General features: G+C 70.3%; 39 protein-coding genes and 4 pseudogenes. 22 read left to right on the top strand and 21 right to left on the bottom strand.

Going from position 1 to position 50981, the window contains the following annotated elements:
• Positions 1 to 70: 70 nt before the first annotated feature.
• Both ABZ656_RS24680 and ABZ656_RS24675 read right to left on the bottom strand, forming a co-directional pair.
• On the bottom strand, positions 71 to 2197 hold the full coding sequence (locus ABZ656_RS24680; protein WP_101400740.1) for an alpha-1,4-glucan--maltose-1-phosphate maltosyltransferase: 2127 nt from the start codon (positions 2195 to 2197) through the stop codon (positions 71 to 73).
• 194 nt (positions 2198 to 2391) lie between these two features.
• Positions 2392 to 3594 carry a S8 family peptidase gene (locus tag ABZ656_RS24675; RefSeq protein ID WP_360270486.1) on the bottom strand — a complete coding sequence of 401 codons (1203 nt, stop codon included), beginning with the start codon at positions 3592 to 3594 and terminating at the stop codon, positions 2392 to 2394.
• A gap of 539 nt (positions 3595 to 4133) precedes the next feature.
• Between ABZ656_RS24675 and glgP the strand changes: the two genes are divergently transcribed.
• Complete coding sequence (gene glgP / locus ABZ656_RS24670) at positions 4134 to 6881, top strand: alpha-glucan family phosphorylase (protein WP_360270484.1); 2748 nt, start codon at positions 4134 to 4136, stop codon at positions 6879 to 6881.
• Positions 6882 to 6913: 32 nt separating this feature from the next.
• Here the strand turns inward: glgP and ABZ656_RS24665 are convergent, their stop codons facing one another.
• The 7 genes from ABZ656_RS24665 to ABZ656_RS24635 form a co-directional block, all read right to left on the bottom strand.
• Positions 6914 to 7429, bottom strand: coding sequence for a DUF1990 domain-containing protein (locus ABZ656_RS24665; protein ID WP_101400742.1), 516 nt, complete (start codon positions 7427 to 7429; stop codon positions 6914 to 6916).
• A gap of 88 nt (positions 7430 to 7517) precedes the next feature.
• Positions 7518 to 9176, bottom strand: coding sequence for a M4 family metallopeptidase (locus ABZ656_RS24660; RefSeq protein ID WP_101400743.1), 1659 nt, complete (start codon positions 9174 to 9176; stop codon positions 7518 to 7520).
• 298 nt (positions 9177 to 9474) lie between these two features.
• Complete coding sequence (locus ABZ656_RS24655; protein ID WP_101403760.1) at positions 9475 to 11517, bottom strand: M4 family metallopeptidase; 2043 nt, start codon at positions 11515 to 11517, stop codon at positions 9475 to 9477.
• A 543-nt stretch (positions 11518 to 12060) separates the two neighbouring features.
• Positions 12061 to 13800, bottom strand: a complete 1740-nt coding sequence (locus ABZ656_RS24650) for an ABC transporter ATP-binding protein (protein WP_360270481.1) — start codon at positions 13798 to 13800, stop codon at positions 12061 to 12063.
• Positions 13797 to 15506, bottom strand: coding sequence for an ABC transporter ATP-binding protein (locus tag ABZ656_RS24645; RefSeq protein WP_360270479.1), 1710 nt, complete (start codon positions 15504 to 15506; stop codon positions 13797 to 13799). The genes ABZ656_RS24650 and ABZ656_RS24645 overlap by 4 nt, the downstream gene beginning before the upstream one ends.
• A gap of 53 nt (positions 15507 to 15559) precedes the next feature.
• Positions 15560 to 17491 carry an ABC transporter ATP-binding protein gene (locus tag ABZ656_RS24640; protein ID WP_101400746.1) on the bottom strand — a complete coding sequence of 644 codons (1932 nt, stop codon included), beginning with the start codon at positions 17489 to 17491 and terminating at the stop codon, positions 15560 to 15562.
• On the bottom strand, positions 17488 to 19335 hold the full coding sequence (locus ABZ656_RS24635) for an ABC transporter ATP-binding protein (RefSeq protein WP_360270477.1): 1848 nt from the start codon (positions 19333 to 19335) through the stop codon (positions 17488 to 17490). Before ABZ656_RS24635 ends, ABZ656_RS24640 begins: the two co-directional genes overlap by 4 nt.
• Before the next feature lie 162 nt (positions 19336 to 19497).
• Between ABZ656_RS24635 and ABZ656_RS24630 the strand changes: the two genes are divergently transcribed.
• The 4 genes from ABZ656_RS24630 to ABZ656_RS24615 are packed head-to-tail and all read left to right on the top strand — an operon-like array spanning position 19498 to position 23083.
• The gene (locus ABZ656_RS24630; protein WP_101400748.1) at positions 19498 to 20409 is read left to right on the top strand and encodes an ABC transporter ATP-binding protein; all 912 of its coding nucleotides are present in this window, start codon (positions 19498 to 19500) and stop codon (positions 20407 to 20409) included.
• Positions 20406 to 21140 carry an ABC transporter permease gene (locus ABZ656_RS24625; RefSeq protein WP_101400749.1) on the top strand — a complete coding sequence of 245 codons (735 nt, stop codon included), beginning with the start codon at positions 20406 to 20408 and terminating at the stop codon, positions 21138 to 21140. Before ABZ656_RS24630 ends, ABZ656_RS24625 begins: the two co-directional genes overlap by 4 nt.
• Positions 21141 to 21165: 25 nt before the next feature.
• Positions 21166 to 22431 carry a sensor histidine kinase gene (locus ABZ656_RS24620; protein ID WP_101400750.1) on the top strand — a complete coding sequence of 422 codons (1266 nt, stop codon included), beginning with the start codon at positions 21166 to 21168 and terminating at the stop codon, positions 22429 to 22431.
• Complete coding sequence (locus tag ABZ656_RS24615) at positions 22421 to 23083, top strand: response regulator transcription factor (RefSeq protein WP_101400751.1); 663 nt, start codon at positions 22421 to 22423, stop codon at positions 23081 to 23083. Before ABZ656_RS24620 ends, ABZ656_RS24615 begins: the two co-directional genes overlap by 11 nt.
• A gap of 165 nt (positions 23084 to 23248) precedes the next feature.
• On the opposite strand, the gene glgX is transcribed toward ABZ656_RS24615, so the two are convergent.
• A complete protein-coding gene (glgX, locus tag ABZ656_RS24610) occupies positions 23249 to 25516 on the bottom strand; it encodes a glycogen debranching protein GlgX (protein WP_101400752.1) in 2268 nt (755 codons plus the stop codon).
• A 151-nt stretch (positions 25517 to 25667) separates the two neighbouring features.
• Between glgX and ABZ656_RS24605 the strand changes: the two genes are divergently transcribed.
• The 7 genes from ABZ656_RS24605 to ABZ656_RS24575 all read left to right on the top strand — a co-directional run bounded on the left by ABZ656_RS24605 (position 25668) and on the right by ABZ656_RS24575 (position 32985).
• Positions 25668 to 26885: an Ig-like domain-containing protein gene (locus ABZ656_RS24605; protein WP_360270473.1), complete on the top strand. Its 1218-nt coding sequence runs from the start codon at positions 25668 to 25670 to the stop codon at positions 26883 to 26885.
• Between the two features lie 187 nt (positions 26886 to 27072).
• A complete protein-coding gene (locus ABZ656_RS24600; protein ID WP_101400754.1) occupies positions 27073 to 28326 on the top strand; it encodes an Ig-like domain-containing protein in 1254 nt (417 codons plus the stop codon).
• 131 nt (positions 28327 to 28457) lie between these two features.
• Positions 28458 to 29225, top strand: coding sequence for an enoyl-CoA hydratase-related protein (locus ABZ656_RS24595; RefSeq protein ID WP_101400755.1), 768 nt, complete (start codon positions 28458 to 28460; stop codon positions 29223 to 29225).
• Between the two features lie 375 nt (positions 29226 to 29600).
• Positions 29601 to 30104, top strand: a complete 504-nt coding sequence (locus tag ABZ656_RS24590) for an ATP-binding protein (protein WP_054234655.1) — start codon at positions 29601 to 29603, stop codon at positions 30102 to 30104.
• A 206-nt stretch (positions 30105 to 30310) separates the two neighbouring features.
• Positions 30311 to 31096: a polysaccharide deacetylase family protein gene (locus ABZ656_RS24585; RefSeq protein WP_360270493.1), complete on the top strand. Its 786-nt coding sequence runs from the start codon at positions 30311 to 30313 to the stop codon at positions 31094 to 31096.
• A complete protein-coding gene (locus ABZ656_RS24580) occupies positions 31096 to 32286 on the top strand; it encodes a hypothetical protein (RefSeq protein WP_101400757.1) in 1191 nt (396 codons plus the stop codon). Before ABZ656_RS24585 ends, ABZ656_RS24580 begins: the two co-directional genes overlap by 1 nt.
• 90 nt (positions 32287 to 32376) lie before the next feature.
• Positions 32377 to 32985, top strand: a complete 609-nt coding sequence (locus ABZ656_RS24575; RefSeq protein ID WP_360270470.1) for an ADP-ribosyltransferase — start codon at positions 32377 to 32379, stop codon at positions 32983 to 32985.
• 3 nt (positions 32986 to 32988) lie between these two features.
• Here ABZ656_RS24575 and ABZ656_RS24570 read toward each other — a convergent pair whose 3' ends face one another.
• A complete protein-coding gene (locus ABZ656_RS24570) occupies positions 32989 to 33621 on the bottom strand; it encodes a GNAT family N-acetyltransferase (protein WP_360270468.1) in 633 nt (210 codons plus the stop codon).
• A 49-nt stretch (positions 33622 to 33670) separates the two neighbouring features.
• Here ABZ656_RS24570 and ABZ656_RS24565 point away from each other — a divergent pair, with 49 nt between their 5' ends.
• Positions 33671 to 34585 carry a MerR family transcriptional regulator gene (locus tag ABZ656_RS24565; RefSeq protein ID WP_101400759.1) on the top strand — a complete coding sequence of 305 codons (915 nt, stop codon included), beginning with the start codon at positions 33671 to 33673 and terminating at the stop codon, positions 34583 to 34585.
• A 48-nt stretch (positions 34586 to 34633) separates the two neighbouring features.
• The gene (locus ABZ656_RS24560; protein WP_095852504.1) at positions 34634 to 34846 is read left to right on the top strand and encodes an EF-hand domain-containing protein; all 213 of its coding nucleotides are present in this window, start codon (positions 34634 to 34636) and stop codon (positions 34844 to 34846) included.
• Between the two features lie 158 nt (positions 34847 to 35004).
• Here the strand turns inward: ABZ656_RS24560 and ABZ656_RS24555 are convergent, their stop codons facing one another.
• A complete protein-coding gene (locus ABZ656_RS24555) occupies positions 35005 to 35361 on the bottom strand; it encodes an ATP-binding cassette domain-containing protein (protein ID WP_360270491.1) in 357 nt (118 codons plus the stop codon).
• A 24-nt stretch (positions 35362 to 35385) separates the two neighbouring features.
• Between ABZ656_RS24555 and ABZ656_RS24550 the strand changes: the two are divergent.
• Positions 35386 to 35904 (top strand): annotated as a pseudogene (locus ABZ656_RS24550) (FCD domain-containing protein); the annotation flags it as partial.
• Between the two features lie 85 nt (positions 35905 to 35989).
• A complete protein-coding gene (locus ABZ656_RS24545) occupies positions 35990 to 36721 on the top strand; it encodes an NAD(P)-binding domain-containing protein (protein ID WP_360270465.1) in 732 nt (243 codons plus the stop codon).
• 2 nt (positions 36722 to 36723) lie between these two features.
• Here the strand turns inward: ABZ656_RS24545 and ABZ656_RS24540 are convergent, their stop codons facing one another.
• The 4 genes from ABZ656_RS24540 to ABZ656_RS24525 form a co-directional block, all read right to left on the bottom strand.
• Entirely contained in the window at positions 36724 to 37269 is a 546-nt protein-coding gene (locus ABZ656_RS24540) for an MOSC domain-containing protein (protein ID WP_101400761.1), read from the bottom strand.
• A gap of 125 nt (positions 37270 to 37394) precedes the next feature.
• Positions 37395 to 37952 (bottom strand): glycoside hydrolase family 25 protein, encoded by a 558-nt coding sequence (locus tag ABZ656_RS24535; RefSeq protein WP_101400762.1) that lies wholly within the window; start codon positions 37950 to 37952, stop codon positions 37395 to 37397.
• Between the two features lie 494 nt (positions 37953 to 38446).
• Positions 38447 to 39121 (bottom strand): response regulator transcription factor, encoded by a 675-nt coding sequence (locus ABZ656_RS24530; protein ID WP_101400763.1) that lies wholly within the window; start codon positions 39119 to 39121, stop codon positions 38447 to 38449.
• Entirely contained in the window at positions 39118 to 40293 is a 1176-nt protein-coding gene (locus tag ABZ656_RS24525; RefSeq protein WP_101400764.1) for a histidine kinase, read from the bottom strand. Before ABZ656_RS24525 ends, ABZ656_RS24530 begins: the two co-directional genes overlap by 4 nt.
• A 343-nt stretch (positions 40294 to 40636) precedes the next feature.
• Between ABZ656_RS24525 and ABZ656_RS24520 the strand changes: the two genes are divergently transcribed.
• The 3 genes and pseudogenes from ABZ656_RS24520 to ABZ656_RS24510 form a co-directional block, all read left to right on the top strand.
• On the top strand, positions 40637 to 41170 hold the full coding sequence (locus ABZ656_RS24520) for a hypothetical protein (protein WP_360270462.1): 534 nt from the start codon (positions 40637 to 40639) through the stop codon (positions 41168 to 41170).
• Positions 41171 to 41880: 710 nt separating this feature from the next.
• Positions 41881 to 42627: a BTAD domain-containing putative transcriptional regulator gene (locus ABZ656_RS24515; protein ID WP_180362070.1), complete on the top strand. Its 747-nt coding sequence runs from the start codon at positions 41881 to 41883 to the stop codon at positions 42625 to 42627.
• A 16-nt stretch (positions 42628 to 42643) separates the two neighbouring features.
• Positions 42644 to 43249, top strand: a pseudogene (locus tag ABZ656_RS24510) (response regulator transcription factor); the annotation flags it as partial.
• A 53-nt stretch (positions 43250 to 43302) separates the two neighbouring features.
• Here ABZ656_RS24510 and ABZ656_RS24505 read toward each other — a convergent pair.
• The 4 genes from ABZ656_RS24505 to ABZ656_RS24490 form a co-directional block, all read right to left on the bottom strand.
• Entirely contained in the window at positions 43303 to 44436 is a 1134-nt protein-coding gene (locus ABZ656_RS24505; RefSeq protein WP_360270460.1) for an Nramp family divalent metal transporter, read from the bottom strand.
• Positions 44437 to 44540: 104 nt separating this feature from the next.
• The gene (locus ABZ656_RS24500) at positions 44541 to 44810 is read right to left on the bottom strand and encodes an acyl carrier protein (RefSeq protein WP_360270458.1); all 270 of its coding nucleotides are present in this window, start codon (positions 44808 to 44810) and stop codon (positions 44541 to 44543) included.
• Positions 44807 to 45739 carry an acyl-ACP desaturase gene (locus ABZ656_RS24495; RefSeq protein ID WP_101400767.1) on the bottom strand — a complete coding sequence of 311 codons (933 nt, stop codon included), beginning with the start codon at positions 45737 to 45739 and terminating at the stop codon, positions 44807 to 44809. The genes ABZ656_RS24500 and ABZ656_RS24495 overlap by 4 nt, the downstream gene beginning before the upstream one ends.
• A 29-nt stretch (positions 45740 to 45768) precedes the next feature.
• Positions 45769 to 46944 carry a beta-ketoacyl-[acyl-carrier-protein] synthase family protein gene (locus ABZ656_RS24490; protein WP_360270488.1) on the bottom strand — a complete coding sequence of 392 codons (1176 nt, stop codon included), beginning with the start codon at positions 46942 to 46944 and terminating at the stop codon, positions 45769 to 45771.
• A 204-nt stretch (positions 46945 to 47148) separates the two neighbouring features.
• Here ABZ656_RS24490 and ABZ656_RS24485 point away from each other — a divergent pair, with 204 nt between their 5' ends.
• The 3 genes and pseudogenes from ABZ656_RS24485 to ABZ656_RS24475 form a co-directional block, all read left to right on the top strand.
• Complete coding sequence (locus ABZ656_RS24485) at positions 47149 to 48948, top strand: fatty acyl-AMP ligase (protein WP_101400768.1); 1800 nt, start codon at positions 47149 to 47151, stop codon at positions 48946 to 48948.
• Positions 48949 to 48979: 31 nt separating this feature from the next.
• Complete coding sequence (locus tag ABZ656_RS24480) at positions 48980 to 49942, top strand: R2-like ligand-binding oxidase (RefSeq protein ID WP_101400769.1); 963 nt, start codon at positions 48980 to 48982, stop codon at positions 49940 to 49942.
• A pseudogene (locus tag ABZ656_RS24475) lies at positions 49939 to 50781 on the top strand (GMC family oxidoreductase N-terminal domain-containing protein); the annotation flags it as partial. The gene ABZ656_RS24480 and the pseudogene ABZ656_RS24475, both read left to right, overlap by 4 nt.
• Positions 50782 to 50887: 106 nt before the next feature.
• Here ABZ656_RS24475 and ABZ656_RS24470 read toward each other — a convergent pair.
• Positions 50888 to 50981, bottom strand: a pseudogene (locus ABZ656_RS24470) (GNAT family N-acetyltransferase); the annotation flags it as partial.

The following is a 50981-nucleotide window of genomic DNA, read 5'->3' as shown; positions in this document are numbered from 1 at the left end:
TTGAACCAGTCGGGGTCGCGGTCCCTGGCCGGGGTGTCCTCGAAAGTGTCCGGGACGGGCTCGTTGACGATCATGTGGTGGGTGACCCTCCGATCTGCGGTGAGGACGGTCGCAGGACGGTGAGGATGTGCGCGGGGCTATGCCCTGGCTCAAGACGCACATAGTTGGCCCTGCCCCAGTTGTAGGTCTCGCCGGTGAGCTCGTCGCGCACCGGCACGGACTCGTGCCAGTCCAGGCCGAGTTGCGGCATGTCCAACGAGACCGTCGCCTCCTGGGTGTGGTGGGGGTCGAGGTTGACCACCATCACAACCGTGTTCGATCCGCTCCCGTCCGTGACCGACTTCGAGTAGGCGATCACCGTGTCCTTGTCCGTGTGGTGGAAGTGGAGGCCGCGCAACTGGCGCAATGCCGGACTGCGCCGCCTGATGGTGTTGAGCGCACCCAGCAACGGCGCGATGCTACGGCCCTCCCGCTCCGCCGACTCCCAATCCCGCGGACGCAGTTGGTACTTCTCGGAGTTCAGGTACTCTTCGCTGCCATCACGCAGCGGGGTGTTCTCACAGAGCTCGAATCCGCTGTAGACGCCCCAGGTCGGAGACAGCGTCGCGGCGAGCACCGCACGCAGTTCGAAGGCCGGCCGGCCGCCGTGCTGAAGGAACTCGTGCAGGATGTCCGGGGTGTTCACGAAGAAATTGGGCCGCATGTAGGCGGCCGCCTCCCCCGACAGCTCACTGAGGTAGTCGGTGAGCTCCTCCTTCGTGTTGCGCCAGGTGAAATAGGTGTACGACTGCTGGAAGCCGATCGCCCCCAGCGTGCGCATCATCGCGGGCCGGGTGAACGCCTCGGCCAGGAAGATCACGTCGGGGTCGGTGCGGTTGATGTCCGCGATGACCCGCTCCCAGAAGACGACCGGCTTGGTGTGCGGGTTGTCGACGCGGAAGATCCGCACGCCGTGGTCCATCCAGTGGCGTAGCACCCGCAGCGTCTCCTGGACCAGCCCCGGCATGTCCCGGTCGAAGGCGATCGGATAGATGTCCTGGTACTTCTTCGGCGGGTTCTCCGCGTACGCGATCGACCCGTCCGCCCGATGGTGGAACCACTCGGGATGCTTCTGCACCCACGGATGATCCGGCGAGCACTGCAGCGCGAAGTCGAGCGCGATCTCCAGCCCCTCCCGCTCCGCCCGCCTCACGAAGGCGTCGAAGTCGTCGATCGTGCCGAGGTCCGGATGAACGGCGTCGTGCCCGCCCTCCGGAGATCCGATCGCCCACGGCACACCGACGTCGTAGGCCCCAGCCGAGAGCGTGTTGTTGGGCCCCTTGCGATAAGTGGCCCCGATGGGATGGATCGGCGGCAGATACACCACGTCGAAGCCCATCCGCGCGATGGCGGGCAACCGCTCGGCGGCGCTGCGGAAGGTGCCGTGCACCGGCGGATCGAGATGTCCGCTCTCCGAACGCGGAAAGAACTCGTACCAGGAGCCGTACAGCGCCCGCTCGCGCTCCACCAGCAGGGGCAACGGCTCCGAACTGCTGACCAGCTCACGCAGCGGATGACGAGTGAGGACCCTGTCCACTTCAGGGGTGCGGGCGGCGGCGAGCCGGGCCGCCGCGGGACGGTCCACATCCCGCAGCGCGTCCGCCGCGGTGAGGACGACATCCCTTCTGCCCTTGCTCTTCGGCACTCCGGCGGCAGCGCGCTCGTACAGCCGGGCGCCCTCCTCCAGGACCAGTTCCGTGTCGATGCCCGCCGGGATCTTGATCCCCGCGTGATGGCGCCAGGTGCGGACCGGATCGCTCCAGGCCTCCACGGTGTACGTCCAGTGGCCGGTCGTCCCGGCGGAGACGGTGGCGCCCCAGCGGTCGGTGCCGGGGGCGAGTTCGCGCATCGGGATCCAGGGGCCGGTGCGGCCCTCCGGATCGCGCAGGACGACGTTCGCGGCGACGGCGTCGTGGCCTTCACGGAAGACGGTGGCCGAGACTTCGAAGGCCTCGCCGACGACCGCCTTGGCCGGGCGCCGGCCTTGCAGGACGAGGGGCCGAACGTCGACGACGGGAATGCGTCCGACGCTCCCGCCGCCTTCGCCGGACTGGTCGGAGGGTTGCTCCGGGGCGCGGGGGACGGCGTCGACCTTGCGTATGGGGGGTGTGTCGGAGGTGGTCGTCGGGGGTGGCGACGTGTGGTGCGTGGCGGGCATGACCGCTCCTGTCCGCGTCAACGTGGGTGGGCGGATGACGGTGTGGGGAGGTGGGGCCTGCGGGGTGTACCGGGGGAGCCTTCCCACCCTATTCGGGTGAGCAATCCGGCAGGTTGCTAACTACTTACGCGTATGTCTACACACAAGACCGGCCTCGTCCGACGGGCGAGGCCGGTACCTGTTCCGGCGGTTCTTTACGAAGAGCCGACCTGCAGAAGCCTGTTCGGCGAACCGAGCCCCGCACCGCCGACCTTCCCGTACACCGCCCGCTGAACCAACGCTTTGCCCACTTGGGCCGGGGTCGCCTTCGGGTGGCCGGCGAGATAGAGCGCCGCCGCGCCCGCGACATGCGGGCTCGCCATCGACGTACCGGAGAAGGTCGCCTTCCCGGTGTCGCTCGCGTACGACGCCGACGTGATCGCCACGCCGGGCGCGAACAGGTCGAGCGCCGAGCCGAAGTTGGAGAAGCTCGCCCGGGCGTCGGTCCTGTCACTCGCTCCGACCGTCAGCGCCTCCTTGACCCGGGCGGGGGAGTACAGCCCGGCGGGCAGCGCGTCGTTGCCCGCCGCGACCGAGTACGTCACTCCCGAGGCGATGGAGTTGCGTACGGCGGCGTCCAGCTGGGCGTTCGCGTGGCCGCCCAGGCTCAGATTGGCGACCGCCGGCTTGTGCGCGTGCCGGGTCACCCAGTCGATACCGGCGATGACCTGCGCGGTGGTGCCGGATCCGGCGTTGTCGAGCACCCGCACGGACACGACCTTGGCCTTCTTCGCCACACCATAGGTGGTTCCCGCGATGGTCCCGGCGACATGGGTCCCGTGCCCGTTTCCGTCCCCCGCCGCCTTGTCGTTGCCCACGAAGTCCCAGCCGTAACTGGCCCGCCCCCCGAAGTCCTCGTGCGTGATCCGGATCCCCGTGTCGATGACGTACGCCGTCACGCCCGCGCCCGCCGACTCCGGCCACGTGTAGCCCTTGTCGAGCGGCAGAGCGGGCTGGTCGATCCGGTCCAGCCCCCAGGACGGCGGGTTCTTCTCGAAGTGGTCGAGTGCCACCCGTGTGTCCTGGACGACGGAGGCCACACGGGAGTCCCCCGCGAGCCGCCGCGCCTGCCTTTCGCTGACCTGGACCGCGTATCCGTTGAGCGCCGTGCCGTACGTGTGGCTGATTCGCGCCCCGTACTTCTGGGCGATGCCCTTACCCACCGACGACGGAGCCTTCGTACCCCCCTTGAGCGTCACGATGTAACTACCGCTGACGGAACCGGGTTCACCGGCGCCGAGTATCCGCCCCTGCGGGGCGGCGTGCGCGGGCAGGGTGATGGCCGAAAGCACCGCGGCCGTCGTGACCGCGGTGAGGCATCCTGCCCAGCGCAGACGCCGCTGTCTCGTCTGTGCCATGACGTGAGTTCCCCTCCTCAAGTCGGCGTACGCCGACCGGGACCGACCGGTGTGCGACCGGGGTCGCCCGTACGCCACTTGGCAGCCTCTCGTGTGGTGTGAAGCACCACAAGGCCGCCCATGCGTGCGGAATCGGCCATACCCTCCGGGCGTCGCGCGGAATGGTTGCGTCGATTACCAGCCGAGGGCTCCGCCGGTGGGGCCGGCGGGGTGAGTTCGCCGGCTGCGGGCCGGTGGGGGCTCGTCGCGCAGTTCCCCGCGCCCCTGAGGCGGGGGCTGCGCCCCGCGCTCCCCGTCTGGGCGATTTGTTCGACTGACGGCCGGTGGGGGCTCGTCGCGCGGATCCCCGCGCCCCTGAGGCGGGGGCCGCTCCCCGCCCTGCCTGTGGGGTGTCCCCATCACTCGCGGTCGGCGTACCCCGACCCACCCAGGACGCCGGAGTTCATCGATGCGCCGTGTTGTCGAAACACCCTCGCCGCTACCGTCGTGGGTGACGTACCTCCCGCCGCCGCCATACGTCTTTCGTGAAGGTGGAACTCGTGAAGGCAATCCGCAGATTCACCGTTCGCCCCGTACTGCCCGACGCCCTTCACCCGCTCAGTGACCTCGCCCGCAACCTGCGCTGGTCCTGGCACGCCGAGACCCGCGACCTCTTCCAGTCCGTCGACCCCGAATGCTGGTCCGCTTCCGACGGCGACCCCGTACGCCTGCTCGGCAGCGTCCCTCCCCGCCGCCTCGCGGAACTCGCCGAGGACCGCCGCTTCCTGCGCCGCCTCGCCGCCGTCGCCGACGACCTGCGCGACTACGTGACCGGCGAACGCTGGTATCAGACCCAGACCCAGATTCCCGACCTCCCCGCCGCCGTCGCCTACTTCTCACCCGAGTTCGGCATCACCGCGGCCCTGCCCCAGTACTCCGGCGGCCTCGGCATCCTCGCCGGCGACCACCTCAAGGCCGCCAGCGACCTCGGTGTACCCCTCATCGGCGTAGGACTCCTCTACCGGCACGGCTACTTCCGCCAGTCCCTCTCCCGAGACGGCTGGCAGCAGGAGCACTATCCCGTCCTCGACCCCAACGAACTCCCGCTCGTGCCCCTGCGTGAATCCGACGGCACCCCGGCGCAGGTCACCCTCGCCCTCCCCGGCGGCCGCGCCCTGCGCGCCCGCATCTGGCTGGCCCAGGTCGGCCGCGTCCCCCTCCTCATGCTCGACTCCGACGTCGAGGAGAACGACCTCGGCGAACGCGGCGTGACCGACCGGCTGTACGGCGGCGGCAGCGAGCACCGGCTGCTGCAGGAGATGCTGCTCGGCATCGGCGGCGTGCGCGCCGTAAGGACGTACTGCCGGCTGACCGGCCACCCCCAGCCCGAGGTGTTCCACACCAACGAGGGCCACGCGGGCTTCCTCGGCCTGGAACGCATCGCCGAACTCGCAGAAGGGCACGGCGGGCATGACCAGCAGGACGGACAGGACGGACAGGACGGACGGGACGGACAGGGCGGACGGGACGGACGGGACGGACGGGACGGACAGGACGGACGGGACGGACAGGACGGGCACGACGGGCTGGACTTCGACGCCGCCCTCGAATCCGTCCGCGCCGGTACCGTCTTCACCACCCACACCCCCGTCCCCGCAGGCATCGACCGCTTCGACCGTGAACTGGTCGCCCACCACTTCGGCCCGGACGCCGAACTCCCCCGTATCGACGTCGAGCGGATCCTCGGCCTCGGCATGGAGACCTACCCGGGCGGTGAGCCGAACCTCTTCAACATGGCCGTGATGGGGCTCAGGCTCGGCCAGCGGGCCAACGGGGTGTCGCTGCTCCACGGTCACGTCAGCCGCGAGATGTTCTCCGGGCTGTGGCCGGGTTTCGACCCGGACGAGGTCCCGATCACCTCGGTCACCAACGGCGTGCACGCACCGACCTGGGTGGCACCGGAGGTCTTCCGTCTCGGCGCCCGCCAGATCGGCGCCCAGCGCACCGAGGACGCGATGACGGTCGGCGGCTCGGACCGCTGGGACGCGGTGGCGGACATCGCAGACCAGGAGATCTGGGACCTGCGCCGGGTACTGCGCGAGCAGCTGGTGATCGAGGTACGGGAACGCCTGCACGCCTCCTGGCGCCAGCGCGGCGCCGGAACGGCCGAACTCGGCTGGATCGACGGAGTGCTGGACCCGGACGTGCTCACGATCGGCTTCGCGCGCCGCGTCCCTTCCTACAAGCGTCTGACCCTGATGCTGCGCGACCGCGACCGTCTGATGGACCTTCTCCTGCACGCCGAGCGCCCGATCCAGATCGTGGTCGCGGGCAAGGCGCACCCCGCCGACGACGGCGGCAAACGACTCGTCCAGGAACTCGTCCGGTTCGCGGACGACCCGCGCGTACGCCACCGGATCGTCTTCCTCCCGGACTACGGGATGGCGATGGCGCAGAAGCTGTACCCGGGCTGCGACATCTGGCTGAACAACCCGCTCCGCCCGCTGGAGGCCTGCGGCACGTCCGGGATGAAGGCGGCGCTCAACGGCTGTCTGAACCTCTCCGTCCTGGACGGCTGGTGGGACGAGTGGTTCCAGCCGGACTTCGGCTGGGCGATCCCGACGGCGGACGGTACGGCGACGGACGACGACCGCCGCGACGAGCTGGAGGCGGCGGCCCTCTACGAGCTGCTGGAACAGCGCGTGGCGCCCCGCTTCTACGAGCGGGGTCAGCACGGTCTGCCCGACCGGTGGATCGAGATGGTGCGCCAGACTCTGACCCATCTCGGCCCGAAGGTCCTGGCGGGCCGGATGGTGCGCGAGTACGTGGAGCGCCTGTACGCCCCCGCGGCCCGCGCCCACCGCGCCCTGGCCCCGGAGGCGGCCCGCGAACTGGCCGCCTGGAAGTCCCGTGTCCGGGCGGCCTGGCCCCGGGTCACGGTGGACCATCTGGAGGCCTCCGCCGCCACCACGACCGCCGAACTCGGCACCACCCTCTCCCTGCGCGTGCGGGTGGCGCTGGCCGACCTCGCCCCGGACGACGTCGAGGTCCAGGCGGTCTCGGGCCGCGTCGACTCGCAGGACCGCATCGAGGACGCGAGCTGCGTCCCGCTGAAACCGGCGGGCGGTCCGGACCTGGAAGGGCGCTGGGTGTACGAGGGCCCGCTCTCCCTCGACCGCACCGGCCCGTTCGGCTACACGGTCCGTATTCTCCCCACGCACCGGCTGCTCGCGTCCGGCGCCGAGCTGGGCCTGGTGACGATGCCTTCGGAGGAGGCGGGGGAGGAGGCCGGGGTCTTGATGCGCTGAGCGAGCCGAAAGCGGAACGACAGGCAGCCGGCCTACGGCTCGAACCCCGCGCACAGCCGGCGCAGTACCGCCCCGCAGCGCCGCGCGTAGGCGTGCTGGAGCCCCCGGGTCGCCGGTCCGCCGGCACGGGTGTACCACTTGGCCGCACGGCTGAAGGCGGTCACGGTCAGCCAGACCGTGCCGTCGCCCGTGCGGTCGACCACGAAGGCCTCCTCGCCGCGCTCGGGGTGGCCGGGCAGAGTGCCGTAGGCCCAGCCGGCCCGGCGGTACTCCTCGACCGTCCAGACCACACGGCAGGGAGCCTTGAGGGGGCCGAGTCCGACGGTGACGTCGACTCCGGGGGCCGCCTTCTCGGCGGTGGCGGTTATGCCCACGCCCATCGCACGGTGCATCTCCCAGGTCATCACCGCTTGGGACGCGGCGCGGAAGGCGGCCTCGCCCTCGCCGACGCGGGTGCGCAGGTGCAGGGGGTGGAACCCCGGCGGGCAGCGGCCGTCGCGCGTCGCGCCCACGTCCTCGTATGTGAAGGGGTTGTCCGGGGAGACCATGGGGGACAGCGTAGGGCGGTACCCGGAGCCGCCTTCTCTCCGGGTACCGCCCAAGGCGCCTAAAGGAGTCTCGAGGACCCCGTGGGCACTAGCTCACGTTGACCGCGGTCCAGGCCGCGGCCACCGCCTTGTACTCGGCGCTGGTCGAGCCGTACAGGGCGGACGCCGCGGAGAGCGTCCCCGTGCGGGCCGACTTGTAGTTCGTCGTCGACGTGAAGTACGTCGTCAGCGCCTTGTACCAGATCTGCAGGGCCTTGTCCCGGCCGATGCCGGTGACGGCCGTGCCGTTGTACGTGGGCGAGTTGTAGCTGACGCCGTTGATGGTCTTGGCGCCGCTGCCCTCGCTCAGCAGGTAGAAGAAGTGGTTGGCGACACCGGACGAGTAGTGCACGTCCAGGTTGCCGACGCTGGAGGACCAGTAGTCGGCGGAGCCGCCGTCCTTGCTGGGCTTGTCCATGTAGCGCAGCGGGGTGCCGTCGCCGTTGATGTTGATCTTCTCGCCGATGAGGTAGTCACCCACGTCGGAGGAGTTCCCCGCGTAGAACTCGACGCCGGTGCCGAAGATGTCGGAGGTCGCCTCGTTCAGACCGCCGGACTCGCCCGAGTAGTTGAGACCGGCCGTGTTGGAGGTGACGCCGTGGCTCATCTCGTGGCCGGCCACGTCCAGCGAGGTCAGCGGGTGGGTGTTCCCGGAGCCGTCGCCGTACGTCATGCAGAAGCAGCTGTCGTCCCAGAACGCGTTGACGTACGCGTTGCCGTAGTGGACGCGGGAGTACGCGCCGACGCCGTTGTTCTTGATGCCGCTGCGGCCGAAGGTGTTCTTGTAGAAGTCCCACGTCTCCTGCGCGCCGTACGCGGCGTCGGCGGCCGCGGTCTGGTCGGTGGTGGAGCTGGAGGCCGCGCCGGTGCCCCAGGTGTCGTCCGCGTCGGTGAACAGGGTGCCCGCGGAGGAGGAGGTGGTGTGCGACTTGTTGTACGTCTTGTGGCCGCCGCGGGTGCCGTCGGTCAGCTGGTACGTCGAGCCCGACAGGGTGGTGTTGAGGCTGACCGTGCCCGAGTAGAGGGTCTTGCCGGTGCCCGTCTCGATGCCCTGGTACTCGTAGAGCTTCTTGCCGGTGGCCGCGTCGGTGATGACGTGCAGCTCGTTCGGGGTGCCGTCGTCCTGGAGACCGCCGATGACCGTCTCGTAGGCGAGGGTGGGCTTGCCGGTGGCGGCCCAGATCACCTTGCGGGGGGCGCGGTCGGCCGTGGTCTTCTCCGAGCCGGCGGCCTTCGCGGCGGTGAGGGCCTGCTTCTCGGCCTTCGCGGTGGTGACCTGCGGCTTCAGCGAGGCGACCTTGATGGCCGTCTTCACGGCCTTGGTGACGCCCTCGGTCTTGCCGGCCTTGGACTCGTGGACGACCAGGTCGCCGCCGAGGACCGGAAGGCCGTTGTACGTGCGCTCGTAGCGGGTGTGCACCGTGCCGTCCGCGTCCTTGAGGACGTCTCTGACGACGAGCTTCTCCTTGGCGCCGAGGCCTATCTGCTGGGCGGTCTCGGGCGCGGCCGCGTCGGCCTTCTGGATCAGGCTCGTGCGCGCGGTGGCGGAGAGCAGGACCGTGGCGCCGGGGAGCTTCGCCTTGGCGGCGGCCGACTCGGTCTGGGCGGAGGCACCGGTGGTCAGACCGGTGGTGAGCAGGGCTCCGGCAGCGACAGCGGTGGCGATGGCCAGAGTGGTGCGCTTGTGACGCGCGTAGAGGGGGGTCACGCAATCTCCTCTTGTGGGGGCGACCGGACGGCGTGGGGTGGCCGTACGGAAGGTGCGAAGTTGCGGTGCGGGTGAGCCGTGCGGTGGAAGAGTGACATCCAGGACGCGTACATGTCAGGAGGGCGATGAAATCTTGGCCGAAAAGCGTCCGTTGGGTGAAGATCGCTGTTCGTTACGCGGATCTCGATCCTGGTCAAGCGGCAGCAAAAGCAGGGTCATGGCGCGGCAAAGGGGTGCCGCCCCGGGGAATCGAACCCCCGGGGCGGCACCCTCTCGATGCCGTGTGTCCAAGCGCGGTCTACGGGAACGTCAGCTTCCAGCTGTCGATGTAGCCGGTGTCCTGCGCGGCCTTGTCCTGGACCCTCAACTTCCAGGTGCCGTTGGCGACTTCGGAGGACGCGTCGACCGTGTAGGTCTCCTGGACGTTGTCCGCCGAGTCGGAGGAACTGAACGCCTTCAGGGGGTACACCGTGCCGTCCGGGGCCAGCAGGTCCACGACCAGGTCGCCGCGCCAGGTGTGCACGATGTTCACGTCGACCAGAAGGTTCGACGGGGCGTTGCCGGTACGGCCGGTGACCGCGATCGACGACGTCACCGCCGGTCCGTTGTCCGGAATCGATACGTCGCCGGTGTTCTCGAACGACGTGCCGGTGCCGCCGCCACCGCCCGGACGCGAGCCGACCTTCACGGCCGCCCAGGCGTTCTGCACCGCCGTGTACTCGGCGCTCGTCGTGCCGTACAGCTCGCCCGTCGCGGCGAGCGTGCCGGTGCGGGCCGCCGCGTAGTTGGTGGTCGAGGTGAACTTGGTGGTGAGCGCCCGGTACCAGATCTGCAGGGCCTTGTCGCGGCCGATGCCGGTGACCGGAAGGCCGTCGGCGGTCGGCGAGTTGTAGCTGACGCCGTTGATGACCTTGGCGCCGCTGCCCTCGCTCAGCAGGTAGAAGAAGTGGTTGGCGACACCGGACGAGTAGTGCACGTCGAGGCCGCCCACGCTGGAGGACCAGTTGTCCGCCGAGCCGCCGTCCTTGCTGGGCTTGTCCATGTAGCGCAGCGGGGTGCCGTCGCCGTTGATGTCGATCTTCTCGCCGATGAGGTAGTCACCGGGGTCGGAGGCGTTGTTGGCGTAGAACTCGACGCCGGTGCCGAAGATGTCGGAGGTCGCCTCGTTCAGACCGCCGGACTCACCGGTGTAGTCGAGACCCGCGGTGTTGGAGGTGACGCCGTGGCTCATCTCGTGCCCGGCCACGTCCAGCGCGGTCAGCGGGTCCGCGTTGCCGGCCCCGTCGCCGTACGTCATGCAGAAGCAGCTGTCGTCCCAGAACGCGTTGACGTACGCGTTGCCGTAGTGGACCCGGGAGTACGCACCCACGCCGTTGTTCTTGATGCCGCTGCGGCCGAAGGTGTTCTTGTAGAAGTCCCAGGTCTCGGCGGCGCCGTAGTGCGCGTCGGCGCCCGCGGTCGCGGCGTTCGACGTGGTGCCGTTGCCCCAGGTGTCGCTGGTCTGGGAGAACAGGGTGCCGGTGCCGGACGTACCGCGGTTGAGGTTGTACGTCTTGTGGCCGCCGCGCGCGCCGTCGGTGAGCGTGTAGTTGGAGCCCGACTGCGTGGTCGTCAGCGTCACCTGGCCGCTGTACTGGGTGTTGCCGATACCGGTCTCGATGCCCTGGTACTCGTAGAGCTTCTTGCCGGTGGCCGCGTCGGTGATGACGTGCAGCTGGTTCGGGGTGCCGTCGTCCTGGAAGCCGCCGACGACCGTCTCGTACGCGAGGGTCGGTTTGCCGTCCGCCGCCCAGATCACCTTGCGGGGCGCCCGGTCGGCGTCGGTCTTCTTCGAACCGTCGGCCTTGGCGACCAAGAGGGCCTGCTTCTCCGCCTTCGAGGCGGCGATGGCGGGCGTGAGCGAAGCGACCTTGAGGGTGGCCCGCGTCGCCTTGATGACCCGCTCGGTCTTCCCGGCCTTGCTGGTGTCGACCACGAGGTCGCCGCCGAGGACCGGGAGTCCCCCGTAGGTCCGCTCGTAGCGGGTGTGGACCGTGCCGTCCGCGTCCTTGATGACGTCGCGGGCGACGAGCTTCTCGTTGGCCCCGAGGCCGAGGTCCTTGGCGGTGGCCGCCTTGGCGGCGTCCGCGTCGCGTATCAGCTCCGCGCGCTGCGAAGGCGTGAGCTGGACGGCGAGAGAACCACGGTTGATCTTGCCGAGGGAGGATTTCTGAGGGGCCGCGCTCGCGGCGCCCGACTGGACGGCCGCGGCCAGCAGGGCGGAGACGCCGACGAGGGCGACGGCCGCGACACGGCGCTGAGTGGTGTGGGAGGTGCGTCTGTGGGAGGAACTGCTGTTCAACACACTGACTCCTTCTGCGTGGCCACGGGTCGCGCGGCCAGTGGGGATCCGGTCGGGGTGGGTACCCGTCCGGGCAGAACAGGGCAGAACAGGGTGGAACACGGAACCAGTTGCATGGGTCTACGGCCACGACACGGCGACGGTGCTGTGGGATTGCTGTGAAGTTGCCGTGGGAAGAGTGGCAGGAGATTTCGCTTTCTGTCAGGACCGCGTCAGGAACTTGGCCGGAATTCGTCCGTTGTCCGGGTGTTCATGTTCGGCATGCGGACTGTTCGCCGGAGTGCGTCTGGTCTGTGGCGCGGCAAGGCGCGGCGGCCCTGCCGCCCCGCGCCCAGGACGACCGGACGCGACCCGATCGGCCGCCCCCTAGGTCCTGTCGTCAAATTCCCGTCGTCCGCCCGGAGGGCGGGCCCTGCGGCGTCAGGTGCGTGCTCTCGGAGTGCCGGGCACAGGCCCTCGTACTGGACGTACTTGAGTCTGTGCCTGGTGCGGTGAGAGTGCGTGCATGGCGTCGCGGGGCGGACGGGAATTTGACGACAGGGCCTAGTCCCCGTGCCAAGTCCGCCAAAGCGCCGCGTACGCGCCCTCGGCCGCCGCCAGTTCGTCATGCGTGCCGAGTTCGGTGAGCTGTCCGTCCTCCATCACGGCGACCCGGTCCGCGTCGTGCGCGGTGTGCAGCCGGTGCGCGATGGCGATCACGGTGCGCCCCTCCAGTACGGCGGCGAGCGCACGCTCGGTGTGGCGCGCGGTCGTCGGATCGAGCAGCGCGGTCGCCTCGTCGAGGATGAGAGTGTGCGGGTCGGCCAGCACCACCCTGGCCAGGGCGAGCTGCTGGGCCCGCGACCCGTCCGTGCGGCGGCCGCCGGTGCCGAGCTCGGTGTCCAGCCCGTCCGGCAGCTCCCGGACCCAGCCCTCGGCACCGACGGCGGCCAGCGCCGCCCACAACGCCGCGTCACCGGCGGTGGGTTCGGCGATCAGCAGGTTGTCACGAACGCTGCCCAGGAACACGTGGTGCTCCTGGGTGACGAGGACGACCTGCCGGCGCAGCTGCTCGGGATCGAGGTCGGCGATCGGTACGCCCCCCACCGTCACCGACCCGGACCGCGGCGCGTCGATGCCCGCGAGCAGTCGGCTCAGAGTGGTCTTCCCGGCGCCGGAGGGCCCGACGACGGCCAGCCGCTCCCCGGGCCGGACGGTCAGGTCGACTCCGCGCAGCACCTCGCCCCCGCGGTCGTAGGAGTAGCGGACATCCGTCACGTCGATCCGGTCGTCGGCCGGGGTGGGCGAGCCCGACGAGACGGCCCGTGGCGCCCGGGCCAGCCCCTCGACGCGGGCGAACGAGGCACCGCTGCTCTGGAGTTGCTCGACCTGCATCAGGATCTGGTCGAGCGGCTCCGCGAGCTGGCGCAGATACAGGGTCGCCGCGACCACCGCCCCCAGGCTCATCGACCCCCGCGCGTGCAGGGCACCGCCCACCAGCAGGGCGGCGACCACGGGAACGACGTACGACACCTCCACGGCCGGGAAGAACACGCTGCGCAGGAACAGGGTCCGCATCCGCCTGAGGCGGGACGTCTCCAGCGTCCGACGGCTCGCGGTGACCCGGCCGCGCTGCAGCCCGAACGCCTCGACCGTACGGGCACCGGACGCGGTGGCCGCGAGGATCTCGGCGACGTCCGAGGTGGCGGTGCCCTCGGCGAGATACGCGGTGCGCGCACGGCGCAGATACCAGCGCAGGGCGAACCAGATGCCGACGAGCCCGAGCACCCCGCAGGCGCCGAGCAGCGGGGCGATGACGAAGACCGCGCCGAGGATGAACAACGCCTGGGCGCACGAGATGAGCAGCTCGGGTCCGGCGTCGCGCAGGGTGTTGCCCACCACGGTGACATCGGCGGTGCCGCGCGCGGTCAGGTCACCGGTGCCGGCCCGCTCCACGACCGACGCGGGCAGACTCAGCGCCCGCTCCACGAACTGCTCCCGCACCCGGGCCAGCGTCCGCTCCCCGAAGCGGTGCCCCACGTACCGGGCCCACCGCGCCAGCAGCAGCTGCGCCAGCGAGCACACCAGGATGACCGACGCCAGCCGGTCCACCACGTCCACACCGTCCCCGGCCCGTACGTCGTCGATGATCCGTCCGAGCAGCCACGGCCCGACCAGACCGGCCGCGGCGGCCAGCGCGTTCAGGCCGAGCACGGCGGCGAAGGCCCGCCCGTCCGCCCGGATCAGCCGCAGTGCCGCCCGGCGCACCTCGGCGGGCTCGGCGACCGGCAGATGCGCGCTCATCGCAGGGCCTCTTCCGTGTCGCGGGCCACCAGCGCCCGGTATCCCGGCTCCGCGCCGAGGAGTTCGTGATGGCTGCCGCTCGCCGCGACCTTGCCGTCGACCAGGAAGTGCACGGTGTCCACCTGGTCCAGCATCAGCGGAGAGGTGCTGGTGACGACGGTCGTACGGCCAGAGCGGGCGGCCCGCAGCCGGGCCGCCACGGCCGCCTCGGTGTGCGCGTCGAGCGCCGAGGTGGGTTCGACGGCGAGCAGTACCTCGGGGTCGGCGAGCAGCGCCCGCACCAGGCGTACGCGCTGTCGCTGGCCGCCGGAGAGGCTGCGGCCCTGGGCGGCGACGTCCGAGTCGAGACCGTCGGGGAGACCGAGCACGATGTCGTCCGCCGCCGCCGCGCGCACCGCGCGGGCGATCGCCTCCTCGTCGTGCTCCCGGCGACCGCAGACCAGCTCGCGCAGGGTGCCGGCGAACAGGTCGGCCTCGTTGTCCGCGACCAGGATCCGCTCGCGCACCTGCGCCAGGGCGATCTCGTCGAGCCGTACGCCACCCCACGTGACCGCCGACTCCGCGTACCGGCCGAGGCGGTCGACGACGGCCTCGGACTCCGCGGGAAGTGCTCCGACCAGCGCGGTGAGCCGCCCCGGCAGCACCCGTACCCCGGAGTCCGGATCATGCAGCACCGCCGGGGAGGCGGGCGCGTCCCGGGCGTCGGGATGGTCGGCGAGGGGCTCCAGGGACAGGAACCGTACGACACGCCGGGCGGCGACGACGGCCCGGCTGAGCTGGTAGCCGCTCTGGATGAAGAAGTACACCGGCATCACGAGGACCGCGACATAGCCGTACACGGACACCAACTGGCCGATGGTGATCTCCCCCTGGGCGGCCAGCCGGGCCGCGAGCCAGGTCACTACGGCGAGGAAGAGGGTCGGCAGTCCCGTGCCCAGCGCCTGGATCCAGCTGGTCGCCGCCCCGACCCGGTACCCCTGCGCCCGCAGCTCCTGCGAGTCGCGGCGGAAGGTGTCCGCGAACAGCCCCTTGCCACCCAGGCCGTTGAGGACGCGCAGACCGCCCGCGAGGTCGCCGATCCGCGCGGTCAGCACGCCCTGCCGCTCGCGGTACTCGGTCTCCGCACCCTGGAGCCGACCCATCAGCGGGCCGACGAGCCCGGCGATCATCGGCACCCCGAGGAGGATCACCACCGAGAGCTGGAGCGAGACCGACATCAGCAGCGCGGCCACCACGCCGTAGGTGATGATCGCGGCGATGCCGGGACCGACGACGGTCAGCGACTGGCTGATCGTCTGGACGTCACCGACGCCGATCGTGACGACCTCTCCGGCGCCGACCTGGCGGCCCAGCGCGGCACCCAGCCGCGCCGACTGCCCCACCACGACCTTGACCGTGCGGAAGTTGGCGTCCATCCGGACCTTGGTCATGGTGCGATGCCGCATGATGCCCAGCCAGGCGTTGAACACCCCGATGCCCAGCACCGCGGCCGTCCAGCCCAACAGCGCGCCCTCGTCGCCCGGCTCCAGGCCGTCGTCGATCGCACGGGACAGCAGATACGGCGGCAGCGCCAGGAGCGTCATCCACACCGTGGCGAGCAGCGCGCCGGCCGCGCTGCGCCCCGACTGCCGGGTGACCAGCCACCACAGATACCGCCACCCGCCCCGGCGGTCGGGCGTCCCCGGGTCCTCGTGAGCGTCGATCATCCAGCCCTCATGCCCTTCACTCGCCGTCCGCTGTAAGAGTCACTCGTCTTCCGCTAGACGAGGCTTTCGCGCCACGCCTGGTGCAGGTCCGCGAATCTGCCGGTGGACGCGACGAGTTCCGCCGGGCTGCCGTCCTCGACCACCCGCCCGTGCTCCATCACCAGCACCCGGTCGGCGATCTCCACCGTGGACAGGCGATGGGCGATGACCACCGCCGTCCGGCCGCGCAGGACCGTCGACATGGCGCGCTGCACCGCCCGTTCCCCCGGGATGTCGAGGGAGCTGGTCGCCTCGTCGAGAATGAGGACGGCCGGGTCGGCGAGCAACGCCCGTGCGAAGGCGACGAGTTGGCGCTGCCCGGCGGAGATGCGACCGCCCCGCTTGCGTACGTCCGTGTCGTAGCCCTCGGGCAGCGCGCTGATGAAGTCGTGGGCGCCGATCGCCTTGGCGGCCCGCTCGATCTCCTCGCGGCTCGCGTCGGAGCGGCCGATGGCGATGTTCTCGGCGACCGTGCCGGAGAACAGGAAGGCCTCCTGGGTCACCATCACCACCCCGCGCCGCAGCTCGGGCACGGACAGCTCGCGCAGGTCGACGCCGTCGAGCAGGACGCGGCCGTCCGTGGGGTCGTAGAAACGGGCGAGCAGCTTGGCGAGCGTCGACTTGCCCGCGCCCGTCGAGCCGACCACGGCCACCGTCTGCCCCGCGGGGAGCGTGAGCGAGAAGGCGGGCAGCACCTCGCCGCCGGTGCGGTACGCGAAGCGGACGTCCTCGAAGGCGACCTCGCGGCCCGGCTGAGCGGAGACGAGCGCGGGCAGCCGCCTCGGCTCGGCCGGCTCCGGCACGGACGGCGTCTGGGCCAGCAGGCCCGCGATCTTCTCCAGCGAGGCCGCCGCGGACTGGTACGCGTTGAGGAACATGCCCAGCCGGTCTATCGGGTCGTACAGGCGGCGCAGATACAGCACGGAGGCGGCCAGCACGCCCAGCGCCAGCGAACCCGAGGCCACCCGGTACGCGCCCCACAGCACGATCCCCGCGACCGCCGTGTTGGCGACCAGCCGGGAGCCGACGACATAGCGGGCCATCTCCAGCAGGGCGTCGCCGTTCGTGCGCTCGTGGCGCTTGTTGAGCACCCGGAACTCCGCGTCGTTGGTCTCCTCACGGCGGAACGCGCGCACCGGCCGGATCCCGTTCATCGTCTCCGCGAACTTCACGATCACGGCGGCGATCGCGGTCGAACGGAGGCGGTAGATACGGCCCGCACGGCGCCGGTACTGCCGTACGAGGAGGTAGAGCGGCACGAAGGATGCCACCGCCACCGCGCCCAGGCTCAGGTCCAGCCAGAGCAGCATCGCCGAGATGTAGACGAAGGACAGGATCACCGTGATGAGTTCCTGCAGCCCCTCGCTGAGCAGTTCGCGCAGCGACTCGACGTCCGTCGTGGAGCGGGAGATCAGGCGGCCCGAGGTGTAGCGCTCGTGGAAGTCGATGCTGAGCGCCTGCGCATGGCGGAAGATCCGGCCACGCAGATCGAGCAGCACGTCCTGGTTGACCCGGGCGGACGCCTGGGTGAAGGCGTACTGGAGCCCGCCGGCGGCCAGCGCGCACAGCAGATAGCCGACTCCCACCGCGATCAGCGGGCCGTGGTCGTGTGCGCGGAACGCCGGTACGGCGCGGTCGATGGCGTACGCGACGAGCAGCGGGCCCGCCTGGATGGCGGCCTGCTGGAGCAGGAGCAGCACCATCGTCACCACCACGCGGGCCTTGAGCGGGGTGAGGAGGGAGCGCAGCAGCGCGGCGGTGGCGCCCGGGGGAGTGGGCAGGGCGTCGCGGTCGAACGGGTCCTGGTGCTGGTGGGACTCCCGCGCGTCCGGACGGTCCGTGCCGGGCTTCCCGCCGTCGGGTTCCGTGCCCGTTTCCGTGCCCGTTTTCCTGCCCGGTTCCCGGTCCGGCTCCTTGTTCGGCGCGGTCGTCGTGGGCGCCGTCATCGGTCGGCCTCCTCGTCACCTGACATCAGATGGGCGTACTCGGCGTTGCTGCGCAGCAGTTCGTGGTGGGTGCCGACCGCGGTGATGCGGCCGCCGGAGAGCAGGGCCACGCGGTCGGCGAGCAGGACCGTGGACGGGCGGTGCGCCACGATCAGCGCGGTCGTCTCCGCCAGGACGCGGCGCAGCGCGGCCTCGACCGCGGCCTCCGTGTGGACGTCCAGTGCCGACAGGGGGTCGTCGAGGACGAGGAAGCCGGGGCGGCCGACGACGGCCCGCGCGAGGGCGAGGCGCTGGCGCTGGCCGCCGGACAGGCTCAGGCCCTGCTCGCCGACCTGGGTCCGTGTCCCCTGCGGGAGCGCGTGCGCGAAGTCGGCCTGGGCGACGGCGAGGGCACGGTCCAGGTCCGTTTCTCCCGCGGTGTCGGGGGCGCCCATGAGCACGTTCTCCCCGACGGTCGCCGAGAAGAGGGTGGGCTCCTCGAAGGCCACGGCCACGCGCGCGCGAAGCTCCTCGCGGGGCATCGCGGTGATGTCCTCGCCGTCCAGCGTGATCCGCCCGGCCGTCACCTCGTGCAGCCGTGGGACGAGGGCGGTGAGGGTGGTCTTCCCGGTGCCGGTCGCGCCGACCAGTGCCATCGATTCACCCGGACGGATGTGCAGATCGATGTGCTCGAGGACGGGGGGCGTGTCCGCCGGGGCGTCGGGATAGCGGAACCGGACACCGTGGAAGCGGAGTCCGCCCTCACCCTTCCCGGCGGCGACCGTGGACGAACCGTCGGCGACCGCGGACAATCCGTCGGCGATCGCGGATGTGCTGGTGGCGACCGCGGACGTCCCGGCGGACTCCGGCTTCTCGTCCATCACCTCGAAGTACCGCTCCGTCGCCGTCGCCGCCTCCTGGCTCATCGCGAGGAGGAAGCCGATGGACGCGACGGGCCAGCGCAGCGCGAGCGCCGTGGAAAGGAACGCCACCAGCGTGCCGGCGGACAGACGGCCGTCGGCGACCTGGATCGTGCCGAGCACGAGGGCGGCGCCGATGGCGAGTTCGGGGAGGGTGACGATGACCGTCAGGATGGCGGCGAGGAGGCGGGCCTTGGCCAGCTCCGTGCCGCGCAGGGTGCGGGACAGCTCGCGGAAGGCGAGGGCCTGGCTGCGGTGGCGACCGAAGCCCTTGATGATGCGGATGCCGAGCACGCTCTCCTCGACGACCGTCGTCAGATCGCCCACCTGGTCCTGGGCCCGCCGTGCCACCAGCGAGTAGTGCCGCTCGAAGAGCCAGCAGACGACCATGAGGGGCGCCGCGGGAGCGAGCAGCACCAGGCCGAGGGTCCACTCCTGGGCCAGCATGATCATGACGCCGACCAGGATCGTCACGGAGTTGACCAGCAGGAACGTCAGGGGGAAAGCGAGGAACTGGCGAACCAGCATCAGGTCCGTGGTGCCCCGGGAGAGCAACTGTCCGGAGGCCCAGCGGTCGTGGAAGGCGACCGGGAGCCGTTGCAGATGCCGGTACAGATCCGCCCGCATGTCCGCCTCGACCGCCGACAGCGGACGCGCCACCAGCCACCGTCGCAGCCCGAACAGCACCGCCTCCGCGATGCCGAGCAGCAGCAGGTACAGCGAGCCGAGCCAGATGCCCGCCGGGTCGTGGTCGGCCACCGGACCGTCCACCATCCACTTCAGGACGAGCGGGAACACCAGCCCCGTACAGGAGGCGAGGACCGCGACGAAGGCGGCACCGAACAGCCGCGTGCGCACCGGCCGCACGTACGGCCACAGGCGCAGCAGGTTGCGTACGGTCGAACGGCCTGCTCGGTCACTGGTCACTGCATCTGGTGTGGACATCACTGGCGAGCCTACGGTTCGGCACTGACAGTGCCCACCGAGTTTTGGCCGGTCGTCCACAGGTTGCGCACCGGTCGTACGACGGTGTCAACCGATCGGTTGACACCCCTTCGAGCGCGATGGCCGATGTGCCCGACCCCGCCCCGCCGGGACCCTCGAAGCATGTCAGCCACACCTGTCATCGAAGTCAGCGCACTGCGCAAGTGCTACGGCGGCCGGCCCGTCGTCGACGGTGTCTCCTTCGCCGTCGAGGAGGGCGAGATCTTCGGGATCCTCGGCCCGAACGGCGCCGGCAAGACCACCACCGTCGAGTGCGTCGAGGGTCTGCGGATCCCCGACGGGGGCCGCGTCCGGGTCACCGGGCTCGACCCGGTCGCCGACCACGAGGCCACCAGCCGCGTCCTGGGCGCCCAGCTCCAGGAGAGCGAACTCCAGGCCAAACTCACCGTGCGTGAGGCGCTGGAGCTGTATGCGGCCTTCTACCCGAACCCCGCCGACTGGCGTCCCCTCGCCGAGCGCCTCGGCCTCACCGACCGGCTCACCAGCAGGTTCGGCAAGCTCAGCGGCGGCCAGAAGCAGCGGCTGTTCATCGCGCTCGCGCTGATCGGCAATCCCCGGGTGGTCGTGCTCGACGAGCTCACCACCGGTCTCGACCCGCGCGCCCGCCGCGACACCTGGCAGCTCATCGAGGACGTCCGGGCGAGCGGCGTCACCGTCCTGCTCGTCACACACTTCATGGAGGAGGCGCAGCGCCTGTGCGACCGGATCGCCGTGATCGACAAGGGCCGGCTGGCCGCCCTGGACACCCCGTCAGGCCTGATCCGGCGCTCGGCGGGCTCCACCGTCATCAGCTTCACGCCGTCCGCGCCGCTGGACGAGGGTGACCTGAACGCGCTGCCCGCGCTCGCGTCGGTCGAGCACAAGGACGGCCGGATCACGCTGTCCGGCACCGACGAGACCGTCAACGCGGTCATCACGCTGCTCGCCCGGGGCCACATCACCGCTCACCAACTCCGCGTGTCCGACGCCACGTTGGACGACGCGTTCCTGGACCTGACGGAGGTCACCTCATGAACACCGCCGTGCTGCGCACCGAGGTGCGCCTCTTCCGCCGCGAACCGGGCGCCCTCTTCTGGATCCTGCTCTTCCCCACCCTGCTGCTGGTGATCCTGGGTTCCATCACGTCCTTCCGCCAACACCACGCCGACCTGGGCGGCCTGCGCACGATCGACGTGTACGTCCCGGTGGCCGTGCTCCTCGGCATGATCGTCGGCGCGCTGCAGTCGATGCCGCAGAACATCACCGGCTACCGCGAGCGCGGCATCCTGCGCCGCATGTCCACCACTCCGGTACGGCCGACCGCCCTGCTGTCCGCGCAGATGCTGGTCTACGGCGGGGCGGCCCTGGCCTCCGCCCTGTGCGCGCTGACCGTCGGCCGGCTGGCCTTCGACGTACGACTGCCGAAGCAGCCGTTCGGCTATCTCCTCGCCCTGCTCCTCGCGATCCTGGCCGCGCTCGCGCTGGGCTCCGTGGTCTCCGCGCTGTCCCGCACGACGAAGATCGCTGGTGCCATCGGCTCGGCAGTGTTCTTCCCGATGATGTTCTGCGCGGGCGTGTGGATCCCGGTGCAGGCCATGCCGGACACGCTCGCCCGGATCGTCGGCTGCACGCCGTTCGGCGCCGCCGCGCAGGCCCTGAACCGGGCGGCGGCGGGGGACTGGCCGGGCTGGACGCACCTGGGCGTGCTGGTGGCGTGGACGGTGCTGCTGACAGCCGGCGCCTCGCGCTGGTTCCGCTGGGAGTAGGGGACGGTCCGTGCAGACTGGGGAGATGACCACCAAGGACCGGCAGATCGAGCGGCGCTGGGAGCAGCTGCACGTCTGGGGGCCGTACGGGCTGCTCGGCCTCAGTGTCGTCCTCGCGGTCGCCGCCACCGGCCTGCACAACCGCTCCGTCAAGTGGTACCTCGGCTGGACCCTGGTCGGTGCCGCGGCCGTCCTCCAGCTGTGGTGGCACGGCACCCGGTCCCGACGTCCCGGCCGCGGCCGGATCCCGTCCCGGGCGGGGACGGTGTACTACGTCGTCCGCTGGGCCCTCGCCTTCGTTCTCAGCTGGCTCAACCCGTTCTTCGCGTTCTACGCCGCCTCCGGTTACATGGACGCCGACGAGCTGATCCCGGGCCGGTGGCAGCGGCTCGGACTGCTCGCGAGCGCGGTCACCGTGGCCGGTGCGCAGACCGGCGGCATGCCGTTGGGGAGCGGGGTCCAGTGGATCCTCTTCCCCCCGCTTTTGATCGCCAACTCCGGCCTGCAGATGGTGGTCGCCCATCTGCAGGAGCAGGAGACGCGGCGCTACCACGAGCGCGGCGAGACCATCACCGAACTCGAACGCACCAACGCCGCCCTGCAACAGGCCCTCGACGAGAACGCCGCCCTCCACGCCCAACTCCTCGTCCAGGCAAGGGAAGCGGGCGTCGCCGACGAACGCCGGCGCCTCGCGGCCGAGATCCACGACACCATCGCCCAGGGCCTGACCGGCATCATCGCGCAGCTCCAGGTCGTCGCGAACACCCCCGATCCGGGGGCCGCCCGCGTACACCTGGGCCGCGCGTCGGAGCTGGCCCGCCAGAGCCTGGGTGAGGCGCGCCGCTCGGTGCACAACCTCGCTCCGGTCGCCCTCGAACACGACGGCCTTCCCGAGGCCCTGAAGAAGACGGTCGCGGACTGGGCCCGACGCACCGGCATCCGCGCCGACTTCACTCTGACCGGTACGGCGGAACACCTCCACGACGAGATCTCGGCGACGCTGCTGCGTATCGCCCAGGAGGCCCTGTCCAACGCGTCCCGGCACGCGCGCGCAGCCCGGCTGGGCGTCACCCTCTCCTTCATGGGCGACGAGGTGACCCTGGACGTACGCGACGACGGCCGCGGCTTCGACCCCGCCGCCGTCCCCGAACGCACCGGCAGCGGCGGCTTCGGCCTCGACGGCATGCGAGCCCGCGCCGAGCGCATCGCGGGCTCCCTCACCCTGGAGTCCGAACCCGGCCTCGGCACGGCGGTCTCGGCGCGCGTACCGTTGGTCCGCCATGACCGATGACTCGTTCGCCCCGGCCGATGACACCGCGATCACCCTCCTCGTCGTCGACGACCATCCCGTCGTACGGGACGGTCTGCGCGGCATGTTCGAGTCCGCGCCGGGATTCACGGTCCTCGGCGAGGCCGCGAACGGAGTCGAGGCCGTCGCCCTCGCCGCCTCCCTCGACCCGGACGTCGTCCTGATGGACCTCCGCATGCCCGGCGGCAACGGAGTCGAGGCCATCGCGGAACTCACCCGCCGCGGCGCCCGCGCCAAGGTGCTCGTCCTCACCACGTACGACACCGACTCCGACACCCTCCCCGCGATCGAGGCGGGCGCGACGGGCTATCTGCTGAAGGACGCCCCGCGGGAGGAGCTCTTCACCGCCGTCCGAGCGGCGGCGCAGGGCCGTACGGTGCTCTCCCCGGCGGTCGCCTCCCGGCTGGTCTCGGCGGTCCGCGCGCCCGCCTCGACCCAGGACTCCCTCTCGGCCCGCGAGCGCGAGGTCCTGGCCCTGGTGGCCAAGGGCACCTCGAACCGTGAGATCGCCCGCGTCCTGTTCATCAGCGAGGCCACGGTCAAGACCCACCTCACCCACCTGTACGCCAAGCTGGGCGTCAAGGACCGCGCGGCGGCGGTGGCGGTCGCATACGACCGAGGCATCCTGGGCTAGCGCAGCCTGAGACGGGGCTGCGCCCCGAATCCCCGCGTGTTCCCGAGTCCGTTGGCTGCGGCCCGGTGGGGCCGGCCGCGCCCACGCGGCGGAGCCGCACATGTCACAGCCCCGCGCCCCTGAAAGCCTCAGCCCGTCCGGTGTCCGAGGACGAGGACAGGTGCCTCAGCCCACCACCCGTAGCAACAACACCGCCCGCGCCGGCACGGTGACCGTGCCGCCCGCCCGATGGACCACGCCCGGCGCCCGCGCCTGATCCTCCGCCGAGGTGTCGACCACCAGTTCGTAGCGCGAGGCCCACGGAGGCCCCGGCAGGACGAAGCTCACCGGACGGTCCCCGGCGTGCAGCACCGCGAGGAAGCTGTCGTCCACGACCGGCGCTCCGCGGGCATCGCGTCCGGGGATGTCCCGGCCGGAGAGGTACATCCCGAGCGTCCCGGCCGGCGCGTACCAGTCCCGTTCCGTCATCTCCGTCCCGCGGGGGGTGAACCACGCCAGGTCCCGCAGCCCGTCGACGGAGTGCGCCCGGCCGGAGAAGAACGCGCGGCGCCGCAGCACGGGATGCCGGTGCCGCAGCGCGATCAGACGGGAGGTGAGGTCGAACAGGGCACGCCAGCCCGGTTCGTCGAGCAGGCTCCAGTCGACCCAGCTGATCTCGTTGTCCTGGCAGTACGCGTTGTTGTTGCCGCGCTGGGTGCGCCCGAACTCGTCCCCCGCGACGAGCATCGGCACCCCGGTGGACAGCAACAGCGTCGTCAGCAGGTTCCGCAACTGGCGTCGCCGCAACCCCCGTATCCGCTCCTCGTCCGTCTCCCCCTCCGCCCCGCAGTTCCAGGCCCGGTTGTCGTCCGTGCCGTCCCGGTTGCCCTCCCCGTTGGCCTCGTTGTGCTTGCGCTCGTAGGAGACGAGGTCGCGCAGCGTGAAGCCGTCGTGGGCGGTCACGAAGTTCACCGAGGCGTAGGGGCGCCGCCCGCCCCACGCGTACAGGTCGCTCGACCCCGAGAGGCGGTAACCCAGGTCCCGTACGTCCGGCAGCGCGCCCCGCCAGAAGTCCCGGACCGCGTTGCGATAGCGGTCGTTCCACTCCGTCCACAGGGGTGGGAAGGCGCCGACCTGGTAGCCGCCGGAACCGACGTCCCACGGTTCGGCGATCAGCTTCACCCGGCGCAGGACCGGGTCCTGGGCGATGACCGCGAGGAAGGGGGAGAGCATGTCGACGTCGTGCATCGAGCGGGCCAGCGCCGCCGCCAGGTCGAAGCGGAAGCCGTCCACGCCCATCTCCGTCACCCAGTACCGCAGCGAGTCCGTGATCAGGCGCAGGACGTGCGGCTGCACCACGTGCAGGGTGTTGCCGCAGCCCGTGTAGTCGGCGTACCGGCGGGCGTCCGACTGGAGCCGGTAGTAGCCCCGGTTGTCTATGCCGCGAAGGGACAGCATCGGGCCCAGCTCGCCGGCCTCCGCCGTGTGGTTGTAGACCACGTCGAGGATCACCTCGATGCCGGCGGCGTGCAGCGCCCGCACCATGCGTTTGAACTCGCCGACCTGCTGTCCCGTCGTCCCGGAGGACGCGTAGCCCGCGTGCGGGGCGAAGTAGCCGATCGAGTTGTAGCCCCAGTAGTTCTTCATTCCGCGCCGCAGGAGATGGTCCTCGTGGGCGAACTGATGGACGGGCAGGAGTTCCACGGCCGTGACGCCCAGCCCGACCAGGTGCTCGATCGCCGCCGGGTGGGCCAGCCCGGCGTAGGTGCCGCGCAGTTCCTCCGGGATCCCGGGGTGCAGCCGCGTGAAGCCGCGTACGTGCAGCTCGTAGATCACCGAGTCCGCCCACGGGGTCTTCGGGCGGTGGTCGTCCGACCAGTCGTCGTCATCGTGGACGACGACACCCTTGGGGACGTACGGCGCCGAGTCCCGGTCGTCGCGCACGGTGTCCGCGACCTGCTGCTGGGGCCAGTCCCGGACATGCCCGTACACCTCGGGCGGCAGACTGAAGTCGCCGTCCACCGCACGGGCGTACGGGTCCAGGAGCAGCTTCGCCGGGTTCCAGCGGGCGCCGGTCCACGGGTCCCAGCGGCCGTGCACGCGGTAGCCGTAGCGGCGGCCGGGCAGCACGCCGGGTACGAAGCCGTGCCAGATCTCGTGGGTCAGCTCGGTGAGCGGTACGCGTGTCTCGTGGACCTCGCCGTCCCGCTCGTCGAAGAGACAGAGGTCGACGGCCTCCGCCCCGCCCGCCCACAGGGCGAAGTTGGTGCCCGCCGCGCCGTCGGGGCCGACGCGGAAGCGCGCCCCGAGCGGGGTCGGGGCGCCCGGCCACACGGACACGGCGGGCGACGGCGCCCGCTGGGCGCCGTTCAGCACGGGGGATGACTGCGCGGGCAGCTTCTCGCCCGTGGCCCGCCCCTCCGGCACTGCCTCCTGCTCGGCTGCGCTCGACACCGTTCAGCCTCCTGCGGCTCGGTGGACGGCCCGTAAGGAAGCGCGCAGTGTCCCTGCTGCGGCTCCCCCTCGCGTCGTCCTCCCCACTGTTCTGCCCAGCCCTTGGCTCGCACTCACGTTTCCCCAGAGGTGCACACTCGTTGGGCCCGCTGTGAAGCACGAACAGACACGCGCGCGGCACGCAGGGGCCGCACTGGCCGCCGTACTGACCTGGGCCGGCCTGCTCGCCGGAGCCGCCGGCTGCACCTCGCACGGGATGGAGGAGGTACTCGGCAAACCCCCCGCCGTCGAGGACGTCATCCGTATCTCTCCCGACGACAACAGCAAGGGCGTACGCCCGCGGCAGGCGTTGCGGGTCCGGGTGCCCGAGGGGCGTCTGGAGTCCGTGCAGGTCGTCAAGGACCAGGACGCGCAGGAGTCCGCGGTGGCCGGGCGCATCTCCGCCGACGGCCTGACCTGGGCGCCCGACGACCCGCGGCTCGCGCTGGCCGCCAAGTACACCGTGGACGTGGTGGCCCTCGACGGGCACGGGCGGCGCTCGGCGCGGCACACGACGTTCACGACGTACGTCCCCGAGGAGCGGTTCATCGGATACGTGACGCCGGAGAACCGCTCCACCGTCGGCACCGGCATGATCGTCTCCCTCTCGTTCAACCGGGAGATCGAGAACCGGTCCGCCGTCGAGCGCGCGATCCACATCGAGGCCAGCCCCGCGGTGGAGGTCCGCCCGCACTGGTTCGGCAAGAGCCGCCTCGACTTCCGGCCCGAGAAGTACTGGAAGCCGGGCACGAAGGTCACCGTCGGGCTGCGGCTGCGCGACGTCGAGGGGGCGAAGGGCGTCTACGGACTCCAGTACAGGACCTTCTCGTTCACCATCGGACGCAGCCAGGTCTCGCTGGTCGACGCCGCCGCGCACACCATGGAGGTACGCCGCGACGGCGACCTCCTCGCCACGGTGCCGATCACGGCGGGCGCCCCCAACAGGACGACGTACAACGGGAAGATGGTCGTCATGGAGATGCTGGAGGTGACCCGGATGAACAGCCGCACGGTCGGCTTCGGCGGCGAGTACGACATCCCGGACGTCCCGCACGCGATGAGACTCACCGACTCCGGGACCTTCGTGCACGGCAACTACTGGGCCTCGGGCGTCTTCGGCAACAGCAACGTCAGTCACGGCTGCGTCGGTCTCGAGGACGTGAAGGGCGGCAGCTCCGACACCCCCGCGGGCTGGTTCTTCGACCGCAGTCTCATCGGCGACGTCATCGAGATCGTCAACAGCGCCGACAAGGAAGTCGCTCCCGACAACGGCCTCGGAGGCTGGAACATGGGCTGGAAGGAGTGGAAGGCGGGCGGCGCGGCGAAGTAGCCCGAGGAGGCGCACGCACGCGCCGTAGGGCAGGGGACTCCAGCGCGCCCCCACACGGCCGAACTTGGGACTGAACGGTGACAATCCCGGGGAGCCATCTCTCAGAGCCGTGTGATTAATTAGCGCGATACGCGCGGTGACGCGCTGGGGTGCGGGCCTGATCAGGCCGTGCGAGGGGAGAACAGACTTGAACGGGCGACCGATATCGGGGGCGTCGGTTGGAACGCGGGCACGGGGAAGCCGGGGGAGCAAGGGAATCCTGGCGCTGCTGCTGGGCGTGCTGCTGCTCGCCGTGACCGCGTGCGGTGGGGGAGGGGGCTCGGACTCCGGGAACGGCAAGGGCAAGAGCACGGGCAGCTCCGCCAAGGCCGACACCAAGGTCTCGCAGGCCGTGGTGACCATAGCCCCGAAGGACGGCACGAACGGCGTGGCCACCAGCGGGGCCCTCAAGGTCACCGCGGCCAAGGGCAAGCTGACCGAGGTCACGGTCAAGGACGGCAAGGGCAACGCGGTCGACGGCGCGATAACCGGCGGGGGTGCCACCTGGACGCCCTCGACCCACCTCGCCTCCGCCACCAAGTACAAGGTCCACGCGGTGGCCAAGGACACCGACGGCCGTGAGGCCGCCGAGGAGTCCGCCTTCACCACGCTGACCCCGAAGAACACCTTCGTCGGTATGTTCACGCCCGAGGACGGTTCCAAGGTCGGCGTCGGCATGCCCTTCTCGGTCCGCTTCACCCGGGGCATCACGCACCCGGACGCCGTCGAGAAGGCCATCAAGATCAAGACCGAGCCGGCCGTCGACGTCCAGGGCCACTGGTTCGGCAACGACCGCCTCGACTTCCGCCCCGAGCAGTACTGGAAGTCCGGTACGAAGGTCACCGTCACCCTCAACCTCGACGGCGTCGAGGGCCGGCCCGGGGTCTACGGCAAGCAGGCCAAGACCGTGTCCTTCACGATCGGCCGCAGCCAGGTCTCCACGGTCGACGCCAAGACCCACAAGATGGTCATCAAGCGCGACGGCAAGGTCATCAAGACCATCCCGATCACCACGGGCAAGCCGGGCTACGACACGTGGAACGGCCAGATGGTCATCAGCGAGCAGCTCCGGGTGACCCGTATGAACGGTGAGACGGTCGGCTACGGCGGCGAGTACGACATCAAGGACGTGCCCGACGCCCAGCGCCTGACCGACTCCGGCACCTTCATCCACGGCAACTACTGGGGCGGCGACGCCTTCGGCAACTACAACGCCAGCCACGGCTGCGTGGGCCTGCGCGACGTGCGCGGCGGCGGCGACCGCAGTGCGCCGGCCGCCTGGTTCTTCGACCACTCCATCACCGGTGACGTGGTGATCGTGAAGAACTCCCACGACAAGACGGTCGCCCCGGACAACGGCCTCAACGGCTGGAACATGTCCTGGTCGGCCTGGACCGCCTGATCGTTCCGCCTCGACGGGCCCGCTGTGCCAGGTCACCTTGGTGACCGAGCACACCGGGCCCGTTGTCGTTGGTCCCCGTGCCGCACTTGCCCCGGGGGACAACCCCCCAGACCCCCCGATACGGTGCCCTCATGACTGTGCATCTCGAAGTGGCCGAAGGCGTCGGCACCCTCCGCCTGGACCGCCCGCCCATGAACGCGCTGGACGTCGCCACACAGGACCGGCTCAAGGAGCTCGCCGAGGAGGCCACACGCCGCGAGGACGTGCGCGCCGTGGTCGTCTACGGCGGCGAGAAGGTGTTCGCGGCGGGCGCGGACATCAAGGAGATGCAGGCCATGGACCATGCGGCGATGGTCGTGCGGTCCCGTGGCCTGCAGGACTCCTTCACCGCCGTGGCCCGCATCCCCAAGCCGGTCGTCGCCGCCGTCACCGGGTATGCGCTGGGCGGTGGCTGCGAGTTGGCGCTCTGCGCGGACTTCCGTATCGCCGCGGACAACGCCAAGCTCGGCCAGCCGGAGATCCTGCTGGGCCTGATCCCGGGCGCCGGCGGCACCCAGCGCCTGTCCCGCCTGATCGGCCCCTCCAAGGCGAAGGACCTCATCTTCACGGGGCGGATGGTGAAGGCCGACGAGGCGCTGTCGCTCGGTCTTGTGGACCGGGTCGTCCCGGCCGACGAGGTGTACGCCCAGGCACACACGTGGGCCGCGAAGCTGGCGCAGGGTCCCGCGCTCGCGCTGCGCGCCGCCAAGGAGTCCGTCGACGTGGGCCTGGAGACCGATCTCGATACGGGGCTCGCGATTGAACGGAACTGGTTCGCGGGGCTGTTCGCGACCGAGGACCGCGAGCGCGGCATGCGCAGCTTCGTGGAGGAGGGGCCGGGGAAGGCGAAGTTCCTCTGATCCGCCGTTTCCGCCGCTTTCCCGGGGCGTCGATTCTCCGAATCACCGGTTCGCGAAATCACCGCCGGAGCCCCCGTGGTGCCGCGGAACCCACTCTCCAAGTTCCGCTGATCCACTTGCAGTTGACGCGACTTCTTATCCGGCGTCCCCCGAAGGGCTGGTTTATGCCAGCCTTAAGGGAACCTTAAGCTCGCCTTGTCGGGAGCGAATGGCGATTGCCGTCAACTAGGGCATTCCGGCAGGTCAGTTGGGCCTTGATGGGCCCTGAACTGCCGGGGGCATATGCCGATCGGATGTTGTGGAACGGGCGGTTCCGGGGGGCGTATTCCTCCGGAACGGCCCCGAAGCGGGCTCTGGGCGGCCATGATGGGGGGCATGGCGGGGCTGGAGGGTATCGAACAGCCGCGGCGGCACGGGAGTGCGACCGCGGCGCGCTGGTCGCCTGCGGTCGAGGACGAGCGGGCGCTCAAGGCACTCGAGTTGTTCGGCAATCCGACGGAGGGCGAGGTCCCGCTGCCGTCCCGCCCCGAGTCCGCCGCCACCGCGCGGCGGCTCACCCAGGTCATCGTCCTGCGTCACTGGGGGCTCTCCCCGAAGATGACCGAGGACGCCGTGTTACTGGTGTCCGAACTCGTCGGCAATGCCGTACGGCACACGGGCGCCCGCGTCTTCGGACTCCGGATGCGGCGCCGCCGGGGCTGGATCCGCGTCGAGGTCCGTGACCCCTCCCGCGGTCTTCCCTGTCTGATGCCGGTCCAGGAGATGGACCTGAGCGGCCGAGGTCTCTTTCTCGTCGACAAGCTCTCCGACCGCTGGGGAGTCGACCTCCTGCCCCGCGGCAAGACCACCTGGTTCGAGATGCGCGTCGCCGACCGCTGACCGCTCGCCCCCAGGGCCCGCACCGCGACCCGCACCCCCACCAATCGGACGAATCGCACGTTTTCTTACCATTACACCCTTAAATGGTGCGGGTGATCACGCCCGCTCGTCCCTCTCAGCCGTCCCCCGACGGAAGCCCCGACGGAAGCCCCGACGGAAGCCCCGGCGGTAACGTCGCGCGTGCGGCGCCGGATCGGCGTGCGGCGCTGCGGTCGGGTGTCGCGCTCGCCGCCGGGACACTTGCCTCGGGGTGTTCCGCGACCGGCGTCGTCGCACACCCGGTCGCCGCGTCCCGCACGTCCGTCCCTCCCTCCGCGAACCCGGCCGCGGCCTCCGCCGCGAACCCCTCCGCCAAGCCCGCCGCCGCGCCCGCGCCCCGCCGCTTCCCGCAGCAGCCCGCCGAGATCACCCACGGCCCCCGCGACCGTCCCCGGGTCGCTCTCACCTTCCACGGCCAGGGCGACCCGGCCGTCGCCAAGGCACTGCTCGGCGAGGCGGAGAAGGCCGGCGCCCGGGTCACCGTGCTCGCGGTGGGCAGTTGGCTCGACGAGCACCCCGGCATCGCCCGCCGCATCCTCGACGGCGGACACGACCTCGGCAACCACACCCTGCGCCACCTCGACATCAACGCGATGTCCGAGGCGGACGCGGAGGCCGAGATCCGGGGCTGCGCGGACCGGCTGCGACGGCTGACCGGGTCCATCGGCACCTGGTTCAGGCCCTCCCGCACCCCGAGCGCCTCCGCCCTCGTGGCGGGCGTGGCCCGCCGTGTGGGCTACCCGCACGTCCTCTCCTATGACGTCGACTCGCTCGACTACACCTCGCCGGGCGCCCCCGCCGTCACCCGCCAGGTCATCGGCGGGGTCCGCGACGGATCCGTGGTGAGCCTGCACTTCGGGTACGCGGACACGGTCGCCGCGCTCCCCGCCGTCCTGGAAGAACTCGGCCGCCGCGGTCTGCGCGCGGTCACCACCACGGAGCTGCTGAACTGATGCACCGCAACCGGAACCTCACGAAGCGCGCCCTGCTCGCGGGCGCGGTACTCGCCACACTCGCCGTACTTCCGGGCTGTGACAGCGAGTCCAAGAACACCGCGCACGAGGCCGTCGGCACCCAGGCCGCCGTCAAACCGGCCCAGCCGAAGCAGGTCGACGGCCTGCCCGGCATGCCGCCCGTGCTCGACCCGACGAACCTCTACGCCGCCGACCGGCCGAACAAGCTCTCGCCGGTCGTCAAGGACTTCCCGTCCCGCGTGTACGTCCCCAACACCAACTCCAACACGGTCTCCGTGATCGACCCGAAGACGTACGAGGTCATCGAGACGATCCGGGTCGGCACCCAGCCCCAGCACGTCGTCCCCTCCTGGGACATGAAGACGCTCTGGGTCAACAACGACCGGGGCAACACCCTCACCCCCATCGACCCGAGGACCGGCAAGGCGGGCAAGACCGTCGACGTGCACGACCCGTACAACCTGTACTTCACGCCCAACGGCAAGTACGCGATCGTCATGGCCTCCCTCGACCGCGAGCTGGTCTTCCGCGACGCGCACACCATGAAGAGCGTGAAGACCGAGCCGGTCACCTGTTACGGCGTCAACCACGCCGACTTCTCCCTCGACGGCCGCTACTTCATCGTCTCCTGCGAGTTCAGCGGCGAGCTGCTGAAGGTCGACACCGAGCGGATGAAGGTGGTCGCCCAGGAGAAGCTGCCCTTCCGCGGCGCGATGCCGCAGGATGTCAAGATCTCCCCCGACGGCAAGCGGTTCTACATCGCCGACATGGTGGCCAACGGCGTGTGGATCCTCGACGGGGACAAGTTCACGAGGCCGTCCTTCCTCCCGACCGGCAAGGGCTGCCACGGGCTGTACGTCAGCCGCGACTCGCGCGAGATGTACATCTCCAACCGGGGCGAGGGCACCATCTCCGTCTTCGACTTCACCCAGAACAGGCTGACCAAGAAGTGGCGTCTGCCGCACGGCGGCAGCCCCGACATGGGCGGCGTCTCGGCCGACGGCAAGGTCCTGTGGCTGTCGGGTCGCTACAACTCCGAGGTGTACGCCATCGACACCCGCACCGGCGCCCAACTGGCGCGCATCCCGGTCGGCAGCGGCCCCCACGGCCTGGCCGTCTACCCCCAGCCGGGCCGCTACTCGCTCGGCCACACCGGTATCTTCCGCTGATCCAGACATGGTTGACCCGGAGGCGGTGACACGCCGCCGTACGGGTGAAGATCCCCGGCCCGCCGCCGCAGAACCGAGATCGTGCTCCCCGTGATCACAACTCGCCTGCGGCGTCGGGCCGCCGCCGTCGTCGTCTCCCTCTCGGCCGTCTTCGCGACCTGCGCCGCGACGCTCCCCGCGACCCCGGCCGCCCCGCTCGCCAAGGCCTCCGCGCCCATCTGTCCCCGGTTCGACGACCCGGTCAAGGCCGCCGCCGACCACCGTGTGCAGGTCGAGCGCATCACCCCCGAGCCGGTCTGGCGCAAGACCTGCGGCACGCTGTACCGCAGCGACAGCCGCGGCCCCGCCACCGTCTTCGAGCAGGGCTTCCATCCCAAGGACGTCATCGACGGGCAGTACGACATCGAGCAGTACGTCCTGGTCAACCAGCCCTCGCCGTACGTGTCGACGACGTACGACCACGACCTGTACAAGACCTGGTACAAGTCGGGCTTCAACTACTACATCGACGCGCCCGGCGGCGTCGACGTCAACAAGACGATCGGTGACACCCACAAGTGGGCCGACCAGGTCGAGGTCGCCTTCCCCGGCGGTATCGCGCGCCAGTACATCATCGGCGTCTGCCCGGTCGACAAGAAGACCAAGACCGAGATCATGAGCGACTGCGAGAGCAACCCGTACTACGAGCCCTGGCACTGACGCCTACCCGGCGATGAGCAGCGCCTCCGAGCCCACGGGACGGTAACCGGCTGCCTGGAACGCCCGCATGCTGCGGGCGTTCCCCGGCGCGACCTGGGCCCACAGCGGCTCCGTGGCGAGCTGCCGGGCCGCCGTCACCAGGGCCCGGCCCAGCCCTCGGTGCCGTACTCCTTCGTCCACCTCGACGGAGACCTCCAGCCGTCCCGCTATCCCGCGCCCCATCACCAGCACACCGCCCTCCGTCGTGCACGCGCGCACGTCGGCACGGCGCCTACGGGCGTACACGATCCGCGGATGTTCGCCGTCCGTGATCTCCTTCAGCGGGAGCGGTGGCTCGCCCGGCAGGGGAGAGCCCACGAGCATCGCGTCGATCGTCTCGGACGTACGCCCCGTCCGATCGAGGAAGGCCGCCAGGAACCGTGGGTTCATCGGCGCGGCGAGGGCGTCGCACGGCACGGCGGCCAGCGTGTCGTGCACCCACCGCGGATCCTCGTCCGTGAAGACCACCGCGTGCGCGGTGAAGGCGAGCACACCCGCGTCCCGGTGGGAGGCCTGCGCCACGACGGTCGTACGACCGTCCGCCGGTGGGAAGACACCCCGTGCGGCCGCGTCGAGAATGTCCTGAAGAGTCTCCATCACCGCGCTCCTTGAGTCTCCACCCACTGGAAGGCCCAGACTCGCAGACATGATCGACGACGGCACCGGACTTCTCACCATCGGCGAGCTGGCCCGGGCCACCGGACTGACCGTGCGCACCATCCGCTACTGGTCGGACGAGGGCGCCCTGCCCCCGGTGGCCCGCTCCTCGGGCGGCTACCGGCTGTACGACGCCGCGTCCGTGGCCCGCCTCGAACTGATCCGCACCCTGCGCGAACTGGGCCTCGGTCTGGACGCCGTACGCCGGGTGCTGGCCGGCGAGACGACGGTCGCGGAGGTGGCCGCCGCTCATGTGACGGCGCTGGACGCGCAGATCAGGTCACTGAAGGTGACGAGGGCGGTGCTGTCGTCCGTGGCGCGACGCGGTTCGACCGCGGAGGAGATGACGCTCATGAACAAACTGGCACGGCTGTCGGCCGCCGAACGGAAACGGATCATGGAGGAGTTCGTGGAGGAGTTGTTCCACGGGCTCGACTCCGTGGATCCGGCCATCGAGGAGCGGATGCGCTCCATCGCGGTGGACCTGCCCGAGGAGCCGACCCCCGAGCAGGTGGACGCCTGGGTGGAGCTGGCGGAGATGGTCCAGGATCCGGAGTTCCGGGCGCAGATGCGCAAGGTGGTCGAGTTCAACGCGGCCGACCAGGACCACGCCGCGGCCGCCGGGCGATCCGTGTGGTTCCCCATGCGCATGCTCCAGCTGGGGACCGAGGCCCGCGCCCGGGGAATCTCCCCCGAGTCGCCCGAGGCGGAGGCGATCCTGCGGGAGGTACTGGGGGACGGCGACCTGGCCGCCGTACTCGAACGCATGGAGTCGGCGTCCAACGAGCGGCTCGCCCGGTACCGGGAGTTGGTGTCCACGGTGAAGGGCGCGGGGACCCCGTCCGCGCACCGTGCGGAGTTCGGCTGGGTGGTCGCCGCACTGAGGGCCGGCGCAGGCCGTTAATCTGACCTCCGTCAACACAGCTGTAATGCACTACGAAGGGGCGGATCGGTGGCGGACATCGAGGAAGCACGCAAGCAGTTCGAGCGGATCGATACGGACGGTGACGGTTTCATCACCGCGGCCGAGTTCAAGAGCGCCCTCGCCCAGGGCGGCGACTGGAACGTCACCGACTCGGTGGCGGAGGCCATCATCGCCACCCGCGACCTCAACGGGGACAAGGTCCTCTCGTTCGACGAGTTCTGGACCCACCTGAACAAGTGACCCGGGCCCTGAACAGGTGACCCGGGCACAGGGGCGCCCGCCGAACATCCGGCGGGCGCCCCTTCGTCATGCCGGCCTTCGGATGCGTACGCTCCAGCGGCCGTCCCGCCGCTCCAGGGTCAGCGGCAGGTCGAAGCACTTGCCGACCTGATCGCCGGTCAGGACGGCCTCGACAGGTCCCCGGGCGAGTCCGCGGCCCTCCCGCAGGAGAAGCGCGTGCGTGGTGCCCGGGCGAGTCCGCGGCCCTCCCGCAGGAGAAGCGCGTGCGTGGTGCCCGGCGGCAGCTCCTCCAGGTAGTGGGTCACCAGGACCGTCGCCAGGAGCGGGTGTGCGCGGCGGAGGGTGTCCAGCGCGTCGAGCAGGTGCTCGCGGCCCGGCAGGTCCAGCCCCGTCGCCGGTTCGTCGAGGAGCAGCAGCCGGGGGTCGGGCGTCAGGGCCCGGGCGATCAGGGTGCGGCCGCGCTCCCCCTGGGAGAGCGTCGGCCGGCGTGCTTCGCGGCGGCCCGTGAGCCCCAGGGTCCGGACGAGCCGGTCGGCACGCTCGCCGGGGCGGGGCTGGTGCGGCCCGGGCAGGGCTCCGGTGTCTTCGTCATCGCGACCGAGCCCGTCGAGGACTGGCCCACCCGGCTGCGCCGCGCCGCGGTGACGGACGTCTACGAGGTGCGGATCCTGGTGGAGGTGCAGGCGGTCCGACTCGCCGCCGCCCGCCGCACACCGGAGGACGTCACCGCGCTGGACACCGCGCTGGCCGGTCGCCGCGCCGCGTCCGCCGGGGACGACGCGGCCTTCGTCGACGCCGACATCGCGCTGCACGCGGCCGTGGTCGCAGCCGCGCACAACCCCGTACTCGCCGACCTCTTCAGGGAGTTCGTGCCCGCACTGCGGGAGGGCCTGATCGAGATGCTGGATCTGGCGGGGATGCGGGAGCACGACCCCAACACGGGCGACGACGCCCACGCGGCGCTGGTACGGGCCGTCGCGGACGGGGACGCGGAGACGGCGGGGACGGTGCTCCGAGGGGAGCTGGAGGAGACGCTCGCCCTGTTGCGGCGGCCCTGAGAGGCCTGCTTGCGGTATTGGCCTGACGGCGCCCCGGGCCTCGGCGCGGGCGGCGGGCACCCGAATGCCGTACGTCCCGGAATAGGTGGGCTTGCACCGGGGTTGGCGATCTCCGTCAGTCCAGTGGCGTCAATCCCGGAAGGGCCTGTCCATCATGAAGATCGGCATCATCGGCGCGGGCAACATCGGCGGCAACCTCACCCGGCGGCTCACCGCCCTCGGACACGACGTCTCCGTCGCGAACTCCCGCGGTCCTGGGACCCTCACCGCGCTCGCCGAGGAGACCGGTGCGACCCCCGTCAAGGTCGAGGACGCGGCGCGCGGCGCCGAGGTCGTCGTCGTCACGGTTCCCCTGAAGGCGGTTCCGAACCTGCCGGACGGGCTCTTTGACCAAGCCGCGCAGGGCGTCGCCGTCATCGACACCGGCAACTACTACCCCCAGCAGCGCGACGGCAGGATCGCAGCGATCGAGGACGAGGGTCTGACCGAGAGCGGCTGGACGGCCCGGCAGATCGGCCACACCGTCGTCAAGGCGTTCAACGGCACGTACGCCCAGGACATCCTGGACCGGCACCGCCCGGCCGGCGCCCCCGACCGACTGGCACTGCCGGTGGCCGGTGACGACGAGGCCGCCAAGCGGGTCGTACGTGAGCTCATCGACGAACTCGGCTTCGACACGGTCGACACGGGCGGCCTCGACGACTCCTGGCGCCAGCAGCCCGGCACCCCGGTCTACGGCCTTCAGGAGGGCGTGGAGGAGGTCACCGAGGCCCTGGCCCAGGCGCCCCGGGAGCGCTCCGCGGACTTCCGCGCCTGACGTCACACGATCCGCAGCGGAAGGTGCGGCCCGACCGGCAACTCGACCTTGACAGGGTCCCCGGGCCGCACCACACCGCCTTCCCGCACGACGCTCATGACCCCCGACTTGTAGACGACGCCACCGCCGTCCTCGTCCCTCCCGACGACCTGCTTGAGCAGCCCCTTCCGGAAGTCGTCGATCTGCGAGCAGGGATTGCGCAGGCCGGTGATCTCCACGACGGCCGCGTCCCCGAGACGCAGCAGCGTGCCCACCGGCAGCCCCAGCAGATCGACACCCCGGGTGGTGACGTTCTCCCCGAGCTCCCCGGGAGCGACGGTGAAGCCGCTCTCGCGCAGCTCGTCGAACAGCTCCTCGTGCATGAGGTGCACCTGCCGCAGATTCACCTGCGACGGGTCCTTCGCCATCCGGAACCGGTGCTTCACGGTGGCACCCGCGTGCACATCACCCTCCACCCCGAGCCCGGCGAGCAGCGTGATGCTCTCCCGGTTCGGCTTGGTGAACGAATACGTCCCGTTACTGCTGACCGCGGTGACCGTCCCACCCATGTGCGAGAGCTCCCCTCTCTCCTGCGACTTCCGCCGAGCCGCAGGTCAGAGCCTACGCGTCAGGAGAGCTCATGGGGCAGCCGGATCTCTCCCACCCCGGCTTCCGGGCCGGATCCGGCGGCCCTTCAGCCCCCCGTCGCCCACTCCTTCAGCGCGGCCTTGCTGCCGAAGTTCGCGACGTCCCTGTCCAGGGGCTCGTCGGTGTACTGGTGGAATCGCCACGAGGCCTTGATGCGGGGCTTGCCCGCGGTCACGTAGTCGGCGATCCACAGGCCGTCTCCGGCGTACGAGGTGGTGTCGACGGTGAGCCAGTAGTTGCGGTTGGTGTAGAGGAGGACCCGGTGGTTCGGCCGAAGCTCCTTCACCATCCGGATGAAACGGTCCTTCTCGGCGTTGCTCGCGTGCGTGCCGTCACCGGTGGCCTCCCAGTCGACGGCGAGCAGGTCCCCGGCCTTCTCGGGAGCCTTGCCGACGAAGTACTCGGCCTGCGCGGTGATGTCGCCGGGCCACAGGAAGTGGTAGAACCCGACCACGCATCCGGCGTCCCGGGCCGTCTTCACCTGAGCGGTGAGTCTCGGATTGACGTACGTATGTCCCTCCGTCGCCTTGACGAAGACGAAGGAGAGACCGTCGGTGGAGAAAGAGGACGACTGATAGGCGCTTACGTCGATGCCGCGCAGCATGGGCGACTCCTCCGTGCGTGGGGGGATGTACACGTACCGTCCTGCCTGATACGTGCGGGGGGCCTACTTCTTTTCAAATTCCCCCACTTCCCCCACCACACCCTCGAACACCGGCCCGGACACGGAACCTCCGCCCCCGCCGCCGAGGGAACCCGCGGCCCGGCTCGGCACTCGATGATGTCGACCGCCGGCCCGCCCTGAGCCGTCTCCTTGTACGTGACGGACATGCCGGCTGTTTTTGATCATGGAATTGACCTGTGGATTTGACGCAGGTAGGCCCGGCTTGCGTCAGGCCGGGGACTCCTCGGGGCTTTTTTTGCCAGGGGGCCTACAAGCTGTCCGATGGTGTGTGACGCCTCCGTGGGAGCCGGATCTTTGGCTTCCGCGCGCGCATTCGGTCGTTTCGGTGTGCTCGGACGGCGCTTCGTCTTCCGGGCCACCTGCCGGACGGGACCCTGCGCCTGTTCTCGATGGCTGGGGGCTGATGACCGGGGTCATCCCGATGTGGGCCGCTCCGCGATGCCTCGGGAGTATGCGTAGCGGACCGCGGCGGCTCTGTCCCGGCTTCCGGTCTTGGCGAAGATGCGGTTGATGTGCGTTTTCACAGTGGCTTCTGTGACAAACAAGGTTTGCGCGATCTCCCGGTTGGTTTGCCCCTGCACGATCAGCCGCAGCACGTCGGTCTCGCGCGCGGTCAGGCCGTTGGGGTCCGGCGATACCAGTGGGACACCGGCGGCCGCGGCCAGCAGCCGGGTCTGCACGGCCGGGTCGAGGATGGCCTGGCCTGCGGCAGCGGCCGCCACGGCGCGGCCGATCTCGGCCTGGGTGGCGTCCTTGGTCAAAAAGCCCAGCGCCCCGGCTTGCAGGGCGTGAAGGATCGACGCGTCATCGTCGTAGGTGGTCAAGATGACTACCTGCACATCCGGATGGTCGGCGCGGATCGCCCTGGTGGCCTCGATTCCATCGCGGCGCGGCATGTGCAGATCCATCAACACCACCTGCGGCGCGTGCCGGGCAACCGCTTCGATCGCCGCGTCGCCGTCGCCGACCTGGGCCACCACCCGGATGCCGGGCAGCAAGCCGAGCAGGAGACCCAAACCCTCGCGGACAGCGGTCTGATCATCGACGATCACGATCCGGATCGGCGCCTCTGCGCTCTGGACACTCATGACGGAATCCTCGCCGTAAGCTGCCAGCCGCCGTCCAACGGGCCCGCGCTGAGCTGCCCGCCGGCCAGTTCGGCGCGCTCGCGCAACCCGGTCAGGCCGAAGCCGGCGCCGGTATCGGCCAGCGGCGCCGCCGCGTGGGATGCCGGATTGGTCACCGTGAGTCTCGTCTCGGTGTCTTGATATTCCAGGGTCATCGACACCGGCGCGTCCGGCGCGTGTTTACGGACGTTGGTCAACGCTTCCTGAGCCGTACGCAAAAGCGCCAGCCCGGCTTGCGCGGGCAGCGTCTTGACGTTGCCTGTGACCGCCAGGGTCGCGGCCGCGCCGTCGGCGTCCTGATAGTCCTCGGCCAACGTGGCCAGCAGTGCCGGTAGTTGCACAGCGTCCTCATGGTCCTCACGCAAGGCGTGGATGGCGCGCCTGGTCTCGATCAGCCCTTCACGCGCAAGACTGCTTGCCCGCCTGACGCAGGTGGATGCCGTCGCAAGATCCGGATGCTTCGGCAGACCATCACCGTCAAGCAGCGCCGACGCGGCCTGCAACTGCACTGATAACGAAGCCATCGAATGCGCGAGCACATCGTGGATCTCCCGGGCGATCCGCGCACGCTCGGCCAACGCAGCCACCCTTGACTCCTCTACGGACAACCTCGCAGTCTGCGCAAGCAACTGCTCGGCCTGTCGAGCGCGCGCGGAGTACTCGTCGCGGACAAGCCCAGCGAAGAAGAACCAGCAGTACAGCAACAGACTGACGGCGAGCTTGGCCGTGCTGCCGCCGACGGCAAGCTGCCCGCACGACGTGCCCAGGCAGGCGACCGCTGTGACACCGAGGGCCGCTGTCAGCTCCAGCAGGTAGCCGGCCATGAACCCGGCCAGGCAGCCGAACACCAGGCTGACGCCGTGGTGTTGCAGTGAGGCAAGCAGGCCGCCGCCCGCCGCCAGACCGCCGAGCGCCAGCGTCAGGACGCGTCGGTCGAGCAACTCGGCGAAGACGCACAACGCCCAGCACAGCGCGGCGACCGACAGCGCCAACGCGATGACGAGTCCACGGCCCTCGGCCGCGGGAGCCGGACGCCCGGTGAGGCTCTCCGCTATGACCAGGACGAGGCCGAGGGCGCGCACAGCCCGCAAGGGCCAGGCGAACCACGCGGGTCGTGGGGCTGAGGCGGACATTCAAGCTCCTTCGGGGTGCTGCGCTCTCTTTCCAGGGATCTTTCCATCACTTTGAAATCCAGTACGCCGCGCCGGAAATTTCAGCGGTAGTACCCAAGTGGCCGCAAACCCGGGGCAGTCCGGGGTCTCTGTTCGAAGTGGAGCGATTCACTGGGATTCCTCGGTGCGCGCGGCGTCGGTGCGCGGATTGACGGCCGGGTGGAGACCGGGTGGAGACCGGGTGGAACCGTCTGCCTCCACCCGGTCTCCACCCGGCGTCAATCCGCAGGCTGACGCATCGACGGCGCCGCGATTCCTAGCCTTGAGGATGTCGGAACCACCGGAGCGACACAAGGAGATGCTCATGGGCGCCAGCGTTTGGATCGTCAACCTCGCGGTGCTGATTGCGGTGCTCGAGGCCGACCTGGGTCATCGCAAGATCACCTGGTTCCGGATCGCCAGGCCGCTGCTGCTGTCCGCTGTGATCATTCCCGTGTACATCAAACACGCCTCGTCCAGTGGTTCCGGACTCGCCATCGAGGTGGCGGGCGCCGCGGTGGGCATCCTGTTCGGGCTCACGGCGGGCGTCGTGATGAAGGTGCACCGCAACCCGGCGACCGGGCGGGCGGTCTCCTTCGCCGGCATGGGCTACGCCGCCCTGTGGATCACGGCGATCGGCGCCCGGCTCTTCTTTGTCTACGGGGCGAACCACATCTTCGACCGGCAACTCGGCCACTGGCTCGTGAACCAGCACATCAGCTCCGACGCACTGACCGACGGCCTGATCTTCATGGCTGTGACGATGACCCTCTCGCGCACGGCGACTCTGGTCGGCAGGGCTGTGACGGCCAAACCGGCAGCCGTGGCGCCGGCCGGTTCGCTGGCAGCCGCAAGTTGACAACTGCCTGGCGAAGCAGCCCTGTTGGAACCGGTTCCGGCTCAGGCGACACATGCGGCAGATCTGAAGTCCCCGTCGGCCTTACTCGCTGACGGGGACTTCTCGTGCAGACCCCTCTCGTGATCGACGGTGTGGCGTGGGGAGCCGATGCCCCCCTGGCAGCGGGAATTGATCTTGGTGTCGCCTCGACCGGGCCTCGATCACGGCCGTAGGGCGACCCGCTGTGGAGGTCTCGTCACCGTGCGTCTCCCGATCGGGCATTCGGCTGCTGCCGAAGTGAGCAGTGCGCAACCTCGCAGATGCTCGTCCGTAGCCTGCGGCGCGGGCGTTCTGAGATCCTTACAGAGAAGTCAGATCCCTAATGCAGCTATATAACGGGGTTTAGGGGATCGAGTCAGGACGGGGAGCTCGATGAGGAACTGGAATATCGCCGTGACCGCGTTCAGCGCATTGTGCCTGTGCTTCGCGGCGTCGCTGGGTGCGCATCACGCGGGAACTCCTGATCAAGCAGCAGCTGCTGTTCAGTACACTCCGACCGGAGATTCAGGGTCCGCGGCAGTCGCTTTGTGCATAACGATAACGCCGGACGATCCGGGCTGGGACTGCACCACGTAACCCGCCGAAGGCGCGCCGCGGAATTCTATGATTCGCGGCGCGCCGGTGCGCGCCATCGGTAAACGAACGGAGTGGTCTGAGGGAAGGGGACGTTCATGGAATTGCGTATTCTTGGGCCGATCGAAGCCTGGCATTCCGGCGAAGAAATACGACTGGACGGGACCAAACAACGAACATTCTTGGCTTCATTGCTGCTCGGTCAGGGACGCATCGTTCATGACGTCCGGCTGGCCGAACACCTGTGGGGAACGAATCCGCCGTCCACGCTGGACGCCCAGCTCTACACGTACGCCTCGCGACTGCGTACCTATCTGGGTGGTCACGTGCGCGTGGTGCGCCGGGCCCCGGGGTATCTGCTGCACACCGACGGCGCGTGGATCGACATCGTCGAGTTCGAAAGGCAGCGCCGTCGGGCCGACGCGGCGCGGGACGAAGGTCACTACGCGGCGGCCGCTGCGGCCTACCGTGACGCGCTGGCGCTGTGGCGAGGGCCCGCGCTCGCCGGTGGCGCCGACCCGTTGATCAGCGCCGAGGCCGCCGCCTTGGAGGAGACGCGGCTGGCGGTGCTGGAACGGCGCATCGAGGCCGAGGTCGAACTGGGCCGCGCCGTCGAACTCCTGCCGGAGCTGCGCTCGCTGGTGTCCTGCCATCCCCTGCACGAAGGATTTCGAGCCTCGCTCATGACCGCCCTCTATGGGGCGAACCGTCAGTCGGAGGCCCTGCTCGAGTACGACAAGATGCGCCGCATCCTGCAAGAGGAGCTCGGTGTGTATCCGGGGCCGGGGCTCAGCAGGCTGTTTCAGGGGATTCTCGCCGGCGAACTGCCCGAGAAGGTCGCCTGAGGTGAGCCTTGCCGTGATGCTCGTCGACGATCACGCGATCGTCCGCGAGGGGTTCAAGCACGTACTGCAGGCGCAGGACGGCATCGACGTAGTGGTCGCGGCGGACCGCTCCCCGCAGACGCATCTGCTGGCCCGTCGGCACGAGCCGGACGTCATCCTCGTCGACACCCGCATGGACGCCGGCAGCGGCCAGGCCTTCCTGGACCGGCTTCAGACCTCGGTCCGCGCAGAGCGAACCAGGATCGCGTTGTTGACCGACACGGCCGACGACGCGGAGTTGTTCCGGGCGTTGCGCGCCGGGATCAGCGGAGTCCTGCTCAAGGACATGTCGGCGCCGGAGCTGGTCCACGCCGTCCGGTCGATCGCCCGCGGGCATGCGGTGATCGGCCCGGCGCTGACGCGTCGGCTCATCGACCGCTTCGAGATCTTCCTGCCGCCCGAGGACGCCTTCAGTTACACCGTCAGCGTGCTCACGGAGCGGGAGCGTGACGTGCTGACCGCCATCGGCAACGGCGGCTCCAATCAGCAGATCGCGCGTGATCTGCATCTGACGACCGCCACGGTGAAGTCGCATGTGTCCAATGTCCTGTCCAAGCTGGGCCTGCCCAGCCGCGTGCACGCGGCACTGCTCGCCTATCGCATCGGGTTGGTGCGCGGACACGGCGCCCCGGAACGTCACACGGCTTCCACGACGGTCCACACGTTCAACGTGACCAGTGCGCAGGACAGCGCCGTCGCCACCGCTGTCGTCCAGACGCCGGCCCGGCGTCCGCCCATCACGTCCTCGCGGCGCGCCAGCCAGATCAACGGCGCCAGGCCGAACGGGACGCCGAACGAGAGCACGATCTGAGACAACAGCAGCGCCCGGGTGGGACTGACCCCGGCACTCAGCAGAATCAGCGACGGCACGAGTGTCACCAGCCGACGTACCGTCACGGGAGGTGAACGCCGCAGGAAGCCGCGCATCACCTCCTGGCCCGCGTAGACGCCGACTCCGGTCGAGGCGAGTCCGGCCACGAGCAGCGCCAAGGCCACGATCAGCGCGGCCGCGGGGCTCTCCGCCGCCAGGATGTGATGCGTCTGCTCCATCGTCACCGAGGCACCGGCGCGTCCGTGCAGTACCCCGGCGAAGATGGCGAGCATCGCGAGGTTGACGATGCCGGCGACGGTCATCGCGGTCATCACGTTCAGCCGGTGCGCCCTGACCCCCGCGTCGACGTCGACGCGGGGCGTCTGCGCGGCCAACGCCGAGTGCAGATAGATCACATGCGGCATGATCGTCGCACCGACCAGGCCGGCCGTCAGAGCGGCGCCGTCGCCGGCGGGCAGCTGTGGAGCGAGTCCGGCCGCGATCCCGTGAACCGACGGACGCACGACGGCGACAACGGCGGCGAAGCAGACGAACACCGTCGTCAGCGCCGCGGCCATCACGCGTTCCACCCCGCGTCGGCCGCCTGGGGTCGCGGCCATGATCAGGAAGCCGACCGCGCCGGCGAGCAGCCCGCCGGCGAGCAGCGGCATACCGGTGAGAAGGCTCAGGGCGGTAGCCGTGCCGGCGATCTCGGCCAAGTCGGTGGCAGCGCACACCAATTCGGCCTGCAGCCACAGCGGCCGCACCGCGGCCGGCCGTAGCCGCTCCCGGCAGAGCTCGGCCAGACCCGCGCCGCTGACGGCCCCGACCTTGGCCGCAAGATACTGCACGAACGCCGCGGCGATGCTCGCGGTGAGCGCCGCCCACATCAGTGCGTATCCGGCCCCGGCCCCGGCAGCGGCGCTCGCCGCGAAGTTGCCCGGATCCACGTAGGCCATGCCGGCTACCGCGGCCGGGCCGACGATCGGCGCCACCCTCCCGACCGCGGGCTGCACGAGGCGTGCGGAGCGGCCGGGAGGGCGCGGCGGATTGAGTAGGCGAGTCACCTCGCTGCGGCGACCAGATCGATGATGTCGCCGACCGTGCGCAGGTCCTTGATCTTGTCGTCGGAGACAGACACCTGCAGCTCGTCCTGGATCGTCACGGCAAGCTCCATCATCGTCAGCGAGTCGATCCCCAAGTCCTCGACGAGTCCTCGCTCCGGCGTGAGCTCGGCCGCCGGGATCGCGGCGATCAACTCGAAGATCTCCGCCACCTTCGTCGTGGCCTCCTGCCTGGTCAGGGGCTTGGCCTGCTCGGCGGGCATGGTCATGATGTCCTCCTTGTGGTTGGGCCGGCGGCACGGTCCCTCGCGTTCGCCGCCTCGATCTGTTCGGTCTGCCGGGCAGCCGCCCGGTCCAACTCGGCCATGAACCCGCCGAGCTGCTCCTGTGCGGCGGCGGCCTGTGCGTCGAGACCGCCCGTGTCCAGGACTTTCAGGTACCGCAGCAACGGCGAGGCGACCTCGTCGTGGTGGGTACGCAGATTGAAGATCCCTGCTCTGGCCACGGTCAGGCTGCGCCGGGCGAAGCCGGGAATGCCGCGTCCTGGCATGGCGAATTCGCGCAGGATCCGTTCCACGGCGATCACCGTCGCCGACGGGTCGAGCTTCAGCGCGGTCTCCACCAGGGTGCGGTAGAACACCATGTGCAGGTTCTCGTCGACGGCGATCCGGGCCAGCAGCCGGTCGGCGACCGGATCGCCGCAGGCGCGGCCGGCGTTGCGGTGCGCGACGCGGGTGGCCAGCTCCTGGAAGGTGACGTAGACGACGGAGCTCAGCGGATCGTCGCCGCGGCCCGGGTAGCCGATCTCGACCGCGGCCATCCGGGTGCGCTCCAGGCCGATCGGATCAACGCCCCGGGTCACCAGCAGATAGTCGCGCAGCGCCTGCCCGTGCCTGCCTTCCTCCGCGGTCCATCGGTGCACCCAGGTGCCCCAAGGTCCATCGAGGCCGAACCGCTCGGCGATGATGTGGTGGTAGGAGGGCAGATTGTCCTCGGTCAGCAGATTGATCTCCAACGCCGCCTGCGCCTCGGGTGAAAGGCGCGACTGGCCCGGCTCCCATGGCTCGGCGTCGAAGTCACGCCCCGCGGACCAGGGCACGTATTCGTGGGGAAACCACTCTTTGGCGGTCGCCAGGTGGCGGTTGAGGTTCTGCTCGACCACCGGCTCGAGCTCGGCGAGCAAATCGAGTTCTGTCACGGGTGCTTCCCTTTTCGTTGTTCGCCGATTCACGGTTTGACGAAGGCGAGCACGACGTTGTGACCGCCGAACCCGAACGAATTGGACAGCGCGGCGTCGACCCGGGTGTGCAGCGCCGTGGTGACCACGTCGAGCTTGATCTGCGGGTCCTGACGGTGCAGGTTGCGGGTCGGCGGGAGCACGTCGTCGCGGACTGACAGCGCGGTGAAGACCGCCTCGACGGCGCCGGAGCCCCCGATCATGTGCCCGGTGCCCGCCTTGGTCGCGCTGACCAGGACATGGCCGCCAACTCCGTCCAGGAGCGCGCTCGCCTCGGCGGCGTCGCCGGCCGAGGTGCCGGTGGCATGCGCGTTGACGTGCACCACGTCGGCGGCGCGCAACCGCGCTGCTTCCATGGCGTCGCGCAGTGCCCTGATCTGACCGGCCGGGTCCGGCGCGGTCATGTCCCGCCCGTCGGAGGTGAGCCCGGCGCCGGCGAGCCGGGCGTGCACCCGTGCGCCGCGCGCCCGGGCGTGCTCCTCCGTCTCCAGCAGCATGGCACCGGCACCCTCCGCGAGTACGAAGCCGTCCCGATCGGAGTCGAACGGGCGCAAGGCGCCCTCCGGGTCGTCGATCCGCCGGGACAGGGCCCGCATCTGATCGAAGGCGGTCAGGCCGAGCCGGTGAATGAAGGCGTCGGACCCGCCGGCGAGCACCGCGTCGGCGCGGCCGGACCTGATCAGCGCGAGACCGGTGGCGATCGCCTCGGCACCGGAGGCGCACGCGCTCACCGGGGTGTGGACACCGGCGCGCGCGGTCAGCTCGATACCGATCGTCGCCGCCGCGCCGCTGGCCATCTGCATCGGCACGGAGAACGGGCTGACCGACTGCGGTCCGCGGCTGCTGATCACCGCGTCATGGCCGAGCACGGTCAGCGGTCCGCCGATTCCGGTGCCCATGACGACGGCGAGACGGAACGGATCGACCTGCGGGGACCCGGCGCTCGCCCACGCCTCGCGCGCGGCGATCAGCGCGAGCTGTTGGCTGCGGTCCAGTCTGCGGACCTTCACCCGTTCCAGGACCTCGGCGGGTTCCACCTTCACCCGGGCCGCAATCGGCACGGCCAGCTCCTGGGCCCACGGCTCAGCCAGCCGTGCGGCGCCGCACTCGCCGGCCAGCAGCGCCCGCCAAGTGCTGGGCACGTCGCCGCCGAGGGGAGTGGTCATGCCGAGACCGGTGATCACGACCTGCTGTTCTTCGCTCCTCGTCACGCGGCGACGGTAACGACGCGACGGTGCGGGCCGGCACCGGCGATCGGGCGGGATTCCCCCCTACCAAAGGAGGAGATCGAAGCCGCCAGGAGGCGGTTGTGACGGCGCCGCGAACACCAGGAGGCTGAGGACACATCTGGTGTCAAAGGAGCGCAGGGTATGCGATTGGAATCCGGGCGATGGCCGACCCTGGTCGACATGTGCGCGTCGAGAGCCGCCGAGGATCCCGATCGCGTGTACTTCACCTATCTTCCCGACGGGCGCACCGTCGGTGCGTCGCTGACCGCCGAGGCGGTGGACCGCGGCGCCAGGGCGCTGGCGGTGCTGCTGTTGCGGCATGCCGATCCCGGCGATCGGGTGCTGCTGGCCTATCCGGCCGGCCTCGAGTTCATCGTCGGATTCTTCGGCTGCCTGTACGCCGGCATGATCGCCGTACCGATACCGCCGGTCGAGATCGGCCGCACCGGACCGAAGACCGACAAGGTGGACGCGGTCTGCGGCAGCGCCGAGCCCAGGGTGTTCCTGACCACGCAGTCCGCGCTGACGCGGCTGGACGGGGGCCGGGCCGTCGCGTCGCTGGCCGACGTGGTCTGCCTCGCCTCGGACACGGTTCTCAGCGAAGGCGCACGGGAGCTGGCGGAAAAGTGGAGCCCTCCGGAGATCGAGCCGGGCTCGGTCGCGTATCTGCAGTACTCGTCCGGGTCGACGGGTGTTCCCAAGGGCGTGACCCTCACCCATCGCAACGTGTTGCACAACCTGGAACTCATCCGGGCCAACGCCTATCGAGGCGAGTTGCGCGACGGTGAACGCCCCGCGCCCAACGTGCTGTTCCTCCCCTTCTTTCATGACATGGGCCTGGTCAACGGAGTTCTGTCGCCGCTGTACCGCGATTACGAGGCCGTGCACATGTCGCCGATGGCCTTCGTGCAGCGTCCCGTCAGCTGGTTGCGCGCCGTTTCGGACCGGGGCAAGGCGGTGAGTGTCGCGCCGAACTTCGCCTACGAGCTCGCGGTGCGCCGGGTTCCCGAGGAGCAGGTCGCCGAACTCGACCTTTCCGGCTGGGAGTTGGCGGGCGTCGGCGCGGAGCCGGTGCGGCCGGAGACTCTCGAGGCGTTCAGCGCCAAATTCGCCGCCGCCGGATTCCGGAGCTCCGCGTTCTTTCCCTGCTACGGGTTGGCCGAGTCGACGGTGATGGTCAGCGGCGGTCCCGCACTGCGCGACCCGGTCATCGCCCGCTTCGACGCCGAGCGACTGGCGGCGGGCCGGGTGGTTCCGGTCGCCGGCGGCCGCGGCGTCGCCGGCGTCCAGGCGCTGGTGGGGTGCGGGCAGATTCAGGACACTCTGTGCCTGCGCATCGTCGCTCCGCTGACCCGCCGCGTGTGCGCCGCGGACGAGGTCGGTGAGATCTACATCGCCGGACCCAGCGTCAGCGGGGGCTACTGGAACGCGCCGCAGCAGACCGCCGAGACGTTCGGGATCGAACTGGCCGAAGCGCCCGGGCTCCGCTTCCTGGCCACCGGCGACCTCGGGTTCGTCCACGACGGCCAGGTGTTCGTCACCGGCCGGCGCAAGGACGCGATCATCCTCAACGGACTCAACTACTACCCGCACGACATCGAGGCCGCGGTACACGGAGCCCATCCGGCGTTGCGCGAGGACCGGTGCTGTGCCTTCTCGGTCGACGACGGCAGCCGGGAGCGGCTGGTCGTGCTGACGGAAGTGCAGCGCCGGCACCAGGTGGTGCGGGAGCCGCGGACCGCGCAGGACTCGGTGCGTCAGCCCGTGGACGCGGCCGAGGTCGAGACGGCGGTCGCCGCCGCCGTCGCGTCCGCGCAGGGAGTGCGCGTGGACGAGGTGGTGCTGCTGGCGGCCGGTTCCCTGCCCTACACCAGCAGCGCAAAGATCAAGCGCGCCGAATGCCGGAGTCGATATCTCGCCAAGCAGCTGGACCTCGTCTGAGCGAGGCCGGCGCCTCGGAAAGGAACGCATTATGACGAACGAAACCGACTCACCAGCCCGGCGCACTGGTTACGCATCGTTGAAGGCGGGCGGCATCGACTGGGACATGCTGCCGATGCGGCTGTTCGCGAAGGGCAACCGCAAGTTCTGGAATCCGGCGGACCTCGACTTCGCACGCGACGCCGAGGATTTCGCCGGACTGTCCCGGCAGGCCCAGGAGGCCGTGGCGGTCATGTGCGCCCAGTTCGTCGCGGGCGAGGAGGCGGTCACCCGGGACATCCAGCCGTTCATGTCCGCCGTCGCGTCCGAGGGACGGCTGGGTGACGAGATGTACCTGTCGCAGTTCTGCTTCGAGGAGGCCAAGCACGTCGAGGTCTTCCGCCGTTGGATGGACGCCGTGGGGCTGCGCGACGATCTCAACGAGCTGGTGACCGGCAACCCCGGCTACCAGGAGATCTTTGGCATCGCGCTGCCGGAGGCGCTGGAGAAGCTGCATCACGATCCGAGCCCGGCCAACCAGGTGCGGGCCTCGATCACGTACAACCACCTCGTCGAGGGCACGCTCGCGCTCACCGGCTACTACACCTGGAATCGGTTCTGCACCGGACTCGGGATCTTCCCGGGCATGCGCCGGATCGTGGAGCTGATCGGCGACGACGAGCGGCGGCACATGGCATGGGGCACCTACACCTGCCGCCGCCACGTCGCCGCCGATCCGGAGAACTGGAACGTCGCCCAGAGCACCATGCGGGAGCTGATACCGCATGCGCTGCGGCAGATCGACTTCGCCGCCAAGTCCTATCCTGCGGACCTGTTCGACATCGAGGTCAAGGAGATCCTGCTGTACGCGAGCAGCCGTCCGCGCCGACGGCTGCGGGCGATCTCGTCGGCGCTGAACGAGTCCGCGGGCGAGGTGGAGCGGGACGTGGTGGCAGAACGGCTCGAGGAAGAGTTCGCCGACGAGGACCGCCGCAAGGCGGGTACGCCGCGGTGAACGAGGCGTACGACTACATCGTCGTCGGCGCCGGGGCGGCGGGCGCGCCGCTGGCCGCCCGGCTCGGCGAGGACCCGGGCACGACCGTGCTGGTGCTCGAGGCAGGACCGGCCGACAACCTGCCCTCGATCGCGGTTCCTGCCCTGTTCCCCGGCTTGTTCGGCAGCGCCGTCGACTGGGCCGACGAGACCGTTGCGCAGCTGCGGCTGGCCGGACGGCGGGTGTACTGGCCGCACGGAAAGACCCTCGGCGGCTCGTCGTCGATCAACGCGATGATGTGGGTCCCCGGCCAGCGAGCCGACTACGACCGCTGGGGCGAACTCGCCGGCCCGCAGTGGTCCTACGCGGCCGTGCGCCCCGTGCTGTCCCGGATCGGCTGCGACGACGACGCCCCGATGCGCGTCGCGGCGCTGCCGGATCCGGCCCCGGTGACCTCGGCGTTCCTGGACGCCTGCGGCAAGGCCGGAATTCCGCTTGCCACTGACGAGATCGGCTCGGCGTACGACGGCGCCCGGCACACCCTGGTGACGCAGTACGGCGGGCGACGGCGCAGTACGGCGGACGGATATCTGCGGCCCGCGGCGCACCGGCCCAACCTCGTCGTGCGCCACGGAGCCGCCGTACAGCGGGTGGAGTTCGTCGACGGCCGGGCCGAGGGGGTCCGGTATTCCGTCGACGGCCGGTCGGTCAGGGTGACGGCCCGCCGCGAGGTGATTCTGTGCGCGGGCGCCGTCGATTCGCCGAGACTGCTGATGCTGTCCGGGATCGGGCCCGCCGATCGACTGCGCGACCATGGGATCGCGTTGGTCGCCGACGCGCCGGAGGTCGGGCGCAACCTGCGCGACCACCTGGCCGCGACGCTGCTGGTCGAGGCGGCGGAGCCCGGCCCCGATCCGCGCCGTGCTCCGGCGGCGTTCGCGCAGTTCCGCGCGGCCGGCCGCGGTCGTAGTCCCCGTACAGCTCGGCCTCGCTCTGGTAGCAGAGGTACTGCAGCTTGAGGATCTGCTCTGCGTCCTGCTCGGTCGCCGCCGAGATGGTC

Origin of the sequence: Streptomyces sp. NPDC007095 (genome assembly GCF_040634475.1) — a bacterium.
In the GTDB taxonomy this organism is placed as follows: Bacteria; Actinomycetota; Actinomycetes; order Streptomycetales; family Streptomycetaceae; genus Streptomyces.
Note: the sequence above shows the minus strand (reverse complement) of the source record. Positions and strands in the feature narration are given on the sequence as shown.

Excerpts from the sequence above, each read along its gene's own strand:
- ABZ656_RS24680 (WP_101400740.1), bottom strand. The coding sequence starts at position 2,197 with ATGCCCGCCACGCACCACACGTCGCCACCCCCGACGACCACCTCCGAC.
- ABZ656_RS24675 (WP_360270486.1), bottom strand. The coding sequence starts at position 3,594 with ATGGCACAGACGAGACAGCGGCGTCTGCGCTGGGCAGGATGCCTCACC.
- ABZ656_RS24665 (WP_101400742.1), bottom strand. The coding sequence starts at position 7,429 with ATGGTCTCCCCGGACAACCCCTTCACATACGAGGACGTGGGCGCGACG.
- ABZ656_RS24650 (WP_360270481.1), bottom strand. The coding sequence starts at position 13,800 with ATGAGCGCGCATCTGCCGGTCGCCGAGCCCGCCGAGGTGCGCCGGGCG.
- ABZ656_RS24645 (WP_360270479.1), bottom strand. The coding sequence starts at position 15,506 with ATGATCGACGCTCACGAGGACCCGGGGACGCCCGACCGCCGGGGCGGG.
- ABZ656_RS24640 (WP_101400746.1), bottom strand. The coding sequence starts at position 17,491 with ATGACGGCGCCCACGACGACCGCGCCGAACAAGGAGCCGGACCGGGAA.
- ABZ656_RS24635 (WP_360270477.1), bottom strand. The coding sequence starts at position 19,335 with ATGTCCACACCAGATGCAGTGACCAGTGACCGAGCAGGCCGTTCGACC.
- ABZ656_RS24630 (WP_101400748.1), top strand. The coding sequence starts at position 19,498 with ATGTCAGCCACACCTGTCATCGAAGTCAGCGCACTGCGCAAGTGCTAC.
- ABZ656_RS24625 (WP_101400749.1), top strand. The coding sequence starts at position 20,406 with ATGAACACCGCCGTGCTGCGCACCGAGGTGCGCCTCTTCCGCCGCGAA.
- ABZ656_RS24620 (WP_101400750.1), top strand. The coding sequence starts at position 21,166 with ATGACCACCAAGGACCGGCAGATCGAGCGGCGCTGGGAGCAGCTGCAC.
- ABZ656_RS24615 (WP_101400751.1), top strand. The coding sequence starts at position 22,421 with ATGACCGATGACTCGTTCGCCCCGGCCGATGACACCGCGATCACCCTC.
- ABZ656_RS24595 (WP_101400755.1), top strand. The coding sequence starts at position 28,458 with ATGACTGTGCATCTCGAAGTGGCCGAAGGCGTCGGCACCCTCCGCCTG.
- ABZ656_RS24590 (WP_054234655.1), top strand. The coding sequence starts at position 29,601 with ATGGCGGGGCTGGAGGGTATCGAACAGCCGCGGCGGCACGGGAGTGCG.
- ABZ656_RS24580 (WP_101400757.1), top strand. The coding sequence starts at position 31,096 with ATGCACCGCAACCGGAACCTCACGAAGCGCGCCCTGCTCGCGGGCGCG.
- ABZ656_RS24570 (WP_360270468.1), bottom strand. The coding sequence starts at position 33,621 with ATGGAGACTCTTCAGGACATTCTCGACGCGGCCGCACGGGGTGTCTTC.
- ABZ656_RS24565 (WP_101400759.1), top strand. The coding sequence starts at position 33,671 with ATGATCGACGACGGCACCGGACTTCTCACCATCGGCGAGCTGGCCCGG.
- ABZ656_RS24540 (WP_101400761.1), bottom strand. The coding sequence starts at position 37,269 with ATGGGTGGGACGGTCACCGCGGTCAGCAGTAACGGGACGTATTCGTTC.
- ABZ656_RS24535 (WP_101400762.1), bottom strand. The coding sequence starts at position 37,952 with ATGCTGCGCGGCATCGACGTAAGCGCCTATCAGTCGTCCTCTTTCTCC.
- ABZ656_RS24530 (WP_101400763.1), bottom strand. The coding sequence starts at position 39,121 with ATGAGTGTCCAGAGCGCAGAGGCGCCGATCCGGATCGTGATCGTCGAT.
- ABZ656_RS24525 (WP_101400764.1), bottom strand. The coding sequence starts at position 40,293 with ATGTCCGCCTCAGCCCCACGACCCGCGTGGTTCGCCTGGCCCTTGCGG.
- ABZ656_RS24520 (WP_360270462.1), top strand. The coding sequence starts at position 40,637 with ATGGGCGCCAGCGTTTGGATCGTCAACCTCGCGGTGCTGATTGCGGTG.
- ABZ656_RS24515 (WP_180362070.1), top strand. The coding sequence starts at position 41,881 with ATGGAATTGCGTATTCTTGGGCCGATCGAAGCCTGGCATTCCGGCGAA.
- ABZ656_RS24505 (WP_360270460.1), bottom strand. The coding sequence starts at position 44,436 with ATGGCCTACGTGGATCCGGGCAACTTCGCGGCGAGCGCCGCTGCCGGG.
- ABZ656_RS24500 (WP_360270458.1), bottom strand. The coding sequence starts at position 44,810 with ATGACCATGCCCGCCGAGCAGGCCAAGCCCCTGACCAGGCAGGAGGCC.
- ABZ656_RS24490 (WP_360270488.1), bottom strand. The coding sequence starts at position 46,944 with ATGACCACTCCCCTCGGCGGCGACGTGCCCAGCACTTGGCGGGCGCTG.
- ABZ656_RS24485 (WP_101400768.1), top strand. The coding sequence starts at position 47,149 with ATGCGATTGGAATCCGGGCGATGGCCGACCCTGGTCGACATGTGCGCG.
- ABZ656_RS24480 (WP_101400769.1), top strand. The coding sequence starts at position 48,980 with ATGACGAACGAAACCGACTCACCAGCCCGGCGCACTGGTTACGCATCG.